The 53,850-nt window shown below is 72.1% G+C and carries 55 protein-coding genes, 1 tRNA gene and 1 other RNA gene; 36 read left to right on the top strand and 21 right to left on the bottom strand.

The window, feature by feature from the left end:
* The 5 genes from OG2516_RS20735 to OG2516_RS09475 all read left to right on the top strand — a co-directional run.
* Window positions 1–460 (top strand): aconitase family protein (locus OG2516_RS20735; RefSeq protein ID WP_007255436.1); only part of this gene is annotated, 460 nt, incomplete at its 5' end.
* 20 nt (window positions 461–480) lie between these two features.
* Window positions 481–1,086 (top strand): 3-isopropylmalate dehydratase small subunit, encoded by a 606-nt coding sequence (gene leuD, locus OG2516_RS09460; RefSeq protein ID WP_007255437.1) that lies wholly within the window; start codon window positions 481–483, stop codon window positions 1,084–1,086.
* A 364-nt stretch (window positions 1,087–1,450) separates the two neighbouring features.
* On the top strand, window positions 1,451–2,248 hold the full coding sequence (locus OG2516_RS19530; RefSeq protein WP_007255438.1) for a hypothetical protein: 798 nt from the start codon (window positions 1,451–1,453) through the stop codon (window positions 2,246–2,248).
* 107 nt (window positions 2,249–2,355) lie between these two features.
* On the top strand, window positions 2,356–3,306 hold the full coding sequence (locus tag OG2516_RS09470; RefSeq protein WP_040615738.1) for an endonuclease/exonuclease/phosphatase family protein: 951 nt from the start codon (window positions 2,356–2,358) through the stop codon (window positions 3,304–3,306).
* A gap of 73 nt (window positions 3,307–3,379) precedes the next feature.
* Entirely contained in the window at window positions 3,380–5,803 is a 2,424-nt protein-coding gene (locus tag OG2516_RS09475) for a beta-glucosidase H (protein WP_007255440.1), read from the top strand.
* An 85-nt stretch (window positions 5,804–5,888) separates the two neighbouring features.
* On the opposite strand, the gene OG2516_RS09480 is transcribed toward OG2516_RS09475, so the two are convergent.
* Window positions 5,889–6,593: a winged helix-turn-helix domain-containing protein gene (locus OG2516_RS09480; protein WP_050769128.1), complete on the bottom strand. Its 705-nt coding sequence runs from the start codon at window positions 6,591–6,593 to the stop codon at window positions 5,889–5,891.
* A complete protein-coding gene (locus OG2516_RS09485; RefSeq protein ID WP_007255442.1) occupies window positions 6,565–6,846 on the bottom strand; it encodes a hypothetical protein in 282 nt (93 codons plus the stop codon). Before OG2516_RS09485 ends, OG2516_RS09480 begins: the two co-directional genes overlap by 29 nt.
* A 150-nt stretch (window positions 6,847–6,996) precedes the next feature.
* On the opposite strand from OG2516_RS09485, the gene OG2516_RS18980 reads away from it, so the two are divergent.
* The 3 genes from OG2516_RS18980 (at window position 6,997) to OG2516_RS09500 (ending at window position 9,359) form a co-directional block, all read left to right on the top strand.
* On the top strand, window positions 6,997–7,449 hold the full coding sequence (locus OG2516_RS18980; RefSeq protein ID WP_007255443.1) for a hypothetical protein: 453 nt from the start codon (window positions 6,997–6,999) through the stop codon (window positions 7,447–7,449).
* Between the two features lie 76 nt (window positions 7,450–7,525).
* Complete coding sequence (locus OG2516_RS09495) at window positions 7,526–8,161, top strand: ribonuclease HII (protein WP_007255444.1); 636 nt, start codon at window positions 7,526–7,528, stop codon at window positions 8,159–8,161.
* A gap of 91 nt (window positions 8,162–8,252) precedes the next feature.
* Complete coding sequence (locus OG2516_RS09500) at window positions 8,253–9,359, top strand: site-specific DNA-methyltransferase (RefSeq protein WP_007255445.1); 1,107 nt, start codon at window positions 8,253–8,255, stop codon at window positions 9,357–9,359.
* A gap of 207 nt (window positions 9,360–9,566) precedes the next feature.
* Here OG2516_RS09500 and OG2516_RS09505 read toward each other — a convergent pair whose 3' ends face one another.
* Together OG2516_RS09505 and mutY are read right to left on the bottom strand one after the other, a co-directional pair.
* Window positions 9,567–10,763 (bottom strand): alkane 1-monooxygenase, encoded by a 1,197-nt coding sequence (locus OG2516_RS09505; protein WP_007255446.1) that lies wholly within the window; start codon window positions 10,761–10,763, stop codon window positions 9,567–9,569.
* A gap of 53 nt (window positions 10,764–10,816) precedes the next feature.
* The gene (gene mutY, locus OG2516_RS09510) at window positions 10,817–11,869 is read right to left on the bottom strand and encodes an A/G-specific adenine glycosylase (protein WP_040615059.1); all 1,053 of its coding nucleotides are present in this window, start codon (window positions 11,867–11,869) and stop codon (window positions 10,817–10,819) included.
* 63 nt (window positions 11,870–11,932) lie between these two features.
* On the opposite strand from mutY, the gene OG2516_RS09515 reads away from it, so the two are divergent.
* The gene (locus tag OG2516_RS09515; protein WP_007255448.1) at window positions 11,933–12,451 is read left to right on the top strand and encodes a DUF721 domain-containing protein; all 519 of its coding nucleotides are present in this window, start codon (window positions 11,933–11,935) and stop codon (window positions 12,449–12,451) included.
* Between the two features lie 28 nt (window positions 12,452–12,479).
* Window positions 12,480–13,274: a DsbA family protein gene (locus tag OG2516_RS09520; protein ID WP_007255449.1), complete on the top strand. Its 795-nt coding sequence runs from the start codon at window positions 12,480–12,482 to the stop codon at window positions 13,272–13,274.
* A 3-nt stretch (window positions 13,275–13,277) separates the two neighbouring features.
* On the opposite strand, the gene lpxK is transcribed toward OG2516_RS09520, so the two are convergent.
* The 3 genes from lpxK to OG2516_RS09535 are packed head-to-tail and all read right to left on the bottom strand — an operon-like array spanning window position 13,278 to window position 15,690.
* On the bottom strand, window positions 13,278–14,288 hold the full coding sequence (gene lpxK, locus OG2516_RS09525) for a tetraacyldisaccharide 4'-kinase (protein WP_007255450.1): 1,011 nt from the start codon (window positions 14,286–14,288) through the stop codon (window positions 13,278–13,280).
* The gene (locus tag OG2516_RS09530; RefSeq protein WP_007255451.1) at window positions 14,288–15,439 is read right to left on the bottom strand and encodes a 3-deoxy-D-manno-octulosonic acid transferase; all 1,152 of its coding nucleotides are present in this window, start codon (window positions 15,437–15,439) and stop codon (window positions 14,288–14,290) included. The genes lpxK and OG2516_RS09530 overlap by 1 nt, the downstream gene beginning before the upstream one ends.
* Before the next feature lie 5 nt (window positions 15,440–15,444).
* Entirely contained in the window at window positions 15,445–15,690 is a 246-nt protein-coding gene (locus OG2516_RS09535) for a DUF4170 domain-containing protein (protein WP_007255452.1), read from the bottom strand.
* Window positions 15,691–15,813: 123 nt separating this feature from the next.
* On the opposite strand from OG2516_RS09535, the gene OG2516_RS09540 reads away from it, so the two are divergent.
* Window positions 15,814–17,664 (top strand): acyltransferase family protein, encoded by a 1,851-nt coding sequence (locus OG2516_RS09540; RefSeq protein WP_007255453.1) that lies wholly within the window; start codon window positions 15,814–15,816, stop codon window positions 17,662–17,664.
* Window positions 17,665–17,710: 46 nt separating this feature from the next.
* Here the strand turns inward: OG2516_RS09540 and OG2516_RS09545 are convergent.
* Window positions 17,711–17,787: transfer RNA gene (locus OG2516_RS09545), tRNA-Arg, on the bottom strand.
* A 110-nt stretch (window positions 17,788–17,897) separates the two neighbouring features.
* Here OG2516_RS09545 and OG2516_RS09550 point away from each other — a divergent pair.
* Window positions 17,898–18,920, top strand: coding sequence for a LacI family DNA-binding transcriptional regulator (locus OG2516_RS09550; protein ID WP_040615061.1), 1,023 nt, complete (start codon window positions 17,898–17,900; stop codon window positions 18,918–18,920).
* Window positions 18,921–18,938: 18 nt separating this feature from the next.
* Here the strand turns inward: OG2516_RS09550 and OG2516_RS09555 are convergent, their stop codons facing one another.
* On the bottom strand, window positions 18,939–19,301 hold the full coding sequence (locus tag OG2516_RS09555) for a hypothetical protein (protein ID WP_156799306.1): 363 nt from the start codon (window positions 19,299–19,301) through the stop codon (window positions 18,939–18,941).
* Window positions 19,302–19,490: 189 nt separating this feature from the next.
* Here OG2516_RS09555 and OG2516_RS09560 point away from each other — a divergent pair, with 189 nt between their 5' ends.
* The 11 genes from OG2516_RS09560 to OG2516_RS09610 all read left to right on the top strand — a co-directional run bounded on the left by OG2516_RS09560 (window position 19,491) and on the right by OG2516_RS09610 (window position 30,701).
* Complete coding sequence (locus OG2516_RS09560; RefSeq protein WP_007255456.1) at window positions 19,491–20,315, top strand: manganese catalase family protein; 825 nt, start codon at window positions 19,491–19,493, stop codon at window positions 20,313–20,315.
* Window positions 20,316–20,397: 82 nt separating this feature from the next.
* Window positions 20,398–20,946 (top strand): hypothetical protein, encoded by a 549-nt coding sequence (locus OG2516_RS09565; protein ID WP_007255457.1) that lies wholly within the window; start codon window positions 20,398–20,400, stop codon window positions 20,944–20,946.
* A gap of 78 nt (window positions 20,947–21,024) precedes the next feature.
* Window positions 21,025–21,924, top strand: coding sequence for a sugar kinase (locus OG2516_RS09570; RefSeq protein WP_245544283.1), 900 nt, complete (start codon window positions 21,025–21,027; stop codon window positions 21,922–21,924).
* On the top strand, window positions 21,921–23,399 hold the full coding sequence (locus OG2516_RS09575; protein ID WP_007255459.1) for a UxaA family hydrolase: 1,479 nt from the start codon (window positions 21,921–21,923) through the stop codon (window positions 23,397–23,399). The genes OG2516_RS09570 and OG2516_RS09575 overlap by 4 nt, the downstream gene beginning before the upstream one ends.
* A 24-nt stretch (window positions 23,400–23,423) precedes the next feature.
* The gene (gene uxaC / locus OG2516_RS09580; protein ID WP_007255460.1) at window positions 23,424–24,827 is read left to right on the top strand and encodes a glucuronate isomerase; all 1,404 of its coding nucleotides are present in this window, start codon (window positions 23,424–23,426) and stop codon (window positions 24,825–24,827) included.
* Entirely contained in the window at window positions 24,824–26,239 is a 1,416-nt protein-coding gene (locus tag OG2516_RS09585) for a mannitol dehydrogenase family protein (protein WP_007255461.1), read from the top strand. Before uxaC ends, OG2516_RS09585 begins: the two co-directional genes overlap by 4 nt.
* Before the next feature lie 26 nt (window positions 26,240–26,265).
* Complete coding sequence (gene aroQ, locus OG2516_RS09590; RefSeq protein ID WP_007255462.1) at window positions 26,266–26,700, top strand: type II 3-dehydroquinate dehydratase; 435 nt, start codon at window positions 26,266–26,268, stop codon at window positions 26,698–26,700.
* Window positions 26,700–27,389, top strand: coding sequence for a nitroreductase family protein (locus OG2516_RS09595; RefSeq protein WP_007255463.1), 690 nt, complete (start codon window positions 26,700–26,702; stop codon window positions 27,387–27,389). The genes aroQ and OG2516_RS09595 overlap by 1 nt, the downstream gene beginning before the upstream one ends.
* Window positions 27,390–27,396: 7 nt before the next feature.
* Window positions 27,397–28,911, top strand: coding sequence for a malonate--CoA ligase (locus tag OG2516_RS09600; protein WP_007255464.1), 1,515 nt, complete (start codon window positions 27,397–27,399; stop codon window positions 28,909–28,911).
* A 57-nt stretch (window positions 28,912–28,968) separates the two neighbouring features.
* Window positions 28,969–29,610 (top strand): DUF5872 domain-containing protein, encoded by a 642-nt coding sequence (locus OG2516_RS09605; RefSeq protein WP_007255465.1) that lies wholly within the window; start codon window positions 28,969–28,971, stop codon window positions 29,608–29,610.
* Window positions 29,611–29,678: 68 nt separating this feature from the next.
* Entirely contained in the window at window positions 29,679–30,701 is a 1,023-nt protein-coding gene (locus tag OG2516_RS09610; RefSeq protein ID WP_007255466.1) for an aspartate-semialdehyde dehydrogenase, read from the top strand.
* 78 nt (window positions 30,702–30,779) lie between these two features.
* On the opposite strand, the gene serA is transcribed toward OG2516_RS09610, so the two are convergent.
* Window positions 30,780–32,372 (bottom strand): phosphoglycerate dehydrogenase, encoded by a 1,593-nt coding sequence (serA, locus tag OG2516_RS09615; RefSeq protein WP_007255467.1) that lies wholly within the window; start codon window positions 32,370–32,372, stop codon window positions 30,780–30,782.
* A 65-nt stretch (window positions 32,373–32,437) separates the two neighbouring features.
* A complete protein-coding gene (locus tag OG2516_RS09620) occupies window positions 32,438–33,583 on the bottom strand; it encodes a phosphoserine transaminase (RefSeq protein WP_007255469.1) in 1,146 nt (381 codons plus the stop codon).
* 223 nt (window positions 33,584–33,806) lie between these two features.
* On the opposite strand from OG2516_RS09620, the gene serB reads away from it, so the two are divergent.
* Together serB and OG2516_RS09630 are read left to right on the top strand one after the other, a co-directional pair.
* Window positions 33,807–34,679, top strand: coding sequence for a phosphoserine phosphatase SerB (gene serB, locus OG2516_RS09625; protein WP_007255470.1), 873 nt, complete (start codon window positions 33,807–33,809; stop codon window positions 34,677–34,679).
* An 89-nt stretch (window positions 34,680–34,768) separates the two neighbouring features.
* Window positions 34,769–35,389: a TetR/AcrR family transcriptional regulator gene (locus OG2516_RS09630; RefSeq protein WP_007255471.1), complete on the top strand. Its 621-nt coding sequence runs from the start codon at window positions 34,769–34,771 to the stop codon at window positions 35,387–35,389.
* A gap of 3 nt (window positions 35,390–35,392) precedes the next feature.
* On the opposite strand, the gene OG2516_RS09635 is transcribed toward OG2516_RS09630, so the two are convergent.
* Window positions 35,393–36,109, bottom strand: a complete 717-nt coding sequence (locus OG2516_RS09635) for an NYN domain-containing protein (RefSeq protein WP_007255472.1) — start codon at window positions 36,107–36,109, stop codon at window positions 35,393–35,395.
* A gap of 232 nt (window positions 36,110–36,341) precedes the next feature.
* Window positions 36,342–37,454, bottom strand: coding sequence for an S-(hydroxymethyl)glutathione dehydrogenase/class III alcohol dehydrogenase (locus OG2516_RS09640; RefSeq protein WP_007255473.1), 1,113 nt, complete (start codon window positions 37,452–37,454; stop codon window positions 36,342–36,344).
* Window positions 37,455–37,555: 101 nt separating this feature from the next.
* On the opposite strand from OG2516_RS09640, the gene OG2516_RS09645 reads away from it, so the two are divergent.
* Window positions 37,556–37,921 (top strand): hypothetical protein, encoded by a 366-nt coding sequence (locus tag OG2516_RS09645; RefSeq protein WP_007255474.1) that lies wholly within the window; start codon window positions 37,556–37,558, stop codon window positions 37,919–37,921.
* A gap of 144 nt (window positions 37,922–38,065) precedes the next feature.
* Window positions 38,066–38,407 carry a DUF2794 domain-containing protein gene (locus tag OG2516_RS09650; protein WP_007255475.1) on the top strand — a complete coding sequence of 114 codons (342 nt, stop codon included), beginning with the start codon at window positions 38,066–38,068 and terminating at the stop codon, window positions 38,405–38,407.
* Window positions 38,408–38,409: 2 nt separating this feature from the next.
* Here the strand turns inward: OG2516_RS09650 and OG2516_RS09655 are convergent, their stop codons facing one another.
* From OG2516_RS09655 to OG2516_RS09665, 3 genes are read right to left on the bottom strand one after another with little or no spacing between them, the layout of a single operon-like run.
* Window positions 38,410–39,252 carry a C40 family peptidase gene (locus OG2516_RS09655; RefSeq protein WP_007255476.1) on the bottom strand — a complete coding sequence of 281 codons (843 nt, stop codon included), beginning with the start codon at window positions 39,250–39,252 and terminating at the stop codon, window positions 38,410–38,412.
* Window positions 39,249–40,664 (bottom strand): leucyl aminopeptidase family protein, encoded by a 1,416-nt coding sequence (locus OG2516_RS09660; RefSeq protein ID WP_007255477.1) that lies wholly within the window; start codon window positions 40,662–40,664, stop codon window positions 39,249–39,251. Before OG2516_RS09660 ends, OG2516_RS09655 begins: the two co-directional genes overlap by 4 nt.
* A gap of 55 nt (window positions 40,665–40,719) precedes the next feature.
* Entirely contained in the window at window positions 40,720–41,130 is a 411-nt protein-coding gene (locus OG2516_RS09665) for a hypothetical protein (protein ID WP_007255478.1), read from the bottom strand.
* 114 nt (window positions 41,131–41,244) lie between these two features.
* Between OG2516_RS09665 and OG2516_RS09670 the strand changes: the two genes are divergently transcribed.
* The 3 genes from OG2516_RS09670 to OG2516_RS09680 are packed head-to-tail and all read left to right on the top strand — an operon-like array spanning window position 41,245 to window position 43,039.
* On the top strand, window positions 41,245–41,892 hold the full coding sequence (locus OG2516_RS09670; RefSeq protein WP_007255479.1) for a carbonic anhydrase: 648 nt from the start codon (window positions 41,245–41,247) through the stop codon (window positions 41,890–41,892).
* Window positions 41,889–42,686 carry a metallophosphoesterase gene (locus OG2516_RS09675; protein ID WP_007255480.1) on the top strand — a complete coding sequence of 266 codons (798 nt, stop codon included), beginning with the start codon at window positions 41,889–41,891 and terminating at the stop codon, window positions 42,684–42,686. Before OG2516_RS09670 ends, OG2516_RS09675 begins: the two co-directional genes overlap by 4 nt.
* The gene (locus tag OG2516_RS09680; protein ID WP_007255481.1) at window positions 42,683–43,039 is read left to right on the top strand and encodes a VOC family protein; all 357 of its coding nucleotides are present in this window, start codon (window positions 42,683–42,685) and stop codon (window positions 43,037–43,039) included. Before OG2516_RS09675 ends, OG2516_RS09680 begins: the two co-directional genes overlap by 4 nt.
* On the opposite strand, the gene OG2516_RS09685 is transcribed toward OG2516_RS09680, so the two are convergent.
* Window positions 43,036–45,078: a DEAD/DEAH box helicase gene (locus tag OG2516_RS09685; RefSeq protein WP_007255482.1), complete on the bottom strand. Its 2,043-nt coding sequence runs from the start codon at window positions 45,076–45,078 to the stop codon at window positions 43,036–43,038. The genes OG2516_RS09680 and OG2516_RS09685 overlap by 4 nt on opposite strands.
* A gap of 146 nt (window positions 45,079–45,224) precedes the next feature.
* Window positions 45,225–45,674 (bottom strand): PRC-barrel domain-containing protein, encoded by a 450-nt coding sequence (locus OG2516_RS09690; protein ID WP_007255483.1) that lies wholly within the window; start codon window positions 45,672–45,674, stop codon window positions 45,225–45,227.
* 131 nt (window positions 45,675–45,805) lie between these two features.
* Between OG2516_RS09690 and OG2516_RS09695 the strand changes: the two genes are divergently transcribed.
* Window positions 45,806–46,441 (top strand): DUF998 domain-containing protein, encoded by a 636-nt coding sequence (locus OG2516_RS09695; protein WP_007255484.1) that lies wholly within the window; start codon window positions 45,806–45,808, stop codon window positions 46,439–46,441.
* Window positions 46,442–46,519: 78 nt separating this feature from the next.
* Window positions 46,520–47,572, top strand: a complete 1,053-nt coding sequence (mnmH, locus tag OG2516_RS09700) for a tRNA 2-selenouridine(34) synthase MnmH (protein WP_007255485.1) — start codon at window positions 46,520–46,522, stop codon at window positions 47,570–47,572.
* Between the two features lie 30 nt (window positions 47,573–47,602).
* Here mnmH and OG2516_RS09705 read toward each other — a convergent pair whose 3' ends face one another.
* Window positions 47,603–48,073 carry an SRPBCC family protein gene (locus OG2516_RS09705; RefSeq protein ID WP_007255486.1) on the bottom strand — a complete coding sequence of 157 codons (471 nt, stop codon included), beginning with the start codon at window positions 48,071–48,073 and terminating at the stop codon, window positions 47,603–47,605.
* A gap of 40 nt (window positions 48,074–48,113) precedes the next feature.
* Window positions 48,114–49,058, bottom strand: a complete 945-nt coding sequence (nudC, locus tag OG2516_RS09710; RefSeq protein ID WP_007255487.1) for an NAD(+) diphosphatase — start codon at window positions 49,056–49,058, stop codon at window positions 48,114–48,116.
* A 91-nt stretch (window positions 49,059–49,149) separates the two neighbouring features.
* Between nudC and OG2516_RS09715 the strand changes: the two genes are divergently transcribed.
* Both OG2516_RS09715 and ffs read left to right on the top strand, forming a co-directional pair.
* On the top strand, window positions 49,150–51,039 hold the full coding sequence (locus tag OG2516_RS09715; protein ID WP_007255488.1) for a bifunctional 2',3'-cyclic-nucleotide 2'-phosphodiesterase/3'-nucleotidase: 1,890 nt from the start codon (window positions 49,150–49,152) through the stop codon (window positions 51,037–51,039).
* A 45-nt stretch (window positions 51,040–51,084) separates the two neighbouring features.
* An RNA gene (gene ffs / locus OG2516_RS19535) (signal recognition particle sRNA small type) lies at window positions 51,085–51,181 on the top strand.
* Between the two features lie 74 nt (window positions 51,182–51,255).
* Here the strand turns inward: ffs and OG2516_RS09720 are convergent.
* A complete protein-coding gene (locus tag OG2516_RS09720) occupies window positions 51,256–52,263 on the bottom strand; it encodes an NAD(P)/FAD-dependent oxidoreductase (protein ID WP_007255489.1) in 1,008 nt (335 codons plus the stop codon).
* A gap of 48 nt (window positions 52,264–52,311) precedes the next feature.
* Between OG2516_RS09720 and mnmC2 the strand changes: the two genes are divergently transcribed.
* A complete protein-coding gene (gene mnmC2 / locus OG2516_RS09725; protein ID WP_007255490.1) occupies window positions 52,312–52,968 on the top strand; it encodes a tRNA (5-methylaminomethyl-2-thiouridine)(34)-methyltransferase MnmC2 in 657 nt (218 codons plus the stop codon).
* Window positions 52,965–53,837 carry a DMT family transporter gene (locus OG2516_RS09730; RefSeq protein WP_007255491.1) on the top strand — a complete coding sequence of 291 codons (873 nt, stop codon included), beginning with the start codon at window positions 52,965–52,967 and terminating at the stop codon, window positions 53,835–53,837. Before mnmC2 ends, OG2516_RS09730 begins: the two co-directional genes overlap by 4 nt.
* Window positions 53,838–53,850: the final 13 nt, after the last annotated feature.

Consider the following 53,850-nt stretch of genomic DNA (forward strand, 5'->3'; position numbering starts at 1 on the left):
CGCGCGCGCTCGAGTACATGGGCCTCAAGCCCGGCCAGCGCTGCAGGACATCGAGATCGACACGGTCTTCATCGGCTCCTGCACCAACGGCCGGATCGAGGACCTCCGCGCCGCCGCCGCGATCCTGAAGGGCAAGAAGATCAAGCCCGGGCTGCGCGCCATGGTGGTTCCCGGCTCCGGCCTCGTGCGGGCGCAGGCCGAGGAAGAGGGCCTCGCCGACATCTTCAAGGAGGCCGGCTTCGAGTGGCGCCTCGCGGGCTGCTCCATGTGCCTGGCGATGAACCCCGACCAGCTGTCTCCCGGCGAGCGCTGCGCGGCGACGTCGAACCGCAACTTCGAGGGCCGGCAGGGCCGCGGCGGGCGCACCCACCTGATGTCTCCGCAGATGGCGGCGGCGGCGGCGATCACCGGCCGCCTGACCGACGTGCGCGAGCTGATGACCGAGAGCGAGCCGGCCTGAGGCCGCGCGTAGGAGAGACCATGGAAAAGTTCACCACCCTGACCGGCATCGCCGCCCCGCTCCCGCTGATCAACGTCGACACCGACATGATCATCCCCAAGCAGTTCCTGAAGACGATCCACCGCACGGGTCTCGGCAAGAACCTGTTCGACGAGATGCGCTACGACGACGACGGCAACGAGATCCCCGATTTCGTGCTCAACCAGCCGGCCTATCGCGACGCCGAGATCCTCGTCTCGGGCGACAATTTCGGCTGCGGCTCGTCGCGCGAGCACGCGCCTTGGGCGATCCTCGATTTCGGCATCCGCTGCGTCATCGCGCCCAGCTTCGCCGACATCTTCTTCAACAACTGCTTCAAGAACGGCATCCTGCCCATCGCGCTGCCGCAGGAGCAGGTCGACCTGCTGATGAAGGACGCCGAGAAGGGCGCGAACGCGCGCATGACCGTCGATCTCGAGGCGCAGGAGATCAACACCTCCGACGGCCAGGTCATCCCGTTCGAGGTCGACCCGTTCCGCAAGCACTGCCTGCTCGAGGGGCTCGACGACATCGGCCTGACGATGGAGAAGGCGCCCGCCATCGAGGCCTTCGAGAGCCGCGTCGCGCAGGAGCGCCCCTGGGTCTGAGCCCGGATGGCCGGGCTGCCGCCCGGCCTCCCCCACCTCTGGGCGGCCCTACAACATCTTGCGGCACCCCACGCCACACCTTGCCCTATCTCGGCCGCGTCGCACCAATTGTCATCGCTCGACTGACAAAAGGTTGCACTTCCGCACCACCAGCGCCTCGGAATCGCCCCCTTTGGATGGCCATTTATCCCCGACTCTTGATGGGCTTGCTGGATGTGGGCAGAAACATGGCAAGAATGAGGCACCCGGTCACAATTGACCGGGGACAACGAACAAGCGGGCGGCGACGCATCGCCCGCGGCCGGGTCGAGGGTAGCGAGCAGTGATTTCGCGGCTTACAGGTGCGCTGCTGCGTGCGGTTCTGGTGGTCCTGCTGGTCGCGACGCCCTCCATCCTGCTGCCGGGAACCCACGCCGAAACGACCCAGGTCGTCGCGCTCGTCGCCCTCGTCGGCGCCATCTTCACGCTCATCGAGTACAATTCCGCCTACCCCAGCCTCGTCGAGTTTCGCGACGCGCCGCCGTTCAACCGGGTCCGGTTCTTCTCCCTGTTCGCCGGCGTGTTCCTCATCACCGTGATCGCGCGCGGCCAGACCAACCCCACGACGATCACCGACTTCTTCACCGTCATCGGCCGCCGCGTCGGCGGCGCGATCGACTTCCCCTACTCGCCGGTGCGTCTCGTGGTGCTGATGATGCCCGACGAGTCGAGCCGGCAGCTGATCGACAACGTCCGCACCGCCGCCGGGCTCAGCTACCTCATCTCGATCCTGTCGCTGTCGATCTTCGTCCTGGTGCTGCGCGTTGCCCACTGGCCGGCGCGGACCGGGGGCTTCAACGTCTGGATCAACCTGCCCACCTTCGATCCGACGGCGGGCGGCGACGTGGTCGAGCGACTCAATCGGGACGCGCAGGTTAACCTCGTCTTAGGGTTTCTTCTGCCATTCCTGATCCCGGCGATCGTGAAGCTCGCCTCGGATCTCCTCAACCCGATCTCGCTGGAGAATCCGCACACGCTGATCTGGACGATGACGGCATGGGCATTCCTCCCGGCCTCCCTGTTCATGCGCGGCATCGCGATGAACCGGGTGGCGCAGATGATCTCGAACCAGCGCCAGCGCGCCTACGCGGCCGCGCAGGGCGAGAACGTCGCGCACGCCTGATCCTGCTGGCGCTGGCGCTCTGCTGCCTCGCCGCCCTGCCCGCCGCCGCCCAGACGCTCCGCCTCGCCGTCTACGCCGCCCCCCTGTCGCGCGACGGGCCGGGCCTGCTGCTGCGCGACATCGGCAAGGACGAGGCCCAGGCCGCCGCCGCCGCCCGCATCGTCGCCGAGGTCGCGCCCGACATCCTCGTCCTCACCGACATCGACTACGATCACGGCCTCGCCGCCCTCACCGCCTTCGCCGACAGGGCCGGCGGCTACCCGCACCGCTTCGCGCTCCGCCCCAACGGCGGCATGGCGACGGGCGTCGATCTCGACGGCGACGGCCGCGTCGACGCGCGCGACGCGCAGGGCTACGGCCGCTTCGCCGGCGACGGCGGCATGGCCGTGCTGTCGCGCCACCCGATCCTCGCCGAGGAGGTGCGCGACTTCTCCGCCCTGCTCTGGCGCGACCTGCCCGGCGCGACACTGCCCACCCGCGACGGCGCGCCCTTTCCGACCCCCGAGGCGCAGGCGATCCAGCGGCTGTCCTCCAACGGCCACTGGGCAGTGCCGGTCGCCACCCCCGGCGGGCGGCTGACCCTGCTGGTCCACGACGCCACGCCCCCGGTTTTCGACGGCCCCGAAGACCGCAACGGCCTGCGCGCGCGCGACGAGCTGCGGCTCTGGCAGGTGCTGCTCGACGGCGGGCTCGGCGCGCCGCCGCCCGCGCCGTTCGTCGTGATGGCCAACACCAACCTCGACCCCGCCGACGGCGAGGGCGACCGCTCCGCCATGGCCGCCTTCCTCGCCGATCCGCGCCTGCAGGACCCGCGCCCCGCCAGCCCCGGCGGAGCCGCCGCGCCCTCGCCCGGCCACGCGGGCGACCCAAGCCTCGCCACCGCCGACTGGGACGAGGCGAACTCGGCGGGCAACCTGCGCGTCGCCTACATCCTGCCCTCCGCCGACCTCGCCGTCACCGGGGCCGGCGTTTTCTGGCCCGCCGCCGGCACCCCCGGCGCCGACCTGCTCGCGGAGGCCGGGCCGCACCGGCTGGTCTGGGTGGACATCGCGCCCTGAGCCGGGGGCTGGACGGCGGCGGCGATCTGCACGAGACAGGCGCCGAACCCGTTAGCGCCACCGGAGACACCCCATGCCCGACCGCGACCCCATCGCCCTCGCCGCCGACCTGACGCTCGAGGAACAGGTCCGCCTGCTCTCCGGGCAGGACGACTGGTCCGTCGCCCCCGTCGAGCGGCTCGGGATCGGCAGCCTGCGCGTCACCGACGGCCCCAACGGCGCGCGCGGCGGCGGCGGCCTGACCGGCGGCGTCAAGGCCACCGCCTTCCCCGTCGGCATCGCCATCGGCGCGAGCTGGAACATCGAGCTCGTCGAGGAGATCGGCGCGGCGCTCGCCGACGAGGCCCGGGACAAGAGCTGCCACGTCCTGCTCGCGCCCACGATCAACCTCCAGCGCGGCCCGCTCAACGGCCGCAACTTCGAGTGCTACTCCGAAGACCCCTACCTCACCGCCCGCCTCGCCGTCGGCTACATCCGCGGCCTTCAGGACAACGGGATCGCCGCCACGCCCAAGCACTTCGTCGGCAACGAGAGCGAGATCCAGCGCACCACCATGTCGTCGGAAATCGACGAGCGCGCCCTGCGCGAGCTCTACCTCGTCCCGTTCGAGGCGGCGGTGAAGGAGGCCGGAACGTGGGCGATCATGTCGTCCTACAACCGCCTCAACGGCACCTACACCTCCGAGCACCCGTGGCTGCTGAACGAGGTGCTGCGCGACCAGTGGGGCTACGACGGCGTGGTGATGAGCGACTGGTTCGGCTCCCACACCACCGCCGCGACGATCAATGCCGGGCTCGACCTCGAGATGCCCGGCCCGACCCGCGACCGGGGCGACAAGCTCGTCGCCGCCGTCGAGGCCGGCGAGGTCGCCCCCGAGACCATCGCCACGCGCGCCGCCAACATGCTGCGCCTGATGCAGCGCACCGGCGCCATCGACGACCAGGGCTCCCGCGACGAGCGCGCCGTCGAGCGCGACAGCACCCGCGCGCTCGTCCGCCGCGCCGGGGCCGAGGCGACGGTGCTGCTGAAGAACAACGGCATCCTGCCGCTCTCCGGCACGCCCCACATCGCCGTCGTCGGCCCCAATGCCCCCCTCGCGCGCGCCATGGGCGGCGGCTCGGCGCAGCTCAACGCCCACCGCCTGGTGTCGCCCGCCGAGGGCCTGCGCGCCGCGCTCGGCGACAACCGCGTCAGCGTCGCCGCCGGCTGCGATAACCACCGCTTCGAGCCGGTGCTCTCGGGCCGCTTCCGCGTCGAGTGGTTCGCCAACACCGACCTCGCGGGCGCGCCGGTCCATGTCGAGACGGTGACCGACACCGAGGCGTTCCTCGTCCAGGGCATCGGCGGCGGCAAGGTCGATCCGGGGGAGTGCTCCTTCCGCCTGACCGGCACCTACACGCCCGACCGCGCCGGGCTGCACCGGGCGGGCATCCACTGCGCCGGCCGCGCGCGGCTGTTCATCGACGACCAGCTCGTCGCCGACGCGTGGGACGGCTGGACCCGGGGCAGCACCTTCTTCGAGGAGGGCAACGATCCGGTCGTCGGCGAGGTGGATCTGTCGGAGGGCGCGCACGAGGTGCGCCTCGAGTACCGCACCGCCCCCGCCTTCAACCTCCACGTCCGCGCCTACCAGCTCGGGATCGGCCGCCCCCGCGACGACGCCGACTTCGCCGAGGCCGTCGAGGCCGCGCGCGGCGCCGACGTGGCGGTGGTCTGCGTGGGGCGCAACGCCGAGTGGGACACCGAGGGCTGGGACCTGCCGTCGATGACCCTCCCCGGCCGGCAGGACGACCTCGTCGCCGCCGTCGCCGCCGTGGCGAAAACGACCATCGTGGTGCTCCAGACGGGCGGGCCGGTCGAGATGCCGTGGCACGACGACGTCGCCGCGATCCTGCAGGCCTGGTACCCGGGCCAGGAGGCCGGCCACGCCCTCGCCGACGTGCTGACCGGCGCGGTGGAGCCCTCGGGCCGGCTGCCGCAGACCTTCCCCCGCCGCCTCGCCGACGCCCCCACCCAGGGCAAGGGCGCCGAGGCCTACCCCGGCAAAAACGGCCGCGTCGTCTACGCCGAGGGGCTGGGCATCGGCTACCGCGCGGACGGGCCGGCGCCGCTCTACCCGTTCGGCCACGGGCTCGGCTACACCGACATCGACATCACCGCCGTCGAGGCGGCGGACGACCGTGTCAGCGTCACCGTCGAAAATCGCGGCGCCCGCGCCGGCGCGCAGGTGGTGCAGCTCTACGTCGCCCCCGAGGCGGCGCCGGTGCCGCGGCCGGAGGCGGAGCTGAAGGGGTTCGCGAAGGTCCGCCTCGAGCCCGGCGCACGGGCGGAGGTATCGTTCGAGCTGCCCGACCGCGCCTTCGCGTGGTTCGACGTGGCGGCGCAGGAATGGGTCGCCTCCCCCGGCCGCTACCGCCTCTACGCCGCCCTCTCCGCCGCCGACCGCCGGTTCAGCGCCACGATCGAGCGGACGGAGGAGGTGCGCATGGCGCCATGATCCGGAGCGGAGAGCCGGGCGGAAGCCCGGCCTACAGGGCCGCCGGACACGTAGGCCGGGCTTCAGCCCGGCCCGCGGCGCCCGCTCACACCATCCGGATCACGCTCTTGTCGATCGCCAGCATGTATCCCTGGCGCGCGATGTTCTTCACCAGCAGCTCCGAGATCATCTGGTTGCCCAGCGAGTCGCGCAGCCGCTTGATCCGCGTCGCGCCCGCAGCCTCCTCGCAGTCCGACGCGTCGCGCCCCGAGATCACCGCCTCGATCTCCGCGCCCGACATCACCTCGTCGTCGAGCCGCGCCTCGGCGAGGACCGACAGCGTCTCGATCGCCGCGGCAGTGAGCTTGAACTCGAAGTTGTTGAGGTAGACGAGGTTCTGTTCGCGCGCGATCATCAGCGAGTTGACCTCGATCCCCTTCTGCTCGATCCGGCTCATCCGCCGGTTCAGCGCGATCAGCATCACGAGGAACGCCACCGCCGCGACGAGCAGCGCCGTGGCGAAGACGAGCAGCACGAAGATCACGAAACGGTAGCTGGTCAGGGTCTCGGAGAAGGCCGTGCCCGACTGCGCGAGGATCTCGAGCAGCTTCACCTCGGCCTGGCTGGTGAGGTTCGAGTTCTCGACGAAGATGCGCTCGACGCGAGCGTTGAAGGCGTTCGCGTCGGGCAGGTTCATGAAGAGCAGGATCGCCGCGATCCCGAGGATCAGGACGATCGAGGCGATGCCCGCGACGACCACCCTGGTCCCGGTCTGTCGCGTTTCAGTAGCGGAGGTAGTAATCTCCCGCATTCTCTCTCCTCAATTCGGCACCGGCCAGATCGAACACGTCCAGCACTTCGAGCAGCTGCCAGCCCTCGTCGGCCAGGCGGCTGACGAGTTCCTCATTGGCATCGCCCACAGTACACGGACCATCGATCTGTGCCACACCGTATTGGAGACGGAGCGGATCGTCCTGCTTTGCCTTGTAGTCCGCGTAGCACTCGGCCGAGGCGGCGGAAGCGAACGCGGCAAGGAACGTAAGGGAGAGGATAAGTCTTTTCATCCGCCCAACCTGCCCCCGCGCGGGGTGCTATTCAATAACCACGCGCTCCGCGGCCGCGCGCTAGGCGATAGCGGCGGGGCGATATCGTATCGGCGTCAGTCACTTGGCCAGAATGGCGGCAGCACCAATCCGGCCGTGAAAGGAAAAGACATGCTCAAGCCGATCGCCACCGCCTTCTGCACGCTCCTCACCGCGAACATGGCGCTCGCGCCCGGAGAGGCAAGCGCCGACCACCGCTACGACCTCTATCCGCCCACCTACCACCTCGGCGACAGCCTCTACGATCTCTACGAGTACGACGACGAGAGTTCGCCGATCATGCCGCTCCCGGGCTACGGCGAGGAGGAGGGCGACGACTGGCGCTGGGACGACGCCCCCGCCCCCGCCGCGCCCGGCCCGGTGCCGGGCTTCTGCCTCGTCGACACACCGACCGGCCGCGGCACGCTGACCCTCCTGCGCAAGCGCTGCCTGCTGCGCAACTACGCGGATTACGACCGGCTGCCCGGCATCTGCCACGTCCGGACCCGCACCCCCGAGGGCCGCTCCCGTTCGGGCTACCTTCCCGGCTGCCTCGCCGCGGAGGGCTTCCGTATCGCGTTCTGACGCGCCCCCCGTGGCGGGGCAAGGCGCCGCTTTTCGCTCTTGTGCTCGCCGCGCGGGGAAAGGCACAGAGGGGGCCATGGAGATCGTCGCCGACCTGTCCTTCGAGACCCGCGCCCTGCAGCGGGGCTTCGCGCGGATCGCCGGGGTCGACGAGGTCGGGCGCGGGCCGCTCGCCGGCCCCGTGACCGCCGCCGCCGTGGTGCTCGACCCGGCCCGCATCCCCGAGGGGCTCGCCGACAGCAAGGCTCTCCCGCGCGCCCGCCGCGAGGCGCTCGACGCCGAGCTGCGCGAGGTCGCCTGCGTCGCCGTCGCGCATTGCTCGGTGGCCGAAATCGACACCCACAACATCCTGCGCGCCAGTCACATCGCCATGTGCCGCGCCCTCGCCGCGCTCGAGCAGACCTGCGACCACGCGCTGATCGACGGCAACATGCTGCCCCGCGATCTCGCCTGTTCGGGCGAAGCGCTCGTGAAGGGGGACGCGCGCTGTTTGTCCATCGCCGCCGCGTCGATCGTGGCCAAGGTGGCGCGCGATCGCATCATGGTGGACTTGGCGCAACAGCATCCCGGCTACGGCTGGGAGACCAACATGGGGTACGGGACGAAGGGCCACAGGTCGGCGCTCCAAAATCTCGGAGTGACCCCACACCATAGGCGGAGCTTCGCTCCCATCTACAACATCTTGTATCAAGAGAATTCGCTAAGCGCTTGATTCAATAAAGATTTTGACAGCGAATCCCCTCTGACTCATGCTGCAAGCCAACCAATGAGCGGGACAACCCGCCGGGGGACGAGGCAGACGCATGACCAAGACGATGACCAAGGGGGCCACCGCGCTCCCACTGAACACTATACTCTCCGGGGACTGCATCGAGGCGATGCGCACCCTGCCGGACGCGTCGATCGACCTGATCTTCGCCGATCCGCCCTACAACCTGCAGCTCAAGGGCGACCTGCACCGCCCCGACAACAGCCGCGTCGACGCCGTCGACGACGCCTGGGACCGGTTCGCCACCTTCGAGACCTACGACGCCTTCACCCGCGCCTGGCTCGCCGAGGCCCGCCGGCTTCTCAAGCCGACCGGCGCGATCTGGGTGATCGGCTCCTACCACAACGTCTTCCGCCTCGGCGCGGAGCTGCAGAACCAGGGCTACTGGATCCTCAACGACGTGGTCTGGCGCAAGTCCAACCCGATGCCGAACTTCCGCGGCAAGCGGCTGACCAACGCCCACGAGACGCTGATCTGGGCGTCGAAGTCGGAAGGCTCGAAATACACGTTCAACTACGAGGCCCTGAAGGCGCTCAACGAGGGCACCCAGATGCGCTCGGACTGGGTGCTGCCGATCTGCACCGGCCACGAGCGGCTCAAGGACGCCAACGGCGACAAGGCCCACCCGACCCAGAAGCCCGAATCGCTGCTGCACCGGGTGCTGCTCGGCACGACCAACCCCGGCGACGTGGTGCTCGACCCGTTCTTCGGCACCGGCACCACCGGCGCGGTGGCCAAGATGCTCGGCCGCGACTGGATCGGCATCGAGCGCGAGGCCGCCTACCGCGAGGTCGCCGAGGCCCGCCTCAAGCGCATCCGCAAGTACGACCGCGACGCGCTCGCGGTGACCACCTCCAAGCGCGCCGAGCCGCGGGTGCCGTTCGGCCAGCTGGTCGAGCGCGGCATGCTGCGGCCGGGCGAGGTGCTGACCTCGCTCAACGGCCAGAAGTCCGCCAAGGTGCGCGCCGACGGCACGCTCGTGGCGGACGACGTGAAGGGCTCCATCCACCAGGTCGGCGCCCACCTCGAGGGCGCCCCGTCCTGCAACGGCTGGACCTACTGGTGCTTCCGCCGCGACGGCAAGACCGTCCCGATCGACCTGCTGCGCCAGCAGATCCGCGCCGAGATGGCCGCCTCCTGATTACCGCCAGTGCCCGCGGCGCCCAGGCCCGCGGCACAACCTGCCCCCGGTCGCTCTGGCGAGCGTCGGGGGCATTTTTCGTGGTGCAGGTGCGGCTGTTCGGTATGAAGGTGCGCGATAAATGCGCACCCTACGGCTCATCCGGCGACCGCCCGACGCAAAGGTGCGCAATGAATGCGCACCCTGCGGCTGTAGGGTGCGCATTCATTACAGGCCCTGCCTGTTAAATGCCGCCCCCATGAGCCGATCCCTTGCTCCCCTACCGCGCACCTTCATTCGTCCCCGCCTTGGACCCCGGGGGTCCGTGATCTTTCCTGAATACATCTCGCGCCAGCGCCGGACACGCGGGTTCATCTGGCGCCGCCAGAGGGTCGGGAACATCGCGAACAGCGCCATCAGCGGGTAGCCGTGGGGCAGCTGCGGGGCGTCGCTCTCGTCGTAGGTCTGCAGCAAGGGGAAGCGGCGGTCGGGGCGGTAATGGTGGTCGGAATGGCGCTGCAGGTTGATCAGCAGCCAGTTCGACGCCTTGTGGCTGGCGTTCCAGGAATGGCGCGGCATGACGTGCTCGTAGCGGCCCTCGCCGAGATGCTTGCGGGTGAGCCCGTAATGCTCGACGTAGTTCGTCAGCTCCAGCGCCCACACCGCCGTGCCCGCCTGCACGAGGAACAGCCCCAGCCCCGTCCAGCCCCCCAGCAGCGCCGCCAGCGCCAGCGCGCCCCCGGCCAGTGCCCAGTAGCGCCAGAACGGGTTGGAGCGGTGCCACCAGGGCAGCCCCTTGCGCGCCAGCATCGCCTGCTCGGCGCGGAACGCCGAGACCAGGCACTGGTAGAGCACGCGCGGGTAGAAGCGGTAGAAGCTCTCGTTGTAGCGCGCCGTCACCGGGTCGCGCGGGGTGCCGACGTAGCGGTGGTGGACGAGCAGGTGCTCGGAGCGGAAATGCCCGTAGAGCACCATCGCCAGCAGCGCGTCGCCGAGCCAGCGCTCGAGCCGGTTGCGCTGGTGGAGCAGCTCGTGGGCGTAGACGATGCCGATGGTCCCGGTCAGCACGCCGACGCCGAAGAACAGCGCGATCTTCTCGAACGTCCCCAGGTGGTCGGCGCCGCTGACGTAGAAGATCATGCCGAACAGCATCAGCGCCTGCACCGGCGCCCAGATCAGCACGATGGCGCGGTACCAGATCAGCTGCGCGTCGCTCGTGGTGGGGTCGGCGTTGCTCTCGTCGAGGCCGGTGAGCTGGTCGATCAGCGCGAACATGTACCAGGTCACCAGCGGCGCGAGCGCGACGGTCCAGCCGCCCCAGACGGCGCCGATCCAAGGCAGCGGCACCAGCGCGAGCGACAGCCAGAACGGCAGCGCGTGGGCGAGGGTGCCGGTGCGGGTCGAGATCGGGCGCGAGGGGGCCATGGCGGTCGTGCTCCTGGGTGCGGCCTCCGACGTTATACGTGCCGCGCCCCGGGTCAATCGGGCAGTAGCGCGCTGCGGGCGATGTCGAAGACCTTGCGCATCACCGTCGGCAGCGCGGCGGGGCGGAAATCGGCCACCGGCACGAAGCTGCCCCGCGCCGGGACGGCGCCCTCGGGCAGCTCGGCGACCTCGACGGCGAGGCGCAGGTGGAAGTGGGTGAAGGTGTGCCGCGCCTCGCCCACCGTGCGCCAATCGGCCGCGAGCGGCGGAGCCGGGGCGGGGGCGGCGCTCCAGTCGCTGCCGGGCCAGCCCAGCATCCCGCCGAGCAGCCCCTTGTCGGGCCGCCGCTCGAGCAGCCACGCGCCGTCGGCGCGGCGGGCGACGTAGGCGTGGCCGAGCCGCACCGGCTTGACGGCCTTCGGCGCCTTCGCCGGCAGCTCGGGCGCGGTGCCGGCGGCGCGCGCGGCGCAGGGCGTGCGCCACGGGCAGATGCCGCAGGCCGGCCGGCGCGGGGTGCAGATTGTCGCGCCGAGGTCCATCACCGCCTGCGCGTAGTCGCCGGGCCGCGCCTCGGGCGTCAGCGCGGCGGCCAGCGCCGTCAGCTCGCCCTTGGCGGCGGGCAGCGGCGTGTGAACGTCGTGGAGTCGCGCCATCACCCGCTCGACGTTGCCGTCGACCACCGTGGCGGGCGCGTCGTAGGCGATCGCGGCGATCGCGGCCGAGGTGTAGGGCCCGATCCCCGGCAGCTCGCGCAGCCCCTCGGCCGTCTCGGGGAAGCGGCCGCCATGCTCGGCGACGACGGCGCGGGCGCACTTCAGCAGGTTGCGGGCGCGGGCGTAGTAGCCGAGCCCCGCCCACGCCTCCATCACCGCGCCGTCCTCGGCGGCCGCCAGCGCCTCGACCGTGGGCCAGGTCTCGGTGAAGCGGCGGAAGTAGCCCTTCACCGCTGGCACCGTCGTCTGCTGCAGCATCACCTCCGACAGCCACACCCGGTAGGGATCGGGGCGCACACCGGCGCGGCGCGCGGCGGGCGGCACCCGCCAGGGCAGCTGGCGGGCATGGACGTCGTACCAGTCGAGCAGGTCCCGACACAAAGCGTCACGCATCTTTTATGCCGTTCCCCATCGTTCCTCTGGCACCGTCGCGGCGTTGGATTACAGTACCGCCCCATGAAGAGCCCGCGCCACACCAGCACGACACGGGGGTTTGCCCGCGCCTCCGGCCTGATGCAATCCCGCATCCGCACCGCGACCCAGTCGCGCGGCTTCGCGGTGTCGCGCCTGCTGACCCAGTGGGTCGAGACGGTCGGCCCCGACATCGCCGCGATCAGCCGGCCCGTCGAGATCAGCTATGGCCGGCAGGGCATCGGCGCAACGCTGGTGCTGCTGACGACGGGCGCGCACGCGCAGATGCTCGAGATGCAGAAGCCGCGCATCGAGGAGCGGGTCAACGCCGTCTACGGCTACCGCGCCATCACGCGCGTGCGCATCACCCAGACCGCCCCCACCGGCTTCGCCGAGGGGCAGGCCGTGTTCGCCCCCGCGCCGCCGCCCGCCCCCAGGGCGCCCGATCCGGCCACCGTCGCCGCCGCGCGGCGCACAACCGAGGGCGTGGCGAGCGAGGAATTGCGCCTTGCGCTCGAGGCGCTCGGAGCCAATGTTCTCGGCAAGCGCCAACGCGGCACCTGACATTCCGCCACAATATCAAGGACGGACCATGAAGAAGACCCTCTCCATCGCCCTGCTCTCGCTCGCCTTCGCCGGCGGCGGCACGTGGCTCCTCACCCAGCCCGCCGGCCCCGGCGACCAGCTCCTGCCGGGCGCGGCCCAGGCCCAGGATGCCGGCGAGATCGATACCTCGACCATCGAGGAGATGGTCATCGGCGCCGAGGACGCGCCGGTCACGCTGACCGAGTACGCCTCCTTCACCTGCCCCCACTGCGCCAACTTCCACGTCAACCACTATCCCGAGCTCAAGCGCGACTACATCGACACCGGCAAGGTGCAGATGGTCTACCGCGAGGTCTACTTCGACCGCTTCGGCCTCTGGGCCTCGATGATCGCCCGCTGCGGCGGCGAGGAGCGGTTCTTCGGGCTCACCAGCCTGATCTACGAGGAGCAGCAGGACTGGACCTCCGGCGGCGACCCGGCCGGGATCGCCGAGAACCTGCGCCGGCTGGCCCGCACCGCCGGGCTCGACAACGACCAGCTCGACGCCTGCCTGAGCGACGCCACCACCGCGCAGACGCTGGTGCAGTGGTTCGAGGAGAACGCCGAGGCCGACGACATCACCTCGACGCCCACCTTCCTCATCGATGGCGAGAAATTCGAGGGCAACTGGTCGTCCGAGCTGTTCCCGGCGCTCGACGCGGCGGTCGAGGCATCCGGCTGGACCGAGGCCGACGCCGAGGTCGAGATGGCGACCGAGGCAGAGGCAGAGGCAGAGATGGAAGCGGCCGAGGCCGACCTGGAGATCGACGCCGAGACCGAAACCGAGGACGCCGCGCAGTAAGCGCTACCCCGGCAGACCGATCCGCGAGAGCGCGGCGTCGAGAGGCGCCGCGCTGTCCAGTTTCAGGCGCACCGGCAGCGTCAGCACCCGCGCCCGGAACTCCGCCGGAAGCCGCACCGCGTCCTTCTCCGTCGTCACCAGCTGGGCGTTGTGGCGCCGCGCATCCGCCTCCAGCCGCGCCATCAGCCCCTTGGTGAGCGGCTGGTGGTCGGACAGCGGCTCGGCGTGGATGATGTCGGCCCCGAGCCCGCGCAGGGTGGCGAACATCTTCTCCGGATGGCCGATCCCGGCGAAGGCCAGCACCCGCATCCCGCCCCACGGCATCCCCGTCTCCAGCGGCGCGAGCGCGCCCCGCACCCGCGCCAGCCCCTCCGGCACCGCCTCGCCCCAGGTCGCCTCGAACCGCACCTGCGCCGCCGCGTCGCCGATGGTCAGCAGCAGGTCGGCCCGCGCCAGCCCCGCCGCCACCGGCTCGCGCAGCGGGCCGGCGGGGATGCAGCGCCCGTTGCCGAAGCCGCGCGCCGCGTCGACCACGACCAGCGACAGGTCCTTGACCACGGCCGGGTTCTGGAAGCCGTCGTCGAGCAGGATCGCCTCCGCCCCCGCCGCCTCGGCCGCGCGCACCCCGGCGGCGCGGTCGCGCGCCACCGTCACCGGCGCGAAGGCGGCGAGCAGCAGCGGCTCGTCGCCGACCTCGCCGGCCCCGTGTTGGCGCGGGTCGACCGCCACCGGCCCCGCCAGCCGGCCGCCGTGCCCGCGCGACACCACCTGCGCCGTCACGCCGCGCGCCGCGAGCAGCTCGAGCAGGCGGATCACCGTCGGCGTCTTGCCGGTACCCCCGGCGTTGAGGTTGCCCACGCAGATCACCGGCACCCCGGCCCGCAGCCCCGCCCCCGCGCCGCGCGCCAGCCGCCGCGCCGTCGCGTGGCCGTAGAGCGCGCCCAGCGGCGCCAGCAGCCCCGCCCGCAGCGAACGCCGGCCGGGCGGGCGCGCCCAGAAGGCCGGCTCGGGCATCAGAACCCCGCCTCGTCGAGCGCGTCGCGGATCAGGTCGAGCAGCCGGTTCGTCACCGGCGCCCCCGACGAGATCGACTCCCACGCCGCGTGCGCCATCCGCGCCGCCTGGTCGGGCGCGAGCAGCGTCTCGATGACGTTGCCGAGGTCGTCGGTGTCCTGCACGCCCCGCGCCGCGCCCGCCTGCGCCAGCCGCAGGAAGGCGGGCGACCAGGCGCCGGTATGGGGCCCGTGCAGCACCGCCGAGCCCAGCGCGGCGGGCTCGTAGGGCGAGCGCGTGCTGCCGGTGCCGAGCGTGCCGCCCATGAAGGTCAGCGGCGCGAGCCGGTACCAGACGCCCGCCTCGTCGTACTCGTCGGCCATCAGCGCCTGGCAGGCCTCCGTCGGCTCGTCGCCCTCGCTGCGGCACGAGGTCTTGAAGCTGCCGCGCAGGGCGTCGGTGATCCACTCGGCCTCGGCGGGCCGGTCGGGCATCATCACCATGAGCAGCCGGTGCGCGCGCCGCGTCGCCTTCTGGTGCGCCGCGATCAGCGCCTCCACCTCGCTCGCCTGCACCCCCGGCACGAACCAGACCGGCCGCCCCGCCAGCGCCTCGGCCAGCCCGGCGCGGCGGCGCTCGCTGCCGGGCAGCGCCACGGCCGACTCCTCCAGCGGCCCCGACAGCTCCACCTGCTCCTCCGCCAGCCCCGCCCGGCGCAGCCGGTAGGCGGCGTCGGCGTCGAGCGCGAGGGCATGGCGGAAGCCGCGCATCAGGTTGCGCCGCGCGGCGAGCCAGCCGGACCGGGGCGGACCGAGATCGGCCCCGGCGGCGTCGGCGAGGATGCGCACCACCCCGCGCTGGTCGGCCTCGGCCAGCAGCGGCGCGACGAAGCGGCCGCGCATCCAGACAAGCACCGCCGGCCGCCACGAGTCGAGGAACGCGCGCGCCTCGGCGCTGGTGCCCGGCGTGACCTGCAGGCACGTCGCCAGCCCCTCGGGCAGCGGCGGCCCGTGCCCCGTGACCACGAAGCCGAGCGCGTCGTCCTCGGTGCGCAGCCGGTTCAGCAGCCCGACGAGCGCATCGGTGTCGGTCTCCGGCGCGCGGTGAAACCAGACGATCTCGGCCTCGCGGCCCGCCGCCGCCGCACCTCCGAGGGCGTCATCCGGGCGCATGGCTCTCAGGGATCGAGTTCCTCGGTCGGCGAGGCTTCTCGCTCCTCGTCGCGCAGCCGGTGCAGGTGGGCGATGAAGTAGCGCATGTGCGCGTTGTCCACGGTCCGCTGCGCCTCTGCCTTCCAGGCGGAATAGGCGCTGTCGTAGTCGGGGAACATGCCGACGATGTGGATGTCGTCCACGTTCTTGAAGGCGTTCTTGCTGGGGTCGACGAGCTCGCCTCCGAAGACGAGATGCAGGCGCTGGGTCATCGGGATCTCCTGGCTATCGGGACGCGCCAGCCCTTGCAGACACCGCCTGCGCGGTCAAGTCGGGGCGGCGCGGCAGCGGGCCGTTCACCCTTCCTTCACCAATCGCGCGGCAAGCTGCGCGCGATGGAGTACAGAGCGCATATCGACGGTCTGCGGGCGGTGGCGGTGCTGCCCGTCGTGCTGTTTCACCTCGACCCGCGGCTCGCGCCCGGCGGGTTCGTCGGGGTCGACGTGTTCTTCGTGATCAGCGGCTACCTCATCACCCGCCTGCTCTGCGAGGAGCTCGCGGCCGGCCGCTTCGGCCTCGCCCGCTTCTACGCCCGCCGCGCGCTGCGCCTGCTGCCGGCGCTGGTGGCGATGCTGCTCGGCGTCGCCGCGCTCTCGGCGGCGCTGCACCTGCCGCACGAGCAGGCGGCGCTCGGGCGGGCGATGCTCGCCGCCGTCAGCTTCACCGCCAACGTCTGGTTCTGGAGCGAGGCCGGCTACTTCTCCGCCCCCGCCGAGGCGCAGCCGCTGCTGCACACCTGGTCGCTCGCCGTCGAGGAGCAGTTCTACCTGCTGTTCCCCCCGCTCCTCGCGCTCCTCGCCACGCGACTGCGCCGCTGGCTGATGCCCGTCCTCGCCACCCTCACCGCGCTGTCCTTCCTCGCGGCGCTCCGGGCCAGCGCCGCCGCGCCCGACGCCGGCTTCTACCTGCTGCCGTTCCGGGCATGGGAGCTCGGCCTCGGCGCGCTCCTCGCCCTCGCCCCCCGCCTCCCGGCGCTGCGCGGCGCGGGCGCGCTCGGGCTGGCCCTGATCCTGCTCCCCGTCTTCCTCTACGACGCGACCGTCGCCTTCCCCGGCTGGCGCGCCGCGCTGCCCGTACTGGGGGCGATGCTGCTCGTCGGCTGGGGCGGCACCGGCCCGCTCGCGCCGCTGCTCGGTGCGCCGCCGCTGCGCGCGATCGGGCGGATCAGCTACAGCCTCTACCTCTGGCACTGGCCCCTGCTGGTGTTCTGGCGCGTCGCGGGCGGCGGCGACAGCGCGGCCGACACGGCCCTGCTCCTCGCCGCCAGCCTGCTCCTCGCCGCGCTCTCCACCGCCTTCGTCGAGCGCCCCTTCCGCACCCTACGCGCCCGCCGCGCGCCGCCGGCACCCGTCCTCGCGAGCGCCGCCGCCGCGCTCGCGGGCGTCGCGCTGGTCGGCCACCTCGCGGCACAGGGCCGGCTGGCGCGCCACGTGCCGGCCGAGGTCGCCGCGCTCGCCGCCGTCGCCGAGTACGCCGCCACGCCCGTCCACCAGCGCCAGTTCCGCAAGGGGGCCGGAGGCTGCTTCATCGGCCGGGGCGACGGCGGCTTCGCAGCCTACGACGTCGCCCGCTGCGCCACCCCCGACCCGCGCCGCCCGAGCGTCCTGCTGTTCGGCGACAGCCACGCCGCGCAATACTGGCGCAGCCTGCACGACGCGCTGCCGCACGCGCGCGTGCTGCAGGCCACCGCCTCCGGATGCAGGCCGCTCCCCGCCACGCCGGGGGAGCCGCGCTGCACCGACCTGCGCGCCTGGGTCTACGGCGAGCTGTTGGCCGGGGTCCGCCCGGCGGCGGTGGTGCTCGGCGGGCGCTGGCAGGCCGCCGACCTGCCCCGCCTCGCCCCCGCCCTGGCCCGGCTCTCGGCGCAGGCGGACGAGGTGATCCTGCTCGGCCCGGTCCCGGAATACGACCGCCCCCTGCCCCACCTCCTCAGCCGCGCCGCGCTCGGCGGCACCGTCCCGGGCGACCACATCCGCGCCGACCGCTTCGCCCTGAACCGCGAGATGCGCGCCATCGCCCGGCGCGCCGGCGTCACCTACATCGACGTCATCGCCCGCCTCTGCCCGGGCGGCGCCCCCTGCGCCACCCACGCCAGCGACGGCACGCCGCTGCAATTCGACTACGGCCACCTCACCCTCGCCGGCGCGACGGACATCGTCGCCGGCCTCGCCCTGACGTTCGACTGACCCACGTGACCGGCCAACAGGCCGGCCGCGCGCGCTGAAGGAGGCGTGGCGACCCCGGCAGGACTCGAACCTGCAACCTATCCCTTAGGAGGGGATTGCTCTATCCAGTTGAGCCACGGGGCCACGCCGCCCCTCATACGGCCCCGACGGCCCATCGCGCAAGGCCGCCGTCGGGCTTGGACACGGGCGCGGCCTCGGGCATAACCGGCGCGACAGTGACCAGGACCCGGCCCGTGAGCATACCTCCCAGACGCCCCCTCACCCTGCGCGACGTGTCCGAAGCCTCGGGCGTCAGCGAGATGACCGTCAGCCGCGTGCTGCGCGGCAAGGGCGACGTGAGCGAGGCGACGCGCCTCAAGGTGCAGGAGGCGGCCAAGCGGCTCGGCTACGTGCCCAACAAGATCGCCGGCGCGCTGGCCTCGAGCCGGGTCAACCTCGTCGCGGTGGTGATCCCGTCGCTCAAGAACATGGTGTTCCCCGAAGTGCTCGCCGGCGTGTCGCAGACGCTCGAGAACAGCCAGCTGCAGCCCGTCGTCGGGGTGACGGACTACCTCCCCGAGAAGGAGGAGAAGGTGCTGTTCGAGATGCTGTCGTGGCGGCCCTCCGGGGTCATCGTCGCCGGGCTCGAGCACTCCGAGGCGTCGCGGGCGATGCTGGCGCGGGCCGATTGCCCGGTCGTCGAGATCATGGACACCGACGGCGACCCCATCGACGCCTGCGTCGGCATCTCGCATCGCCGCGCCGGGCGGGTGATGGCCGAGGCGATCCTCGACGCGGGCTACCGCCGCATCGGCTTCCTCGGCACCAAGATGCCGCTCGACCACCGCGCCCGGAAGCGGTTCGAGGGCATGACCCGCCGCCTCGGCAAGGCCGGGGTGGAGATCGCCGACCAGGAGTTCTACTCCGGCGGCTCGGCGCTCGCGAAGGGGCGCGAGATGACGGAGGCGATGCTGGCGCGCACGCCCGACATCGACTTCCTCTACTATTCCAACGACATGATCGGCGCCGGCGGACTGCTCTACCTGCTCGACAAGGGCATCGATATCCCCGGCCGGATCGGCCTCGCGGGCTTCAACGGCGTCGAGCTGCTCGACGGCCTGCCGCGCCAGCTCGCCACGATGGACGCCTGCCGCCGCGAGATCGGCGAACGGGCCGCGCGGATCGTCCTCGCCCGCCACACCGGCGAGCAGGCCGAGGCCGAGAAGGTCGAGCTGTCGCCCACCCTCAGCCTCGGCGACACCCTCGCCCGGCGCTGACCGGGCGCGGGCCCGGTCTCAGCTCACCTCGCGCAGGTCGCCCACCTGGCCGTCGCGCACCGCGCAGCGCCAGATGTCGCCGTTGGCGCGCATCCGCACCAGCGTCACGCCGCGCACCACCTCCGTCTCGATCACCCGCGCCGGGCGGCCGTCGTAGGCGCGGTTGACCGCCTGCACGCAGGCGCGCTGATCGTCGCTCAGCCCGTCGCGCTCGCGCCGCGCCATGACCGCGTCGCGGTCCGGCAGGGTCTGGCGGGTCATCTCGAGCGGGGTGCCGCGATTGTCGTCGGCCACGGCGAAGTCGCCCGCCTCGATGCACCCGCCCAGGGCGGCCAGCGCGGCGGCGGCGATGGCTGCCCGCATGCAGTTGATGTTTCTCACGATAACACTCCGTTCGCTTGCGGCGCAGCCTCCGCCGCGCCGGACATTGGCGGCGATGTTAGGCCCGCCCCGCGCGCCGCGCCAGCCTCTTAGCAAACAGCAACGCCGGACCGTCGGCGGGAACCGCGCCGGGCACGGACCGTTTGCACCGCACTTCCATCCCACCTCAAGGCGACAAGGAGCCGTCCCATGTTTCACCACTCGAGCAAGCTGCAATACGAGGTCCGTGTCGATACCCCCGATCCCCAGTTCGCCAAGTTCCTCCAGCAGGCGATCGGCGGCGTCGAGGGCGAGATCCGTGTCGCGATGCAATACTTCTTCCAGGCGATGGGCGCGCGCGGCGACGCCAAGTACCGCGACATGCTGATGATGACGGCCACCGAAGAGCTCAGCCACATCGAGTTCCTCGGCCACGCCGTCGCGCTCAACCTCGAGGGCGCCCCGGTGACGGTGCAGGAAGAGGCCGCCAAGGACCCGATCGTCAACGCGATCATGGGCGGCATGAACCCGCGCCACATCCTGTCGTCGGGCCTGTCGGCGATGCCGGTCAACGCCAACGGCGTGCCCTTCGACATGAGCCACGTCTACGCCACCGGCAACCTCGCCGCCGACATGACCGCCAACGCCATGGCCGAAGGCTCCGGCCGGGTGCTCGCCAGCCGTCTCTACAACATGACCGACGATGCGGGCATGAAGGACATGCTGTCGTTCCTGATCGCGCGCGACACGATGCACCAGCAGCAGTGGCTGGCGGTGATCGAGGAGCTCGGCGGCATGGAGGCGATGCTGCCGATCCCGAACTCCACCCCCGAGGAGCACGAGGCGACCGAGCACAGCTACTACTTCCTCAACACCTCGCTCGACGAGCCGACCCCCGAGGGCCGCTGGACCAAGGGCAAGTCGCTCGACGGCAAGGCGGAGTTCTCCGTCGTCAGCCCGCCCGAGCCGCTGGGCCAGAAGCCCGACCTCGGCAAGGCGCGCAAGCACAGCGGCGCGCAGAAGGAGCAGATGTAAGCGACTTCCCGTGCGGGGTCGGGCCGGCCTTGACCCCGCACCCACCAGCGCCGACGCTCCGCCCCGACAGGAGCGCGCGCCGATGAACACCCCCGCACACATGGCCCTCAGCCTCGCTGTTCTCGGCCGCGAGCGGCGGCGGGGGGCGTGGGCGGTGATCCTCGCCGGCGGCCTGCTGCCTGACCTGTTCCTGTTCCTCGAGCACTTCACCGGCCGCGGCCCCCTCACCGCGCAGCTGGTGATCGTCTTCAATTCCGCCGTCCTCTACGCCGCCCTCGCCGCGCTCGGCCTCGCGCTACGGCTCTGGTGGCTGCCGCTGCTGGCGCTCTCGGCGCTGCTGCACATCGCGCTCGACCTGCCGCTCCACGCCACCGACGCCCGCGCCCATTTCTGGCCGCTCACCGACTGGACCTTCGCCAGCCCGTTCTCGTTCTGGGACACCGGCCACCACGGCGCGCTGATCGGCACGCTGGAAGGCGTGCTCTTCGCGCTCTGCCTCGTCATCGTCTGGCGGCGCTGCGAGACCTGGGCGCAGCGCGCCCTCGCGGCGCTCGGCGGCCTCGTCTACGCCGCCGCCTTCGTCCACTTCGCCGGCCATGCCTTCGCCGGGCAGCATTGGGCGATCTGGTAAATTCCCCTGCGGCTGCGTATGAGCGGTCACATCCAGTCAGCGCCGGGGGAGGACGCGGTCGATGTCGCGGGGAACGATTTGAAGAGGTTTGTCTGCGTCGGCGAGGCGATGATCGAGCTGTCGGGCGACGAGACCCGGGGCTGGGCCCTCGGCGTCGCGGGCGACACGCTCAACACCGCCTGGTACGCGCGGCAGGCGCTCGGCGATGACTGGCGGATCGACTACGTCACCCGCATCGGCACCGACCGCTTCTCCGAGCGCATCGCCGCCTTCTGCGAGGCCGAGAACATCGGCACGCGGCACGTCTCCCGCGACCCGATGCGCGGCGCGGGGCTCTACGCGATCTCGCTCGACGCCGACGGCGAGCGCAGCTTCACCTACTGGCGCGGCGAGTCCGCCGCCCGCCACCTCGCCGACGAGGCCCTGGCGCTCGACGCCGCCTTCGACGGGGCCGACATGATCTACTTCAGCGGCATCACGCTCGCGATCCTCGCGCCCGACGCGCGCGCCCGGCTGCTCGAGCGGATCGACAGCAGCGGCGCGCCCTGCGCGTTCGACACCAACTACCGCCCCCGGCTCTGGGAGACCGCCGGCGCGGCACGCGAGTGGATCACCCGCGCGGCGACCGTCGCCCGCATCGTGCTGCCCTCGGCCGACGACGACGCCGCCTGCTTCAACGACGCCCACGCCCACGCCACCGCCGACCGCTACGCGACGCTCGGCGTGCCCGAGGTCGTCGTCAAGAGCGGCGGCGGCGCGCTGCACCTGCGCTTCGACAACGACGCCTTCGTCATCGACGATCTGCCCCGCGTCACTCCCGTCGACACCACCGGCGCGGGCGACAGTTTCAGCGCCGGCTACCTCGCCGCGCGGCTGACGGGCGCGAATTGCCTCGACGCCGCCCGCGCCGGACACGATGTTGCAATGCGCGCGGTGCAAGGGCCCGGCGCGCTGGTTCGTATGGAGAATGGTCAATGAGCCTCGTGCTGCACCCGAGCGACGACGTCGAGATCGTCACCGCCCCCACCGAAATCGGCGGCACCCGCCTGACGCCGGGCCACAAGCTCGCCCGCCACCCGCTCGCCACGGGCGCGGCGGTGCGCAAGTTCGGCCAGGTGATCGGCTACGCCACCACCGACATCGCCACGGGCGACCACGTCCACAGCCACAATTGCGCCTTCGGGGCGCACGACCAGGATTACCGCGTCTCCGACGGCCTCGACGCCGCCCGTGCGGCGCTGCCGGCACCGGGCGAGGCGACGTTCCAGGGCTACCGCCGCGCCAACGGCCAGGTGGGCACGCGCAACTACATCGCGCTGGTGGCGACGGTGAACTGCTCGGGCACCGTGATCCGCCGCGCCGCCGAGATCCTCAACGCCCGCCTCGCCGACGAGCCCGCCATCGACGGCGTCGTCGCCTTCGCCCACGGCTCGGGCTGCGGCATGGCCCAGACCGGCACCGGGGCCGATTTCCTCTCCCGCGTGCTCTGGGGCCACGCCACCCATCCCAACGTCGGCGCCGCGGTCTTCGTCGGGCTCGGCTGCGAGGTGTTCCAGGTGGCGCGGATGAAGCAGGCCTACGGCGGCAACCCCGACCGCTTCCACGGCCTGACCATCCAGGACAACGGCGGCACCGCGCAGACCATCGACACCATCGTCGCCCGGGTCATGGACCTCGTTCCCGAGGTCGCGAGCGCCCGCCGCACCCCCTGCCCCGCCTCCGAGCTGAAGGTCGCGCTCCAGTGCGGCGGCTCCGACGGCTTGTCGGGCATCACCGCCAACCCCGCCCTCGGCGTCGCCTCCGACATGCTCGCCGCGCTCGGCGGCTCGCCCATCCTCGCCGAGACGCCCGAGATCTACGGTGCCGAGCAGCTGCTGCTGTCGCGCGCCGCCGACGGGGCGGTCGCCGACAAGCTGATCGAGCGGGTGCGCTGGTGGGAGGCCTATACCGAGATGCACGGCGGCTCGATGGACAACAACCCCTCGCCCGGCAACAAGGCCGGCGGGCTGACGACGATCCTCGAGAAGTCGCTCGGCGCGGTCGCCAAGGCGGGCCAGGGGCCGCTCGCGTCGGTCGTCGACTACGCCGCGCCCGTGACCACCCCCGGCCTCTGCTTCATGGACAGCCCCGGCTTCGACCCGGTCTCCGTCACCGGCCAGATCGCCGGCGGCGCGCAGGTCGTCGTCTTCACCACCGGGCGCGGCTCCGCCTTCGGCTCCAAGCCCGCGCCGACGATCAAGCTCGCCACCAACGACGCGCTCTGGCAGCGGATGGAGCCCGACATGGACATCAATTGCGGCGACGTCGTCTCGGCGCAGGTGCCGCTGGCCGACAAGGGCCGCGAGATCTTCGACATGATCCTGCGGGTCGCCTCGGGCGAGGCCACCAAGAGCGAGGCGCTCGGCCTCGGCGACAACGAGTTCGTGCCGTGGCAAGTCGGCGCAGTGATGTAGAGTGACGGCAGGAGAGGAGTCCCGATGAGCCTGCTGCACCCCGACCGCCTGTTCCCCGCCGAGCCCGGCGCCCGCGCCGTGGCCCGCGAGCTCTACGAGGCGATCGGGGATGCGCCGATCCTGTCGCCGCACGGCCATTGCGACCCGGCCTGGTTCGCCGGCAACGAGCCCTTCCCCGACCCGGCCCGGCTCTTCGTCGTCCCCGATCACTACGTCTTCCGCATGCTCGTCAGCCAGGGCGTGCCGCTCAACGCGCTCGGCGTGCCGCGCGTCGACGGCGGCGAGACGGAGCAGGACCCGCGCGCCATCTGGCGGCTGTTCGCGGCGCACTACCACCTGTTCCGCGGCACCCCGACGCGGATGTGGATCGACCACGCCTTCGAGACGGTCTTCGGCGTCACCGAGCGGCTCTCGTCGGACACCGCCGAGCGCATCTACGACCAGATCGCCGAGCGCCTGACCGATCCGGCCTACCGCCCCCGCGCGCTGTTCGAGCGGTTCGACATCGCGGCGCTCGCCACCACCGACGGCGCGCTCGACGACCTCGCCCACCACGAGGCGATCCGCGACAGCGGCTGGGGCGGGCGGGTGATCCCGACCTATCGCCCCGACGCGGTGACCGATCCCGAGTACGAGGGCTTCGCCGCCAACGTCGCCGCGCTCGGCCGCCTCACGGGGGAGGACACCTCGCACTGGGAGGGCTACCTCGCCGCCCACCGCGCCCGCCGCGCCGACTTCCGCGCCCTCGGCGCCACGGCGACGGACCACGGCGTCCTCACCGCCCGCACCGCCGACCTGCCCCCGGAAGAGGCCGCGGCGCTCTACAAGGCGTGCCTCGAGCGGCCGAGCCCCGTCGAGGCCGCCCTGTTCCGCGCCCAGATGCTCACCGAGATGGCGCGGATGTCGGTCGAGGACGGCATGACGCTCCAGATCCACGCCGGCTCCCTGCGCAACCACAGCGCAGAGGTGCTCGCTCGCCACGGCCGCGACAAGGGCTTCGACATCCCCCAGGCGACCGACTACGTCCACGCGCTCAAGCCGCTGCTCGACGCCGTGGGCATGGAGCCCGGCCTCACGGTGATCCCCTTCACCCTCGACGAGACGGTCTATGCCCGCGAACTCGCCCCCCTCGCGGGCGTCTACCCCGCGCTGACCCTTGGGCCGCCCTGGTGGTTCCACGACAGCTTCGAGGGGATGCTGCGCTTCCGCCGCCAGACCGGCGAGACCGCGGGCATCTACAACACCGCCGGCTTCAACGACGACACCCGCGCCTTCTGCTCGATCCCCGCCCGCCACGACGTCGCCCGCCGGACCGACTGTCACTGGCTCGCCACCCTCGTCGCCGATCACCGCATCGGGCTCGACGAGGCGCACGAGATGGCGCAGGCGCTCACGAGCGGCCTCGCCCGGAAGGCCTACAGCCTATGATCCGCCTGCATCGCCTCGGAGACCCGCCCGCCGCCGGCATCGTCCATCTCGGGCTCGGCGCGTTCTTCCGGGCGCACGGGGCGATCTACATCCAGGAGGCGATGAAGGCCTCGGGCGGCGCCTGGGGGATCACCGGCGTCAGCCTCAAGAGCCCCGGCACCCGCGACCGGCTTACGCCACAGGGCGACGTCTACAACGCCGTCGAGCTCGCGCCCGACGGCGTGCATCCCCGGCTCGTCACCTCGATTCGCGAGGTGCTCGTCGCGCCCGAGGAACCGGCGGCGGTGCTCGACGCGCTCTACCGCGCGAAGATCGTCACCCTGACGATCACCGAGAAGGGCTACTGCCACGTCCCCGCCACCGGCCGGCTCAACCCGCACCACCCCGACATCGAGGCCGACCTCTCCGAGCCGAGCCACCCGACCTCGGCGCTCGGCTACCTCGTGCGCGCGCTCCAGCACCGCCGGCACATGGACATCGAGCCGTTCACCGTCGTCTCCTGCGACAACATCCCCGAGAACGGCCGGCTGCTGCGCCGGCTGGTGCTCGACCTCGCCGGGCTGATCGACACCAACACCGCCGACTGGATCGAGAGCCACGGCCGCTTCCCCTGCACCATGGTCGACCGCATCGTCCCCGCCACCACCGACGCCGACCGCGACCGCGTCGAACAGCTCACCGGCCACCGCGACGAGGCGCCGGTGATGCACGAGCCGTTCCGCCAGTGGGTGGTGGAGGACGATTTCGTCGGCGGCGCCCGCCCCGATCTCGCCGCCGCCGGGGTGGAGCTGGTCGACGACGTCGCGCCCTACGAGCACATGAAGCTGCGGATGCTGAACGGCACCCACTCCTCGCTCGCCTATCTCGGCTACCTCGCCGGCTGCGAGACCGTCGCCGACACCGTCGCCCGCCCGGCCTTCGCCGGCTTCGCCCGCCACCTCTGGGCCGAGGAGATCGCCCCCGTCCTGACGCCGCCGTCCGGCGTCCCGCTCGCCGACTACGCCGCCCGGCTTCTCGAGCGCTTCCGGAACCCGGCAATCCGCCACCGCACCTGGCAGATCGCGATGGACGGCAGCCAGAAGCTGCCCCAGCGCATCCTCGCCACGCTCGCCGAGGGGCTCGAGGCGGGCCGCCCGCAGGCGGGGCTGCTGCTCGCCGTGGCGGCCTGGATGCAATACACCTCCGGCCGCACCCTCGCCGGCGAGGCGATCGAGGTGAAGGACCCGGCCGCCGACCGCCTCGCCGCGCACTGGCAGGCCGACGACGTCGTCGCCGCCTACCTCGCCGACGACGAGGTCTTCGCCCCCGCCCTCGCCGAGCGTCTGCACGGCCCGCTGAGCGACGCGCTCGGGTCACTGCGCCGCGACGGCCCCGAGGCGGCGGCTGGACGCATCGCGGGCGCTGCCGCATAAAGCCCCGGCGACAGACAGGAGCGCCCGTGCCCACGATCCACATCCTGAACGGCCCCAACCTCAACCTGCTGGGCAAGCGCCAGCCCGAGGTCTACGGCCACGAGACCCTCGCCGACGTCGAGGCCGCCTGCACCGCGCTCGCGGGCGAGCTCGGCCTGACCACCGCGTTTCACCAGTCCAACCACGAGGGCGGGATCGTCGAGCTGATCCACGCCGCGCGCGAGGCGGCGCAGGGCATCGTCATCAACCCGGCCGCCTACACCCACACCTCCGTCGCGATCCTCGACGCGCTGCACACCTTCGAGGGCCCGGTGATCGAGGTGCATATCTCCAACGTCCACCGCCGCGAGAGCTTCCGCCACCACTCCTACGTCAGCCTGCGCGCCGACGGGGTGATCGCCGGCTTCGGCACCGACGGCTACCTGATGGCGCTGCGTCGCATGGCGCGCCTGCTCGGCTGATGGTCTCCCGCGCCGCCCTGTCCTACGAGGCCGTCCCGCTCGCGCCGCCCGCGCCGCCCACCGACGCCGAGAGCGCCACCGCCGCGCTGGCCTATTACGAGCGGATGAAGACCCGCCACACGGTGCGCGACTTCACCGACCGCCCGGTGCCGCGCGCGGTGATCGAGGCCGCCGTGCGCACCGCCGGCACCGCCCCTTCCGGCGCCAACCACCAGCCCTGGCACTTCGCCGCGATTTCCGACCCGGCGCTCAAGCAGCGCATCCGCGAGGGCGCCGAGGAGGAGGAGCGCGCCTTCTACGCCGGCGGCGGCGGCGACGAGTGGATCAAGGCGCTCGAGCCGCTCGGCACCGGCGCCGAGAAGCCGCACCTCACCGTCGCGCCGTGGCTGATCGTGATCTTCGCCCAGCGCTACGGCACCTTCGACGACGGCACCCGCTTCAAGAACTACTACGTCCCCGAGAGCGTCGGCATCGCCACCGGCTTCCTCGTCGCCGCTCTGCACCATGCCGGCCTCGTCTGCCTGACCCACACGCCCAACCCGATGCGCTTCCTCAACGACCTGCTCGGCCGGCCCGCCTCGGAGAAGCCGGTGATGATCCTGCCCGTCGGCCACCCCGCGCCCGACGCCACCATCCCGAAGGCGGCGACGCTGAAGAAGCCGCTCGACGAGATCCTGTCCGTGTTCTGAGCCCGCCATGCCCGACGTGAACCCGCTCTACGACCACCTGTTCGGCCGCCACGCCGGCAGCGACGTCACCTTCCTGCACCTGCCCGACGAGGCGCTGAGCTACAGCGCCTTCCTCGCCCGCGCCGCCGGCTTCGCCCACGCACTGAGCCGGCTCGGCCTGGCGCCGGGCGACCGGGTCGCGGTGCAGCTCGACAAGAGCGCCGGGATGCTCGCCGTCTACGCCGCCTGCGTGCAGGCCGGGCTCGTCTTCCTGCCGCTCAACACCGCCTACACTCCCGCCGAGGTCGACTACTTCCTCGGCGATTCCGGCGCCCGGCTGTTCCTCACCCCGACCCGCGCCGCCGGCGAGCTCGGCACGCTCGCCGCCCGCCATGGCGCCGCCCACGGCACCCTCGACAGCGACGGCGGCGGCAGCCTCGGCGATCTCGCCCGCAGCCAGCCCCGCACCTTTCCCACCGTGCCGCGCGCCCGCGACGACCTCGCCGCGATCCTCTACACCTCCGGCACCACCGGCCGCTCGAAGGGCGCGATGCTGAGCCAGCAGAACCTGCTCTCCAACGCCGAGACCCTCGCCGGGCTCTGGCGCTTCAGCGCCTCCGACGTGCTGCTCCACGCGCTGCCGCTGTTTCACACCCACGGGCTGTTCGTGGCCACCAACGTCACCCTGCGCGCCGGCGGCGCGATGGTGCTGCTGCCGAAGTTCGACCTCGACGCGCTGCTCGGCTGGATGCCCCGCGCGACGGCGCTGATGGGGGTGCCGACCTTCTACACCCGCCTGCTCGCCGACGAGCGCTTCACCGCCGAGCGCGCCAGCGGAATGCGCCTCTTCGTCTCCGGCTCCGCGCCCCTGCTGGCCGAGACCCACCGCGCCTTCGAGGCGCGCACCGGCCACCGCATCCTCGAGCGCTACGGCATGACCGAGACCAACATGTCCTGCTCCAACCCCTACGACGGCGAGCGCCGCCCCGGCACCGTCGGCCCGCCCCTGCCCGGCGTCGAGGCGCGGGTCTGCGACGAGGCCGGCACCGAGCTGGCACGCGGCGAGACGGGCGTGCTCGAGGTGCGCGGGCCGAACGTGTTCCGGGGCTACTGGCAGATGCCGGAGAAGACCGCCGCCGAGCTGCGCCCCGACGGCTGGTTCATCACCGGCGACCTCGCCACCATGTCCGACGACGGCTACGTCACCATCGTCGGGCGCGCCAAGGACCTGGTGATCTCGGGCGGGCTCAACGTCTACCCCAAGGAGGTCGAGGAGGCGCTCGACGCGCTGCCCGGCGTCGGCGAGAGCGCGGTGATCGGCGTGCCCCACCCCGACCTCGGCGAGGCGGTGGTGGCGGTGATCGCCCACGGCCCCGGCCCCGCGCCCGACGCGGACGCGCTGGCCGACGCCCTCGCCGGCCGCCTCGCCCGCTTCAAGCAGCCGCGCCGCTACCTGTTCGTCGAGGCGCTGCCGCGCAACACGATGGGCAAGGTCCAGAAGGCCGCCCTGCGCGCCGAGCACGCCGGCCTCTTCGCCCCCTGAGCGGAACCGCCCGTCCGCGCCGCCGTTCGCCTCTCGACACACAGCGAAAGGCGCGGCATGGCCGAGGCGGAGCGCACCAACCCCCAGCTCTGGGAGCAGGTGAAGCGCGAGATCACCGAGGGCGACAAGGGCGGCAAGCCCGGCCAATGGTCGGCGCGCAAGGCGCAGATGGCGGTGCGCGAGTACAAGAAGCGCGGCGGCGACTACGAGGACGGCGGCCTCGCGCAGGACGAGACCTCGCTGCACCGGTGGACCGAGGAGGAGTGGGGCACCCGCTCGGGCGAGAAGAGCGGCGAGACCGGCGAGCGCTACCTGCCCCGCGAGGTGCGGATGCTGCTCACCGAGGACGAGTACGCCCGCTCCACCCGCAAGAAGCGCGACGGCAGCGGCCAGTTCGTCGCCCAGCCCGACGACGTGCGCGACAAGGCCGCCACCATCCGCCGCGACGGCCCGACCCTCGCCATCCTGCGCGCCCGCGCCACCGACCTCGGCCTCGAGGTGCACGAGGCGATGGGCAAGGCCGAGCTCCACGCCGCCATCGAGGAGGCCACCGACGCCGACGGCCGCCCCCGCGATCCGTCCCGCGTGCTGTCGCGCCAGACCAAGGCGGCGCTCTACGCCCTCGCCCGCGCGCGCGGCATCGAGGGGCGCAGCAGGATGACCAAGGCCGAACTCCGCACCGCTCTCACCGGCGGTTGACCCTGCGGGCCTTTCCCTTCCGCGCCGCTTGACGTATCAGGCGCGCGTCTCAAACGCAGGAGCCATTCATGGGCTACAAAGTCGCCGTCGTCGGCGCCACGGGCAACGTGGGCCGCGAAATGCTGAACATCCTCGCCGAGCGGGCCTTTCCCGTCGATGAGATCGCCGCGCTCGCGTCGCGCCGGTCGATCGGCACCGAGGTGAGCTTCGGTGATAAGACCCTCAAGACCCAGGACCTCGAGCAGTTCGACTTCACCGGCTGGGACATCGCACTCTTCGCCATCGGCTCGGACGCCACCAAGACCTACGCGCCCAAGGCCGCCGCCACCGGCTGCGTCGTGATCGACAACTCGTCGCTCTACCGCTACGACCCGGACGTGCCGCTGATCGTGCCGGAAGTGAACGCCGACGCCGTCCACGGCTATTCCAAGAAGAACATCATCGCCAATCCGAACTGCTCGACCGCGCAGATGGTGGTGGCGCTCAAGCCGCTGCACGACCGCGCCAGGATCAAGCGCGTGGTGGTCTCGACCTACCAGTCCGTCTCGGGCTCGGGCAAGGACGCCATCGACGAGCTCTGGAACCAGACCAAGGGCATGTACGTCCCCGGCCAGGAGGTCGAGCCGTCGGTCTATCCCAAGCAGATCGCCTTCAACGTGATCCCCCATATCGACGTCTTCCTCGACGACGGCTCCACCAAGGAAGAGTGGAAGATGGTCGCCGAGACCAAGAAGATCGTCGACAGCGCGATCAAGGTCACCGCGACCTGCGTGCGGGTGCCGGTCTTCGTCGGCCACGCCGAGTCGATCAACATCGAGTTCGAGGACTTCCTCGACGAGGACGAGGCCCGCGACATCCTGCGCGAGGCGCCGGGGATCATGGTCGTCGACAAGCGCGAGGACGGCGGCTACGTCACGCCCGTCGAGTGCGTCGGCGATTTCGCGACCTTCATCAGCCGCATCCGCCAGGACAGCACCATCGAGAACGGCATCAACCTGTGGTGCGTCTCCGACAACCTCCGCAAGGGCGCGGCGCTGAACGCGGTGCAGATCGCGGAAGTGCTGGGCAGCAAGGTGCTCCAGAAGGGCTGACGCGGGGAGGGGCCGGGCTGAAGCCCGGCCTACGGCAACGAAAAAAGGCGGCTCCGGAACCGGGGCCGCCTTTCTCGTTCAGACCTCGAACTGCAGCGTCTTGACCTGCCGGAACATGCCCGTCTGCTTCAGCGCGTCGAGCGCCTTCGCCGGCACTTCCTCGTCCACGTAGAGCAGCGCGATCGCCTCGCCCTTGGCCGCCGAGCGGCCGAGCGTGAAGTTGGCGATGTTCACTCCGTTCGACCCCATCGTGGTGCCGAGCGTGCCGATGATGCCGGGCACGTCCTCGTTGGTCGTGTAGAGCATGTGCTGGCCGATCTCGGCGTCGATGTTGATGCCCTTGATCTGGATGAAGCGCGGCTTGCCGTCGCTGAACACGGTGCCCGCGATGGAACGCTCGCGCTTCTCGGTGACGACGGTGACCTTGATGTAGCCCTCGAAGGCGCCCGACTGGTCCTGCTTCGTCGTCGAGATCTGGATGCCCCGCTCCTTGGCGATGACCGGCGCCGAGACCATGTTCACGTCCGGGTTGCCGGCCTTCATGATCCCCGCGACGACGGCGGAGGTCAGCGCCGAGAGGTTCATCTGCGAGGCCGCGCCGTCGTAGAGGATGTTGATCGCCTTGATCGGTTCGTCGGTCATCTGGCCGATGAAGTTGCCGAGATGCCCCGACAGCTTGATCCACGGCCCCATGATCTTGGCCTCTTCGGCCGTCACCGAGGGCATGTTCAGCGCGTTCTGCACCGCGCCGGTGATCAGGTAGTCGGCCATCTGCTCGGCCACCTGCAGCGCGACGTTCTCCTGCGCCTCGGTCGTGGCCGCCCCGAGGTGCGGGGTCACGACGACGTTGGGCAGGCCGAACAGCGGGTTCTCCTTGGCCGGCTCCTCGGCGAACACGTCGAAGGCCGCGCCGGCGACGTGGCCGTCCTTGAGCGCGTCCGCCAGCGCCTGCTCGTCGACGAGGCCGCCGCGCGCGCAGTTGATGATCCGCACGCCCTTCTTCGTCTTGGCGAGGTTCTCGCGGCTCAGGATGTTCTTCGTCTGCTCCGTCAGCGGCACGTGCAGGGTGATGAAGTCGGCGCGCGCCAGCAGCGCGTCGAGCCCGACCTTCTCGACACCGAGCTCGGTGGCGCGCTCCTCCGACAGGAACGGATCGTAGGCGACCACCTTCATCCGCAGCCCCACCGCGCGGGTGCAGACGATGCCGCCGATGTTGCCCGCGCCGATCACGCCGAGCGTCTTGCCGGTCAGCTCGACGCCCATGAAGCGCGACTTCTCCCACTTGCCCGCATGGGTCGAGGCCGACGCCTCGGGGATCTGGCGCGCGACGGCGAACATCATCGCGATGGCGTGCTCGGCGGTGGTGATCATGTTGCCGAAGGGGGTGTTCATCACGATGATGCCCTTCTTCGACGCGTGCGGGATGTCGACGTTATCGACGCCGATGCCGGCGCGGCCGATGACCCGGAGGTTGTCGGCGGCGGCGATGACCTTCTCGGTGACCTTGGTCGCCGAGCGGATGGCGAGGCCGTCGTACTGGCCGATCACCTCGAGCAGCTTGTCCTTGTCCTTGCCGAGGTCGGGCTGGAAGTCGACGTCGATGCCGCGGTCGCGGAAGATCTGCACGGCGGCTTCGGAGAGCTTGTCGGAAATGAGAACGCGGGGAGCCATATCACCTGGTCCTTGCATGGAATTGAAACGTAGGGTGCGCATTCATCGCGCACCCCCATCGCCCGTCAGGCGAGCGCGTCGATCTCTTGGTGGAACGCCCAGTCGAGCCACGGCAGCATCGCCTCGATGTCCGCCGTCTCGACCGTCGCACCGCACCAGATCCGCAGGCCCGCCGGGGCGTCGCGGTAGGCGCCGATGTCGAGCGCAACGCCCTCGGCCTCGAGCCGCTTGGCCACCGCCTTGGCGAAGGCCGCGCCGTCGGTGATGCGCGCGTCGGTGAACTTCAGGCAGACCGAGGTGTTCGAGCGCGTCGCGGGATCCTCGGCGAGGTTGGCGAGCCAGTCGACCCGCGCGCAGAAGTCCCAGATCGCCTGCGCGTTGGCGTCGGCCCGCGCCTTCAACGCCGCCAGTCCGCCGATCTCCTCGGCCCAGTCGAGCGCGAAGAGGTAGTCCTCGACGCAGAGCATGGAGGGGGTGTTGATCGTCTCGCCCCGGAAGATGCCCTCGTTCAGCTTGCCGCCCTTGGTGAGGCGGAAGATCTTGGGCAGCGGCCAGGGCGGGCTGTAGCTCTTGAGCCGCTCGACGGCGCGGGGCGACAGGATCAGCATGCCGTGCGCCGCCTCGCCGCCCATGACCTTCTGCCAGGAGAAGGTCGTCACGTCGAGCTTGTCCCAGGGCAGGTCCTGCGCGAAGGCCGCCGAGGTGGCGTCGCAGATCGTCAGGCCGGCGCGGTCGGCCGGGATCGCGCTGCCGTCGGCGACCCGCACGCCCGAGGTCGTGCCGTTCCAGGTGAAGACCACGTCGGTGTTGAAATCGACCTCGGCGAAATCCACGATCGCGCCGTACTCGGCGGTCTTCACCTCGGCGTCGATCTTGAGCTGCTTGACCACGTCCGTGACCCAGCCGGCGCCGAAGCTCTCCCAGGCCAGCATCGTCGCCTTGCGCGCGCCGAGCAGCGACCACATGGCTATCTCGACCGCCCCGGTGTCGGAAGCGGGCACGATGCCGATGCGGTAGTCGTCGGGGATGTCGAGGATCGCGCGGGTGCGCTCGATGGCGTCCTGGAGCTTCGCCTTGCCCACGGCGGCACGGTGCGACCGGCCCAGCGGGGCGTCGGACAGCGCGTCGGGGGTCCATGTGGGGGGCTTGGCGCAGGGGCCGGAGGAAAAGCGCGGATTGTCCGGCCGCGCGGCCGGTTTCGTCGGTGCCATGTCTGATACCCTCACAGATATGCGCCTCTCGTTGGGGAGAGGTGTCCCGCCGCCGCAGATACGGCCACCATCGCGCCGCGGCAAGCCGCAAACGACGGCCCGCGGCACCCCGGAAGCGGAAAGCGGCATCCGCGCGGCCACTATCGGAAACACCGCCGGGGGCTTGCCCTCGCGCGGCGGATCGGGCTTGGAAGGCGAAACCGCGCCTGAAGGAGCCCTACGGATGCACATCGCCACCCTCGTCGCCGCCCCGGGCCGCCTCGCCCCCGCCATGGTCGAGACCCTGCGCAACGCCTGGGGCGGCGGCGATGCCGTCTGGCTCGCCCCCGACGAGACGGCGGAGTTCGCCGTCGCCGAGGTTCCGGGCCATGCCGAGGACGTCTGGCGCAGCCTGCAGGACGAGGGTGTCGACCTCTGCGTCCAGCCCGCCCAAGGCCGGCGCAAGCAGCTGCTCATCGCCGACATGGACAGCACCATGATCCGGCAGGAATGCATCGACGAGCTGGCCGAGGTCGCCGGCGTGGGCGAGCGGGTCCGCGAGATCACCGCCCGCGCGATGAACGGCGAGCTCGACTTCGAGGGCGCGCTCCTGGCCCGCGTCGCGCTGCTCGAGGGGCTGCCCACCACCGTGATCTCCGAGGTCCTGGCCGAGCGCATCACCTACATGCCCGGCGGCGCGGCGCTGGTGGCGACGATGAAGGCCGACGGCGCGCGCACGGTCCTCGTCTCCGGCGGCTTCACCGCGTTCGCCGAGGCGGTCGGCGCCACCCTCGGCTTCGACCGGGTGCAGGCCAACGAACTGCTCGAGCACGACGGCGCCCTGACCGGCGACGTCGCCCGCCCGATCCTCGGCCGCGACGCCAAGGTCGAGGCGCTGCGCCGCGAGACGGCCGCGCTCGGCCTCGGCCCCGAGGCGGCGCTCGCGGTGGGCGACGGCGCCAACGACCTCGGCATGCTCGGCCTCGCCGGCACCGGCGTCGCGCTCCACGCCAAGCCCGCCGTCCAGGCCGAGTGCAGACTGCGCGTCAACCATGGCGATCTGACCGCGTTGCTCTACCTCCAGGGCTACGCCCGCGACGAGTTCGCCACGCCCTGACCTGTCGGTACCCTGTCGCTGACCGCCGCGTCGTCGCTTGTGGGAACTGAACCGGACGGTTTATGGTTGAATGCAACAGGAGGAGACTGATGCCCGACGGAAGCGGCGGCGAGATCAAGAAAGGACGCAAGTTCGAGCAAGTGCTCGAAGGCGCGCGCCGGATCTTCATGGCCGACGGCTACGAGGGCGCCAGCGTCGACGACATCGCCCGCGCCGCGAAGGTCTCCAAGGCGACCCTCTATTCCTACTTCCCCGACAAGCGGTTGCTGTTCCTCGAGGTCGCCAAGGGCGAGTGCGCCCGCCAGGCCGACCTCGCCACCGCGACCATCGACCAGTGCCGCCCCGTGCGCGAGGTGCTGACCGAGGCCGGCATGACCCTCGTGCGCTTCGTCACCTCCGCCTTCGCGCGCGGCATCTTCCGCCTCTGCGTCGCCGAGGCCGAGCGCTTCCCCCAGCTCGGCCGCGAGTTCTACCAGAGCGGCCCCGCCATGGGCCGCGCCCGGTTCGTCGAGTATTTCGAGAGCGCCATCGAGCGCGGCGAGCTGAAGATCGACGACGTCGAGCTCGCCGCCGAGCAGTTCCAGGAGCTCTGCAAGGCCGACCTGTTCCAGCGCATGATCTTCTGCAACACGCACGACTTCACCGACGCCGAGATCGAGCGCGTCGTCACCGGGGCCGTCGACGTGTTCCTCGCCCGCTACGGGGCCTGAGGCTCAGTCGATCCGGCGGATCAGCAGCTGGTTGTCGGGCCCGCGCTTCGTCTCGAACACCTTCAGGTCCTTGACGAGATCCGACAGCTTCTTCTTGCCGTAGGTGCGGGTGTCGAAGTCGGGATCGGCGGCGGTGATGAACTGGCCGAGCGGGCCCAGCGCGTACCACTCGTCGTCCTGCTCGATCGCGTCCATCGCCCGCAGGATGATGTCGCGCGCCTCGAGCGGCGAGCGCTCGTCGGCGGCCTTGGCCTCGCCCCTGGGGGCCTTCTCGTCGGTCTGCGCGCCGAGGTTTTCGAGGAAGATGAACCGCTTGCACGCCTTGCGAAACGCGTCCGGCGTCTTCTTCTGGCCGATCCCGTAGACGTCAAGCCCCTGCTCGCGGATGCGGCTGGCGAGGCGGGTGAAGTCGCTGTCGGAGCTGATGAGGACGAACCCGTCGAACCGCCCGGTATGGAGCAGGTCCATCGCGTCGATCACCAGACTGATGTCGGACGAGTTTTTTCCCACGGTGTTGGCCGGTGAATGGTGCGGCACGATCCCGTGCTCGGCCTGCACCCGGTTCCACCCGGCCATCTGCTGGCTCGAGAAGTCCCCGTAGCAGCGCCGCACGCTGGCCTCCCCGAGCGAGGCGATCTCCTCGAAGATCGCGCCAGCGTGGCGCGGCGAGGTGTTGTCCGCATCGATGAGGACGGCGAGGAGGGGGCGATCATCAGGCATGAGGAGCAGTGTAGACTCTCGAGCGCGCCGACCCAATCCGCAATCGTCATGGCCAGCGGACGAGCGCCGGGATTACCTCGCGACAGTCAAGTCGCCACCCGGCCGCCTCGCCCGCAACGCGGCGCCGGTTGCCGGCCGGGGAGCCTCCGGCGGGGATATTTGAAGGACAGAGAACGGGGCGGGCGCCCGGAGGGTGCCGTAGGCCGGGCTTCAGCCCGGCCCGCGCCGCCCGTCAATACACCACCACCGACCGGATCGACTTGCCCTCGTGCATCAGGTCGAACCCCTTGTTGATCTCGTCGAGTCCCATCGTGTGGGTGATCATCGGGTCGATGTCGATCTTGCCGTCCATGTACCAGTCCACGATCCGCGGCACGTCCGTCCGCCCCCGCGCCCCGCCGAAGGCGGTGCCGCGCCAGGAGCGGCCCGTCACCAGCTGGAACGGCCGCGTCGAGATCTCCGCCCCCGCCGGCGCGACGCCGATGATGATGCTCTCGCCCCAGCCCTTGTGCGCCGACTCGAGCGCCGTGCGCATGACGTCGACGTTGCCCGTCGCGTCGAAGGTGTAGTCGGCGCCGCCCTTGGTCAGGTGCACGAGGTAGGCGACGAGATCGCCCTCCACCTCGGACGGGTTGACGAAGTCCGTCATCCCGAACCGCTCGGCCATCTGCTGCTTGTCGTCGTTGAGGTCCACGCCGACGATCTGGTCCGCCCCGGCGAGCCGCAGCCCCTGGATCACGTTGAGCCCGATCCCGCCGAGCCCGAACACGATCGCCCGGCTGCCGATCTCCACCTTCGCGGTGTTGATGACCGCCCCGATCCCCGTGGTCACGCCGCAGCCGATGTAGCAGATCTTGTCGAACGGGGCGTCCTCGCGGACCTTTGCGAGCGCGATCTCGGGCAGCACCGTGTGGTTGGCGAAGGTCGAGCAGCCCATGTAATGCAGGATCGGATCGCCATCGAGCGTCGAGAACCGGCTCGTCCCGTCGGGCATCAGCCCCTGCCCCTGGGTCGAGCGGATCGACTGGCAGAGGTTGGTCTTCGGGTTGAGGCAATACTCGCACTCGCGGCACTCGGGCGTGTAGAGCGGGATCACGTGATCGCCCGGCTTCAGCGACGTCACCCCGGCGCCGACCTCCACCACCACGCCCGCGCCCTCGTGGCCGAGGATCGCCGGAAACAGCCCCTCGGGATCGGCGCCCGACCGGGTGAACTCGTCGGTGTGACAGATGCCTGTGGCCTTCACCTCGACGAGCACCTCGCCGGCGCGCGGGCCCTCGAGGTTGACGTCCATGATTTCGAGCGGCTTTCCAGCGGCGGTGGCGACGGCGGCACGAGTGCGCATGGGAGGCTCCTTTGGCGTGGCATGACTTTCCGGCAACGCTGCTGGAACCATGCGCAAAGATCAACCTTGCGTGCGTGGGGAGCGCGTGGCCTTAGTCGGCCATGAACATCAAACTCGCCCTGCTGCTGCCCGCCTTCGCCCTCGCCGCCTGCGACGAGATGCCCGTCTCGACCGGGGCCGAGGAGGTCTCGATGGCCGCGCCCGTCGTGGTGCCGTTCGTGCCCCGCCAGCCCGAGGTCAACGACCCGTCCGACCCGTGCTTCGCCGGCTCCTACCTCGACCTGCTCGGGCGCAACGTGGACAACACGATCATCCAGCCCCCCGGCGGCCTGCGCATCGACCGCCCCGGCCTGCTCGAGGCCGCCTTCGACACCGCCGAGCCGCTGCCGGCCGAAGAGCGCGTCCCGACGCGCCTGTCTGTCAGGGTCGACGCCGCCGGCACCATCGAACAGGTCTATTGCGGCTGACCCGCCCCGCTGGTCCCGCGGCGCGCATCCATCTGCGCCGCCTCCCGCCTGTAGGGTGCGCATTCATTGCGCACCCCCCGCCTCTCCCACTCCACCTCCCTCGCCGGCCTTGATTTGCCCCCCGCAAGGCGCAAGTGTCTCTGCATGACGATGCAGCCCCCCGTGCCGTTCCCCCTGCCTGCGGATCAGCAGGTCGCCTTCCACCGCACCGAGCTGTCGCCGATCCTGTCGCTCTACGGGCGCATGGTCGCGGCCGGCGAGTGGCGCGACTACGGCATCTCCTGCCTGCGCGACGCGGCGGTCTTCTCGGTCTTCCGCCGCACCGCAGAGCACCCGCTCTACCGCATCGAGAAGCGGCCCAAGCTGCGGCTGCGGCAGGGGCAGTACGCGGTGATCGGCTTCGAGGGCCAGGTGCTCAAGCGCGGCAACGACCTGCGGCAGGTGCTGCGGGTGCTCGAGCGCAAGCTGATCCGCGTCGTCGAGTAGCCTCAGCCGAGCCGGCGGCGGCTCGTCACCGGCCCGTCGCCCTGCGCCTCGATCCGCGCCAGCGCCTCGTTCATCGGCTCGTAGGCGACGGCCATGTGGTGCGCGTTGGCGTGGAGCAGCAGCCCCGGCCCCGCCGCCCACGCCACGTGGCCCTTCCAGAACAGCAGGTCGCCCCGCTGCGCCGGTTCGCCCTGCCGCAGCGCGCGGCCGAGGCGGCGCTCCTGCTGATCGCTGTCGCCGGGGCAGGCGATGCCGCAGGCGGTGCAGGCGGCCTGCACCAGCCCCGAACAGTCGAGCCCCAGCGCGCTGTTGCGGCCCCAGCAATAGGGCGTGCCGAGCAGCCGCTCGGCGACGGCGACGGGATCGCGCTCGGGATCGTCGAGCGGTCGCAGGTGGTTGGCGGGCACGTAGCCGACGTTCGTCGCGCACCAGCGCCCCTCCCGCCCCGTCACCCGGAGGCGCGCGCCGAGGCCCAGCAGCGGCCCGTCCTCCATCGACTTGAACGCCGGCGCGCCCAGCGCCTGGGTCATCCGCACCGCCACGATGTGCGTCGCCTCGACCGGCGCGGCCAGCCCGGCGGCCTCCACGTGCCCGACATAGCCGTCCTTCTCGCCGAAGCCGAAGGCCAGCCCGTCGCGCTCCTCGAGGACCCGGAACGTCTCGCCGAACAGCAGCTCGCGCTCGCGCGGGCCGCCGGGGCGGGCGACCAGCTCGAGCCGCGGCCGCGCGACGCTCTGCGCCGTCCCCTCGCTGAACCGCTCCGCCGCGACCAGCCCCTCGAGCGAGACATGGGCGACGCGCGCGTTGGCGGGCCGCTCGCGCGGATCGGCGGGCGCGCCGCTCACAGCTCCAGCACCTTGGGCAGCGCCGCGAACAGCGCCCGCGCCCCCATGCCGACACCGCCCTTCGGCCGCCCCGGCGCGGCGGCCTGGTTCCAGCCGTAGATGTCGAAGTGCATGTAGCGCGGCGTCTCGGTGACGAAGCGGCGCAGGAACAGCGCCGCGGTGATCGACCCGGCCATGCCGCCCGACGGCGCGTTGTCGAGGTCGGCCATCTGCGGCTCGATCATCGCCTCGTAGGGCTCGTGGTAGGGCAGCCGCCAGACCGGATCGGCGACGGCCGCCCCCGCCTCGGCGAGCGCCGCGGCGCTGGCGTCGTCGGTGGCGTAGAACGGCGCGAGGTCCGGCCCCAGCGCCACCCGCGCCGCGCCGGTCAGCGTCGCCATCGACACCACCAGCGCGCCCGGCTCCTCGTCGGCCAGCGCCAGCGCGTCGGCCAGCACCAGCCGGCCCTCGGCGTCGGTGTTGTTGATCTCGACCGACAGCCCCTTGCGCGAGGGCAGGATGTCGCCCGGGCGGAAGGCGTCGCCGGCAACGGCGTTCTCGACGGCCGGGATCAGCACCCGGAGCCGCACCGGCGTGCCGGTCGCCATGATCATGTGCGCCAGCCCCAGCACCGTCGCCGCGCCGCCCATGTCCTTCTTCATCAGCGCCATCGACGCGCCGGGCTTGAGGTTGAGCCCGCCGGTGTCGAAGCACACGCCCTTGCCCACCAGCGTCAGCGCGGGGCCGGCGTCGCCCCAGCGCATGTCGATCAGCCGCGGCGCCCGGTGCGGCGCGGCGGCGCGGCCGACGGTGTGGATCAGCGGCAGGTCGTTCGCGAGCAGCTCGTCCGCCCCCGTGACCGTCACCTCGGCCCCGAAGCGCGCGCCCAGCTTCCGCGCCGCCTCCTCGAGCTCGGCCGGGCCCATGTCGTTGGCTGGTATGTTGATGAGGTCGCGCGTCAGCCACTCGCCCTCGGCGATCGCCTCGAGCCGGCCCGCGTCGACCCCCTCGGGCGCGACCAGCCGCGCCTCCGCCGCGCCGCCCTGCCCGCCGCCTTGCTCCGCGCCCGCCTTGTAGCGGGTGAACCGGTAGCCCTCGAGCAGCCAGCCCAGCGCCGCCTCTTCCGCTTCGGCCGCGCTCAGCTCGCCCGCGAGCCGCCAGTCGCCCGCCGGCAGGCGCGTGGCGGCGGCCGCCGCGGCGAAGCGGGTCCGCGCCCGGCGCGCCTGCGGCCCCAGCCCGACGAGCGCCCCGGCGACGCCGCCATCCTCGCCCGGCAGCAGCAGCACCTCGCCCGGCCCCGCGCCGAAGCTCTGCGCGCCGATCCAGGCGCGGGCGGGCCCGGGCAGGCCGGCGGCGAGCGCGTCGAGCCCCTCCGGGGCGACGGGGTAGAGCGGCAGGGCAGCGGCGGCGGGCTTGGCGAAACGTGGCGGCATGGGAGCTCCTCTCGAATTCGCGCCGACACTAAGCTTCGTACCGCCGGCTGCAAGGTCACGACCGGGCGTCCCAGATGTCGAACATCGAGCGGTCGCCCACCCGCGTCAGCCGCGACAGCGTGGCCCCGAGCGCCGTGGTATCGCCCCGCGCGAGGCAATCCGTGACAGCCGCCGCCACCTGCGCCACCGAGATCAGCCCGATGCGCAGCGCGATGCCCGAGATCTCGCCGTTGGTCTGCGCCAGGTCGCCCAGCCGCCCCTCGCAATAATCCCGCGCCGCCCGTGAGAGCAGGTCTTCCATCCGCCCCACCGCCCCGCAGACCAGCTCTTCCGCCGCCGCCTCGCCCTTCTCGGCGTGCAGCCGCGCCAGCAGCTCACGGTCGATCCGGACACCCTCGGCGGGGCACAGCCGCGTCGGCAGCGCCGCGGCATCGATCGGCGGGGGGATGGGAAATTCGCAGCTCATCCCACGGCTCATAGCCCGCGGCGGTTTCCAATCGCTGAACCGCCCGTGCAGAAATAGCTCGAAAGTCGGCTAAATTGCCCCTACTCCACCGACGAGCCAAAGAGAGGGACCCCAATGCAGCACGCCCGCCCCCTGCCCGGATACCTGGTCAAGCGCTACCACGGCTGGAAGGCCACGACCTACAGCGAGAACGAGGGCTGGTACCGTCACCTCGCCGCCCAGGGGCAGCACCCCCGCGCGATGGTCATCTCCTGCTGCGACAGCCGGGTCCACGTCACCTCGATCTTCGGGGCCGACACCGGCGAGTTCTTCATCCACCGCAACATCGCCAACCTCGTCCCCCCCTATGAGCCCGACGGCAACCAGCACGGCACCTCCGCCGCCGTCGAGTACGCCGTCACCGCGCTCAAGGTCGCCCACGTCATCGTGCTGGGCCATTCCGGCTGCGGCGGCGTGCAGGGCTGCTACGAGATGTGCGAGGGCCGGGCGCCGCAGCTCGAGGAAAAGTCGAGCTTCGTCGGCCGCTGGATGGACATCCTGCGCCCCGGGTTCGAGCGCCTCGGCCCCGGCACCGACGCCGAGCGGCGCGGCGCGCTGGAGAAGCAGGCGGTGCTCGTCTCGCTCGCCAACCTGATGAGCTTCCCGTTCGTGAAGGACGCGGTCGAGGCCGGCACCCTGTCGCTGCACGGGCTGTGGAACGACATCGGCGCCGGCGGGCTCGAGGCCTACGACCCCGCCACCGACAGCTTCCGCCAGGTTTGAACGTGACCCGACCGATCTACGCCGTGGGCGACATCCACGGCCACCCCGACAAGCTCGACCGCGCGCTCGACCTCGTCGCCGCCGACGGCGGCGCGGACGCGCCGATGGTCTTCCTCGGCGACTTCACCGACCGCGGCCCCGACAGCCGTGGCGTGCTCGACCGCCTCGTCGCGGGCCGCGACGCCGGGCGCGACTGGCGCTTCGTCCTCGGCAACCACGACCGCATGTTCCTGCGCTTCGTCACCCGTGGCGAGGTGCGCGACAGCCGCATCGAGTCGGGCAAGGGCTGGCTCCACCCCGCCCTCGGCGGCGGCGCGACGCTGCTCTCCTACCTCGACCTCCCCGGCTTCCGGCACCCGAGCGGCGGCGGCCTCGACACGCTGGCGACGGAGGGCCTCGACGACGGCCCCGACGCCCTCGTCGCCGAGCTGGCCGAGGCCGCCCGCGCGCAGGTGCCGTCGGCGCATGTCGACTTCATCGAGAGCCTGCCGCTCTACATCGAGGACGACGACGTGCTCTGGGTCCATGCCGGCCTGCGCCCCGGCGTGCCGCTCGCCGAGCAGGACGAGGACGACCTGCTCTGGATCCGCGACGGCTTCCTCGAGCACGATGCCAGCTTCGGCCCGCTCGTGGTCCACGGTCACACCTGGCTCGACGCGCCGACCCACTTCGGCAACCGCATCGACCTCGACGGCGGCGCCGCCTTCGGCAACCCGCTCGTCCCGGCCGTCTACGACGGGCGCGACTGGTTCACCCTGTCCGACGCCGGCCGCACCCCCCTGACCGCGCCGTGAGGCTCGACCACCTGCAGATCGCCATCCCCGCCGGCGGCGAGCCCGGGGCCCGCGCCTTCTGGACCGGCCCCGTCGGGATGCGCGAGACCCCAAAGCCCGCCGCCCTCGCGGGGCGCGGCGGGCTGTGGCTCGTGGCGGGCGAGGTGGAGCTGCATCTCGGCGTCGATCCGGGCTTCCGCCCCGCCGCCAAGGCGCATCCCGGCTTCGCCGTCCCCGACCTCGACGCCCTCGCCGAGCGGCTCGAGGCCGCCGGCCACCCGCCGCGCTGGGACGACGCGATCGCCGGGCGCCGCCGCTTCTTCTGCGACGACCCGTTCGGCAACCGCCTCGAATTCCTGGAGGGCCGGGCCTAGTCCTTGCGGCGCGGCGGCTCGCCGCCGGGGCGACGCGGCCCGGCGGGCTTGCCCTTGCCCGGACCGCCCGGCTTGCCGGCGAACTTGCCCGGCTTGGAGAACTTGCCCTTCGGCTTCTCCCCCGGCTTGCCGAACTTGCCCTTGGGCTTTTCGCCCGGCTTGCCGAACTTCCCGGCGGGCTTGCCGAACTTGCCCGACGGCTTCTCGCCCGGCTTGCCCTTCTTGAACGGCTTGCCCTCGCCCTTCGGCACCTTCTTCCAGACCGGCTTCGCCTTCACCTCCGGCTCCGCCGTCTCTCGGCCCTCCGTCTCGGGCAGCAGCGCGGGGCGGGACGCCTTCGGCTTGGGCGGACGCGGGGCCTCGTCAGCCGTACGCTCGGGCCGCTCCGCCCGCTCGGGCCGCGGCTCCGCCTTGCGCTCGGGCTTCGGCGGCCGCGGCGCGCTCGGCTGCGGGCGGGCGCTGTAGTCCGGAACCCCCTCGAGCAGCCGCGCGCGGATGCCGTCCTCGAGCTGCCCCGCCTCGCCGATCTCGGCGAAGAACCCGGCCACCGCCGGCTCCGACAGCTCCACGTAGCTCTCGTCCTTCACCACCCGGATCGCGCCGATGGCCGACTTGTCGAGCCCCCCGGCCCGGCACAGCAGCGGCAACAGCCAGCGCGGCTCCGCCCGCTGCTCGCGGCCCACCGAGAGCGCGATCCAGCGGCTCGGCCCGAACGGCTTGCGCTCCTTCGCCGGCGGCTTGGCGTCGGGCGGCGACAGCTCCTCGGGGGCGCTGTGGCGCTCGCGGTAGAGCCGCAGGTAGGCGGCCGCGATCCGCTCCGGCGCATGGGCGGCGGCGAGGCGGGCGGCGAACTCGGCATCCTCCGCCGCGATCTCCTCGCTCCAGACGGGATCGGCCAGCAGCCGCTCCTCGTCGCGCGCGAGGATGTCCTCGGCGCTCGGCGCGGTGATCCACTCGGCGCTGATCTTCGCCCACTTGAGCAGCCGCTCGGCGCGCTTGACCATCTTCGGCGGCACCACCAGCGCCGAGATGCCCTTGCGCCCGGCGCGCCCCGTCCGGCCCGAGCGGTGCAGCAGCCCCTCCACGTTCGTCGGCAGCTCCGCGTGGACCACGAGGTCGAGGTTCGGCAGGTCGATCCCCCGCGCCGCCACGTCCGTCGCCACGCAGACCCGCGCCCGCCCGTCGCGCATCGCCTGCAGCGCGTGGGTGCGCTCGTTCTGGCTCAGCTCGCCCGACAGCGACACCACCGCGAAGCCCCGGTTGGAGAACCGCGCCGTCAGCCGCGCCACCATCGCGCGGGTGTTGGCGAAGACGATGGCGTTCTCGGCGTCGTGGAAACGCAGGATGTTGATGATCGCGTTCTCCGCGTCCTGCTGCGCCACCTTCACCGCCTGGTAGGCGATGTCGGCGTGCTGCTTGCCGGTCGACTGGGTCGACACCCGCACCGCGTCGCGCTGGTAGTGCTTGGCCAGCGTCGCGATCATCGGCGGCACCGTGGCCGAGAACATCAGCGTGCGCCGGTCCTCGGGCGCGGCGGCGAGCATGAACTCGAGGTCCTCGCGGAAACCGAGGTCGAGCATCTCGTCGGCCTCGTCGAGCACCACCGCGCGGATCGACTCCAGCTCCAGCGAGCCGCGCTGGATGTGGTCGCGCAGCCGCCCGGGCGTGCCGACGACGATGTGCGCGCCGCGCTCCAGCGCGCGCCGCTCGCTGCGCATGTCCATGCCGCCGACGCACGACGTCACCTGCGCCCCGGTGCGCGCGTAGAGCCACTCGAGCTCGCGCCGCACCTGGAACGCCAGCTCCCGCGTCGGCGCCACGATCAGCGCCAGCGGCGCCGCGGCGGGGCCCATCCGCTCCTCGCCGGCCAGCAGCGTCGGCGCGATGGCGAGCCCGAAGCCCACCGTCTTGCCCGAGCCGGTCTGCGCCGAGACCAGCAGGTCGGCCTGCTCCAGCGCGGGGTCGGTCACCGCCTCCTGGACGGCGGTCAGGGTCTCGTAGCCACGCTCGGACAGCGCTTCGGACAGGGTATGGTGCATGCGGATGGGTACCGATCAGGTGGGGCGGCGCCGCGCGGGGCGCTCTCGCCGGGAAGAAAGACCCGCCCCTCTACAGCGCCCCGGCGCAAAAGGAAAGGGCGCGGAGGTCTCCCCCCGCGCCCCGGTTCCGTCCGGCTCGGCCCGGCTCAGTCCCAGAAGCCCTCGTCGATGCCCTCGAGCGCCTCGAGGTCTTCCTCGTTCAGGCGGGTGACGTAGGCGTATTCCTGGTCGTCCACCGCGACGAGGCTGATGTCGTCGACCGACACCATCACGTGCTTGTCGCCGATGTCGAGGAAGCCGCCCACCTCGGCGACGAGGCCGATCATCTGGCCGTCACGCGACAGCACGATGTCCTCGATCTCGCCGATCGACTCCCAGCCGTCGCCGACCGTGTCGTAGACGTTGGCGGAGTCCCAGCCTTCGTCGTCGGCCTCGTTGGTCGTGTAGATCGTGCCGCCGGTGATGTCGCGGCTGCGGATCAGGTCGGCCTGCATGGTGTTCAGGTCGGCGCTCGCGATGCTCATCGTGTGCGTCTCGGCGACGGCACCGGTGGCGAACACGGAGAGGGCGAGGGCGCTGGCGGTCATCAGTTTCATGTCTCTAGCCTTTTCAGCTGTTGCATTTCCTGAGCCATCAACAGCCGCCCAACGGCAGAGTTCCCCGCGGCGCTGGAACAATTTCCCCTCAGCCGACGGAACCTTCACCATCTTCCGCAGCTTCTTCCTCCATGCGTCCCGGCCCCCTCTCCACCGAGCACCTGCGCTCCGAGCTCCTGATCACGCTGGCCGCCATCACGTGGCTCGGCTGCGTCTCCCTCGTCGCCGGCACCCTCATCGCGCCGTTCTACGTGCCAAACTACGACTGGGTCGCCGACACGATCAGCGATCTGGCGGCGGGCGAGACCGAGATCATCATGGACATCGCCCTCTACGGCTACGCCGCCGCCCTGTTCGCCGCTGCCATCGGCGCGGGCCACCTGCACCTCGGCGGCAACGGCTGGAGCGTCGGCACCCTGAGCCTCGCGCTCCTCGCCGCCACCGTCATCGTCGTCGGCGCGCGCAACGAATACGGCGACGACGACAGCGACGGCATCGTGATCCACGTCTATCTGACCTACATCCTCGGCGTCTTCTTCGCCCTCGGCCCGCTCGTCATGGCCCCGGGCGCGGGCCATGCCGGGCGCGGCTGGCGCTGGGTGTTCCTCTTCGCCGGCATCGCCTGGGCGATCCTCGCGCCGATCTTCTACTTCCTGCCCACCCACATCGACGGCGTCTACGAACGCATGCTCGGCGGCATCACCCTCGTCTGGCTCGGCGCCCTCGGATGGATCTTCCTGCGGCAGGGGCTCTCCCTGCGCCCCTGACGCCCCCGTCGCCCCCGGCCTACCCTCTCACCGGCCACACCCCTTCCGGCCCGGCCCCGCCCACGCTACACCCGGCCCATGCCGCTGACCTTCCCGACCCTCGCCGACCTCCTCGCCCACGGCTACGACACCGTCATCGACGTGCGCAGCCCCGCCGAGTTCGCCGAGGATCACGTCCCCGGCGCGATCAACCTCCCCGTCCTCGACGACGCCGAACGCGCCGAGGTCGGGACGATGTACGTCCAGCAGAGCCCCTTCCTCGCCCGCAAGATCGGCGCGGCGAAGGTGTTCCGCAACGCCGCCGACCACATCGCCGGGCCGCTCGCGCACAAGGAGGGCGGCTGGCGGCCGCTGGTCTATTGCTGGCGCGGCGGCCAGCGCTCGGGCAGCTTCACCTGGATGCTGCAGCAGATCGGCTGGCGCGCCGAAAGCGTCGCCGGCGGCTACCAGAGCTACCGCCGCCTGATCCACGCCGCGCTCTACGGCCCGCCCCTGCCGCACCGCTTCGTGCTGCTCGACGGCAATACCGGCACCGCCAAGACCGACCTGCTCCACCGCCTCGCCGCGCGCGGCGTGCAGGTGATCGACCTCGAGGGGCTGGCCAACCACCGCGGCTCCCTGCTCGGCGAGCGCCCCGGCGGGCAGCCCTCGCAGAAGGGCTTCGAGAGCGCCCTCGCCGGCATCCTCGACGGGCTCGACCCGGCGCGGCCGGTGCTGGTGGAGGCCGAGAGCAACAAGGTCGGCGACATCCTGATCCCGCCCGCCCTGTGGCTGGCGATGAAGGCCGCGCCGCGCATCGAGGTGACGGCCCCGCTCGAGGCGCGCACCGCCTACCTCACCGCCGCCTACCACGACATCCTCTCCGACGCCCCCCGCCTCACCGAGCGCCTTCGCCCGCTGATCGCGCATCGGGGCCGGGAAGTGGTCGAGGGCTGGCTGGCGCTGCTGGCGGCGGGCGACAAGCCGGCGCTGACCCGCGCGCTGATGGAGCAGCACTACGACCTCGCCTACGCCAAGTCGCGCAAGACCTACGAGCCGAGGCTGCTGGCCACCATCAGCGCCGACAGCCTCGACGCAGACGGCCAGGAGCAGACCGCGGCCCGGATCGACGCAACGCTCGCAAGATACTGATATTGCGCAACATCTTCCCCGCGGGGAAGGTCAGGCCCGCCCGGCTCGGCGGCGCTTCTCGATGGTGCGGGCGAGGTCGTCGATCCGCTTGTCGAGCCGCGCCTCGAGCGAGCCCTTCGCCAGCTTGAGCGACTGCAGCATCAGCCGCGCCGCCAGCGTCGTCGGCCGCAGCTCCTGCGCGAACAGCAGCCGCGTCCGGTCCTGCGCCAGCGCCACCAGCTCGACGCTCGTCTCGCCCTCGAGCCCCGACGACACGCTCGTGATCCGGTAGCCCTCGGGCGGCTCGAACCGGCTCACCGTCGCCGTCACCTCGCGCCGCTTGCCGCGAAAGTCGAACTCCACCTGCCAGCGCGCGCCCGCCTCGGTGCGGGTGCCGCCGTCGAGCCGCTCGATCCGCGCGCCCCGGCGCAGCGCCCAGCGCTCGAAGCCGCTGAAGTCGGAGAGCGCCTCGAACACCGTCTCGATCGGCGCCTCGATATCTTCGCGGGTGGAGAATTTCATCTGCTGCCGGCCCCTTGTCGAAGGTCGGGAAGTTGTCGCGTCAATCCAGCCGGTCCGCAAGCCAGTTGTGCATCAGGAAATGCGCGATCGACCCGGCCCGCGCGGGCTGGATCGACTCGTCGCGGCCCGCGAACACGTCGAGCAGCCGCTCCCGGCTCACCCACTCCGCCGCCTCGATCTCCACCGGGTCGAGCGTCAGCGCCTCGGTCTCCGCGACGCCCCGGCAGCCGATCATCAGCGATGTCGGGAACGGCCACGGCTGGCTGGCGAGGTAGTCCACCCGCCCGACCCGCACGCCGGTCTCCTCCGCCACCTCCCGGCGCACCGCCGCCTCGATCGTCTCGCCCGGCTCGACGAAGCCCGCGAGCAGCGAGTACATCCGCTCCGGCCAGTGCGGCGAGCGCCCGAGAAGGAGCGAATTGCCCCGCGTTATCAGCATGATGACCACCGGGTCCGTGCGCGGGAAGTGCCGCCCGCCGCATTGCGGGCAGACCCGCTGCCAGCCGCCCATCTCCATGCGCGAGGCATTGCCGCAGACCGCGCAGAAGCCGTGGCTCGCGTGCCAGCCGAAGAGCGCCTTCGCCGTCGCCGCCACCTCCGCGTCGCGCGGCGAGAGCCCGGTCATCACCGCGCGCAGCTCGAGGAACCGGCTGCCCTCGGGCAGGTCCGGGTGGCGCTGCTCGGTCGGGTCGAGGAAGCCGTCCTCGGGCAGCTCGTCGGGTGCCCAGCCGGAGATGTCGCTGCCGAACAGCGGCGCGCCGTCCTCGCGGCCGAGCAGCACCGGCGGCCCCTCCACCCCCGGCACCTCCGCCAGCGGCAGACGCAGCACCGCGAGCTCCGCCTCGCCCGTCACCAGCACCTTGCCGCGCCACAGCAGCACCGTCCGCGCCGCCGGATCGGCGGCCAGCGTGGCGGCGTCGCCGCGCAGCTCGGCCGCCCTGTCGAGGCCGGAGCCTCCGAATGTCACCTGTTCCGCAATCCGCATTCCGGCTGGGTCGCACGGCCCGCGGGGCCGCGCAATCGCCTTTCCCCTTGCGCCGCGCGTGACATTCCTTAGGGTTGCATCCGGGGCAAGAGTGGATAACCGGAAGGAGAGTGCGCTCATCCTCACCCGCCCGTTCACCCCCACGGCGACGCGCACCGTGCTGCGGGTCTTCGAGACAACGGACCTGCACACCCACCTGCTCGGCTACGATTACTACGCCGACCGCCCCGACGCCACGACCGGCCTCGCCCGCACCGCCAGCCTGCTGCGCCCGCTGCGCCGGGCGGCGGCCAACAGCCTGCTGTTCGACAACGGCGACTTCCTGCAGGGCAGCCCGCTCGCCGACATCGCCGCCGAGGCCGGCACCGCCGCCGCCGCCATTGCGCCGCACCCGGCCATCGCGGCGATGAACGCGCTCGGCTACGACGCGGCGACGCTGGGCAACCACGAGTTCAACTACGGCCTCGACGTCCTCGCCCGCTGCCTCGCCGACGCGACCTTCCCGATCGTGTCCGCCAACGTGCGCAGCCGGGGCGGCGCGCCGCTCGCGGGGGTGACGCCGTGGGTCGTGCTCGAGCGGCGGCTGACCATGGGCGACGGGCGGCGGCGCAGGCTGCGCGTCGGCGTGATCGGCTTCGCGCCGCCGCAGATCACCCGCTGGGACAGCCACGTCCTCGGCGACGCGGTCGAGACGGAAGACATCGTCGCCAGCGCCCGCGCCGAGCTGCACCGGCTCAAGGCGGCGGGGGCGGAGCTGGTGATCGCGCTGTGCCACGCCGGGATCGGCAGCAGCGCGCACGCGCCGGGCATGGAGAACGCCGCCGTCCCCCTCGCCGCGCTCGAGGGGATCGACGTGGTGCTCGCCGGGCATGTCCACCGGGTGTTTCCCGGCCCGCACTTCGTTCCCGACGCGGCCGTCGACCCGGCGGCGGGGACGCTGCACGGCAAGCCCGCCGTCATGGCCGGCGCCAACGGCTCGCACCTCGGGCGCATCGACCTGCTGCTCGAGCGCCGCCAAGGCGGTAGCGGCGGCTGGCGCATCCTCTCCCACGAGGCCGCCGCCGAGCCGATCGGCGGCGCGGCGGCCGAGGACCCGGCCATCGTCGCCGCCGCGCGTCCCGCCCACCTCGCCGCGCTCGACGCCCTGCGCCGCCCCGTCGGCCATCTCGACGCGCCGCTGCGCAGCCACTGGGCGCTCGTCGCCCCCGACGCGGCGCTCACCCTGCTCGCCGACGCCCAGCGCGCCGCCGTCGCGCCGCTGCTGCCGCCGGGGCTGCCGCTGCTCGCGGCCGTCGCGCCGCTGCGCACCGGCGGGCTCGGCGGGGCGGGAAACTTCCTCGACATCCCCGCCGGCCCCGTCGCCTATCGCGCCGCCGCCGCGCTCTGCCTCTATCCCGACACGCTCACGGTGCTCGAGATCACCGGCGCGGGCCTCGCCGCCTGGCTGGAGCGCGCGGCGGCGCTGTTCTGCACCATCCGGCCCGGCGCCCCGCGCCAGCCGCTGATCCAGGGCGACGCGCCGGGCTTCAACTTCGACGTGATCCACGGGCTGACCTACGAGATCGACGTCTCCGCCCCGCCCCGCCACGCGCCCGACGGCCACCTCGTCGCGCCCGGGGCGCGCCGGGTGCGCGGCCTCGCCCATGCCGGCCGCCCCGTCGCCCCCGCCGACCGGTTCGCGCTGGTGACGACGAGCTTCCGCGCCACCGGCGGCGGCGGCTTCCCGGCCGAGACCGCCCGCCCGCTGCGCGTCGGGGCGATCGCCGCCCGCACCGCGCTGCTCGACGCCTTCGCCGCCGCCGACCGCCTCGTGCCGCGCGCCGAGCCGGTCTGGCGCTTCGCCCCGCTCGCGCAGCCGACGGAGGTGCTGTTCGAGACCGCCGCCGCCGCCCTCGCCGCGCCGCTGCCCCGCGTCGCGCGCGGCCTGCGCCACCTCGGCCCCGGCGAGAGCGGCTTCGCCCGCTTCGCGATCACGATCTGACCCGCCCCCTTGCAAGGCGCGCGCGGGGCGACTAGATCACCGCTCGAGAGGTTGGCGCGGGCAGGCGCCTCGCCAACCCGGTCAGGTCCGGAAGGAAGCAGCCGTAACGAGCCCCGCTTGGGTCGTTGTCCAGCCTCTCACCTCCCCACCCCATCGTCGCGTGGGCCGTCCGCCGGCGGCCGTGCATATTTATGGCCAGATGAAGCCGGGATTCGCTCAGGGGCGGAAGCCGGCGGGGATGCGGCCGTCGCGGCCCTCGAGGACGAGGTCGGCCATCGCCTCGCCCGCCAGCGGCGCCATGCCGAAGCCGATCTTGAAACCGCCGTTCGCGATGAATTGCCCCGCCCGCGCCGGGTGCGGCCCGAGCAGCGGCGCGCGGCTCCTGGCGCGCGGGCGCACCCCGGCCCAGCGCTCCACCACCGGCGCGCCGGCCAGCGCCGGGACGAGGGCGCGGGCGCGGGCGACGAGGGCGTCGAGCCGGTCGTCGGTCGTGTCGGGGGCGGCGAAGTCGCGCTCGGAGGTCGAGCCGATGGCGACAGTGCCGTCGGCGTGGGGGATGACGTGCAGGCCGTCGGCGAAGAGCTGCGGCCGCCTCGCCGGCAGCGCCAGCGCGAGCCGCGCCGCCTGTCCCTTCACCCCGGCCCCGCCGACCTCGGCCAGCCCGCGCCAGCCCGTCGCCCAGACCACCGCCCCCGCCTCCGCGCCCTCGGCGACCACCTCGCCGCCCAGCATCGCGACCGCCGCCGCGAGCGCCCGCGTCGCGCGGCGGGGGAAGAGGCGGCCCGAGAGCGTGTCGTGGACGAAGAGCCCCGTCGGGCTCGCCACGCCCCAGCCGCCGTCGCCCGCCACCACCTCCCAGCGCGCCGCCCCCTGCCAGAGCGCCGCCGCGCCCGTCGCGCGGGTCTTGGCCAGCGCCACCGCCGCGTCGTCGGCGAGGGGCTGGAGGCGGCCGCTGCGGGCGTAGCCGGGGTCCTCGCCCGAGAGCCCGGCGACGCCGCCCCACCAATCCTCGCCCATCAGCAGGCTCTCGAGCTGGAACGCCTTCTTGTCGTTCCAATGCTCGGGCACGTGCGGCGCGAGCGCGCCGACGATCCCGCCCGAGGCCCCGGCGGCGGGGCCGGCCGGGTCGATCACCCGCACCCGCGCGCCGCGCCGCGCGCAGGCGTAGGCCACCGCGAGGCCGAACACCCCGGCGCCCTTCACCGTCACATCCGGCGTTGCCATCCCTCGGCCTCCGCTCCATGGTCCCGCGCGGTTCTAGGGGAGACGGCAGTGCGGGGCCAGAGCGCCGAGATCGACTGGAAGGACGGCACCCCGGTGGCGCGGCGGTTCGACGATCCGTACTTCTCGCTCGCCGATGGCCCCGCCGAGACGGCGCACGTCTTCCTCGCCGGCAACGACCTGCCCGCGCGCTTCGCCGACGGCTTCCATGTCGCCGAGCTCGGCTTCGGGACCGGGCTGAACTTCCTGATGACGCTCGCCGCCTGGCGCGCCGCCGGGGCGCCGGGGCGGCTGCGCTTCACGAGCTTCGAGGCCTACCCGATGGCCACGCCCGACCTCGCCCGCGCCCTCGCCGCCTGCGGCGCGCCGCTCGCCGACACGCTGGCCGGCGGCGTGCCCGAGTCGCCGCTGGAGCTGGCCGACGCGACGCTGACGGTGATCGCGGGCGACGCGCGCGAGACCCTGCCGCGCTGGCGCGGGCGGGCCGACGCGTGGTTCCTCGACGGGTTCTCGCCGCCGAAGAACCCGGAGCTCTGGACCGACGCGCTGCTCGCCGAGGTCGCCCGCCACACCGCCCCCGGCGGCACCGCCGCGACCTACAGCGCCGCGGGCCACGTCCGCCGCGCGCTCGCGGCGGCGGGGTTCGCCGTCGACCGCGCGCCGGGCTACGGGCGCAAGCGGCACATGACGCGGGCGCGGCTGGCATGAGCGACCACCACCGCGGCATCGCCTTCATGGTCGCCACCACCCTCGTCTTCGCGCTGCAGGACGGCCTGTCGCGCCACCTGGGCGAGACCTACAACATCTTCATGGTGGTGATGATCCGCTACTGGTTCTTCGCCAGCTTCGTCATCGCCATCGCGCTGCGCCAGTCGGGCTCGATCCGCCGCGCGGCGGCGACGCGCCAGCCGGTCGTGCAGGTGTTCCGGGGGCTGCTGCTCAGCTTCGAGATCTGCGTCATGGTGGCCGCGTTCGTGCTGCTCGGGCTGATCGAGGGGCACGCGATCTTCGCCTGCTACCCGCTGCTGATCGCCGCGCTGTCGGGGCCGGTGCTGGGCGAGAAGGTCGGGTGGCGGCGGTGGTGCGCGATCGGGGTCGGGTTCGTCGGGATCCTGGTGATCCTGCAGCCCGGCAGCGGGGTGTTCACGCTGGCGGCGCTGGTGCCCTTCGCCTCGGCGCTGATGTTCGCGCTCTACGGGCTGCTAACGCGCTACGTCTCGGCCCGCGACAGCGCGGCGACGAGCTTCTTCTACACCGGGACGGTGGGGGCGGTGTCGATGACGCTGATCGGCCTGTGGTTCTGGGAGCCGATGGTGCCGCGCGACTGGGGCTGGATGGCGCTGTTGTGCGTCATGGGCGCGACGGGGCACTGGCTGCTGATCAAGGCCTACGAGGTGGCCGAGGCGTCGGCGGTGCAGCCGTTCGCCTACCTGCAACTGGTGTTCGCCTCGCTGCTGGGGTTCTTCGTGTTCGGCGAGACGCTGCGGACCAACGTGGCCGTGGGCGCGGGGCTGGTCGTGGCGGCGGGGGTGTTCACCCTGGTGCGGGCGCGGCGGGTGGCGGCGTCGGAGGGGTGAGGTGCGAGCGGGC

It is taken from the genome of Oceanicola granulosus HTCC2516 (assembly GCF_000153305.1).
GTDB lineage: Bacteria > Pseudomonadota > Alphaproteobacteria > Rhodobacterales > Rhodobacteraceae > Oceanicola > Oceanicola granulosus.

Coding starts and splice junctions, on each gene's coding strand:
- leuD (WP_007255437.1), top strand. CDS start 481: ATGGAAAAGTTCACCACCCTGACCGGCATCGCCGCCCCGCTCCCGCTG.
- OG2516_RS09475 (WP_007255440.1), top strand. CDS start 3,380: ATGCCCGACCGCGACCCCATCGCCCTCGCCGCCGACCTGACGCTCGAG.
- OG2516_RS09480 (WP_050769128.1), bottom strand. CDS start 6,593: ATGCGGGAGATTACTACCTCCGCTACTGAAACGCGACAGACCGGGACC.
- OG2516_RS09485 (WP_007255442.1), bottom strand. CDS start 6,846: ATGAAAAGACTTATCCTCTCCCTTACGTTCCTTGCCGCGTTCGCTTCC.
- OG2516_RS18980 (WP_007255443.1), top strand. CDS start 6,997: ATGCTCAAGCCGATCGCCACCGCCTTCTGCACGCTCCTCACCGCGAAC.
- OG2516_RS09495 (WP_007255444.1), top strand. CDS start 7,526: ATGGAGATCGTCGCCGACCTGTCCTTCGAGACCCGCGCCCTGCAGCGG.
- OG2516_RS09500 (WP_007255445.1), top strand. CDS start 8,253: ATGACCAAGACGATGACCAAGGGGGCCACCGCGCTCCCACTGAACACT.
- OG2516_RS09505 (WP_007255446.1), bottom strand. CDS start 10,763: ATGGCCCCCTCGCGCCCGATCTCGACCCGCACCGGCACCCTCGCCCAC.
- mutY (WP_040615059.1), bottom strand. CDS start 11,869: ATGCGTGACGCTTTGTGTCGGGACCTGCTCGACTGGTACGACGTCCAT.
- OG2516_RS09515 (WP_007255448.1), top strand. CDS start 11,933: ATGAAGAGCCCGCGCCACACCAGCACGACACGGGGGTTTGCCCGCGCC.
- OG2516_RS09520 (WP_007255449.1), top strand. CDS start 12,480: ATGAAGAAGACCCTCTCCATCGCCCTGCTCTCGCTCGCCTTCGCCGGC.
- lpxK (WP_007255450.1), bottom strand. CDS start 14,288: ATGCCCGAGCCGGCCTTCTGGGCGCGCCCGCCCGGCCGGCGTTCGCTG.
- OG2516_RS09530 (WP_007255451.1), bottom strand. CDS start 15,439: ATGCGCCCGGATGACGCCCTCGGAGGTGCGGCGGCGGCGGGCCGCGAG.
- OG2516_RS09535 (WP_007255452.1), bottom strand. CDS start 15,690: ATGACCCAGCGCCTGCATCTCGTCTTCGGAGGCGAGCTCGTCGACCCC.
- OG2516_RS09540 (WP_007255453.1), top strand. CDS start 15,814: ATGGAGTACAGAGCGCATATCGACGGTCTGCGGGCGGTGGCGGTGCTG.
- OG2516_RS09560 (WP_007255456.1), top strand. CDS start 19,491: ATGTTTCACCACTCGAGCAAGCTGCAATACGAGGTCCGTGTCGATACC.
- OG2516_RS09565 (WP_007255457.1), top strand. CDS start 20,398: ATGAACACCCCCGCACACATGGCCCTCAGCCTCGCTGTTCTCGGCCGC.
- OG2516_RS09575 (WP_007255459.1), top strand. CDS start 21,921: ATGAGCCTCGTGCTGCACCCGAGCGACGACGTCGAGATCGTCACCGCC.
- uxaC (WP_007255460.1), top strand. CDS start 23,424: ATGAGCCTGCTGCACCCCGACCGCCTGTTCCCCGCCGAGCCCGGCGCC.
- OG2516_RS09585 (WP_007255461.1), top strand. CDS start 24,824: ATGATCCGCCTGCATCGCCTCGGAGACCCGCCCGCCGCCGGCATCGTC.
- OG2516_RS09595 (WP_007255463.1), top strand. CDS start 26,700: ATGGTCTCCCGCGCCGCCCTGTCCTACGAGGCCGTCCCGCTCGCGCCG.
- OG2516_RS09600 (WP_007255464.1), top strand. CDS start 27,397: ATGCCCGACGTGAACCCGCTCTACGACCACCTGTTCGGCCGCCACGCC.
- OG2516_RS09605 (WP_007255465.1), top strand. CDS start 28,969: ATGGCCGAGGCGGAGCGCACCAACCCCCAGCTCTGGGAGCAGGTGAAG.
- OG2516_RS09610 (WP_007255466.1), top strand. CDS start 29,679: ATGGGCTACAAAGTCGCCGTCGTCGGCGCCACGGGCAACGTGGGCCGC.
- serA (WP_007255467.1), bottom strand. CDS start 32,372: ATGGCTCCCCGCGTTCTCATTTCCGACAAGCTCTCCGAAGCCGCCGTG.
- OG2516_RS09620 (WP_007255469.1), bottom strand. CDS start 33,583: ATGGCACCGACGAAACCGGCCGCGCGGCCGGACAATCCGCGCTTTTCC.
- serB (WP_007255470.1), top strand. CDS start 33,807: ATGCACATCGCCACCCTCGTCGCCGCCCCGGGCCGCCTCGCCCCCGCC.
- OG2516_RS09630 (WP_007255471.1), top strand. CDS start 34,769: ATGCCCGACGGAAGCGGCGGCGAGATCAAGAAAGGACGCAAGTTCGAG.
- OG2516_RS09635 (WP_007255472.1), bottom strand. CDS start 36,109: ATGCCTGATGATCGCCCCCTCCTCGCCGTCCTCATCGATGCGGACAAC.
- OG2516_RS09640 (WP_007255473.1), bottom strand. CDS start 37,454: ATGCGCACTCGTGCCGCCGTCGCCACCGCCGCTGGAAAGCCGCTCGAA.
- OG2516_RS09645 (WP_007255474.1), top strand. CDS start 37,556: ATGAACATCAAACTCGCCCTGCTGCTGCCCGCCTTCGCCCTCGCCGCC.
- OG2516_RS09650 (WP_007255475.1), top strand. CDS start 38,066: ATGACGATGCAGCCCCCCGTGCCGTTCCCCCTGCCTGCGGATCAGCAG.
- OG2516_RS09660 (WP_007255477.1), bottom strand. CDS start 40,664: ATGCCGCCACGTTTCGCCAAGCCCGCCGCCGCTGCCCTGCCGCTCTAC.
- OG2516_RS09665 (WP_007255478.1), bottom strand. CDS start 41,130: ATGAGCTGCGAATTTCCCATCCCCCCGCCGATCGATGCCGCGGCGCTG.
- OG2516_RS09670 (WP_007255479.1), top strand. CDS start 41,245: ATGCAGCACGCCCGCCCCCTGCCCGGATACCTGGTCAAGCGCTACCAC.
- OG2516_RS09685 (WP_007255482.1), bottom strand. CDS start 45,078: ATGCACCATACCCTGTCCGAAGCGCTGTCCGAGCGTGGCTACGAGACC.
- OG2516_RS09690 (WP_007255483.1), bottom strand. CDS start 45,674: ATGAAACTGATGACCGCCAGCGCCCTCGCCCTCTCCGTGTTCGCCACC.
- OG2516_RS09695 (WP_007255484.1), top strand. CDS start 45,806: ATGCGTCCCGGCCCCCTCTCCACCGAGCACCTGCGCTCCGAGCTCCTG.
- mnmH (WP_007255485.1), top strand. CDS start 46,520: ATGCCGCTGACCTTCCCGACCCTCGCCGACCTCCTCGCCCACGGCTAC.
- OG2516_RS09705 (WP_007255486.1), bottom strand. CDS start 48,073: ATGAAATTCTCCACCCGCGAAGATATCGAGGCGCCGATCGAGACGGTG.
- nudC (WP_007255487.1), bottom strand. CDS start 49,058: ATGCGGATTGCGGAACAGGTGACATTCGGAGGCTCCGGCCTCGACAGG.
- OG2516_RS09720 (WP_007255489.1), bottom strand. CDS start 52,263: ATGGCAACGCCGGATGTGACGGTGAAGGGCGCCGGGGTGTTCGGCCTC.
- OG2516_RS09730 (WP_007255491.1), top strand. CDS start 52,965: ATGAGCGACCACCACCGCGGCATCGCCTTCATGGTCGCCACCACCCTC.